Source organism: Bacillus cereus (assembly GCF_007678085.1).
Classification (GTDB): Bacteria; Bacillota; Bacilli; order Bacillales; family Bacillaceae_G; genus Bacillus_A; species Bacillus_A cereus_BE.
This window is the reverse complement of record NZ_VEDW01000004.1, coordinates 382,222-439,892: the sequence shown is the minus strand read 5'-3', so window position 1 is coordinate 439,892 and position 57,671 is coordinate 382,222. Positions and strand designations below refer to the sequence as shown.

Sequence of the window (57,671 nt, the reverse complement as noted above, 5' to 3'; positions counted from 1 at the left end):
ATATCTTCACAGATGTAGAAGGTGTTATGACTGCGGATCCTCGTATTGTAAAAGATGCACGTCATCTTCAAACAGTAACGTATAACGAAATTTGTAACATGGCTTACCAAGGTGCAAAAGTCGTTCATCCACGTGCAGTTGAAATTGCGATGCATGCCAAAGTACCACTTCGTGTACGTTCTACGTATTCTGATAGTGAAGGTACGCTTATTTCAGCATCGGACGGTGCTACAAAAGGCCGTGATGTAGAAGAACGTCCTGTTACAGGTATCGCTCATGTGTCAAATGTGACGCAAATTAAAGTGCTTGCAAAAGAAACAGCATATGATTTGCAGCAGCATGTGTTTAAAGAAATGGCGAATGAAGGAATCAGTGTCGATTTAATTAACATTTCACCTACTGGGGTAGCTTATACAGTGAGTGATAGTGTATCAAGTCGTGCAGTTGAATTATTAAAAAACCTTGGATATGAGCCAATTGTGACAGAGCATTGTGCAAAAGTATCTATTGTAGGAGCTGGAATGGCAGGATACCCAGGGGTTACTGCGAAAATCGTTACAGCTTTAGCGGAAAAAGGTATTCAAATTCTGCAATCGGCGGATAGTCATACGACAATTTGGGTTCTTGTAAAAGAAACGGATTTAGTGGAGGCTGTAAATGCATTACATAGTGCGTTTGAGCTTTCAAAAGAAAAGCAACTGGAACAATAAGGAGTGAGACCATGATAGATTTTGGGACAATTGCAACCGCGATGGTAACTCCGTTTGATAAAAACGGAAATATCGATTTTGCAAAGACAACGAAATTGGTAAATTATTTAATAGATAACGGTACAACAGCAATCGTGGTAGGAGGAACGACAGGAGAATCTCCTACATTAACTTCAGAAGAAAAAGTAGCGTTATATCGCCATGTCGTATCTGTTGTCGATAAAAGGGTGCCCGTAATCGCTGGAACAGGTAGCAATAATACGCATGCTTCTATTGACTTAACTAAAAAGGCAACAGAAGTTGGTGTTGATGCAGTAATGCTAGTAGCACCGTATTATAACAAACCGAGTCAAGAAGGAATGTATCAGCACTTTAAAGCAATTGCTGAAAGCACGCCGCTTCCGGTTATGCTATATAACGTTCCAGGACGATCTATTGTACAAATCTCCGTTGATACAGTTGTTCGTTTATCAGAAATAGAAAACATTGTTGCGATTAAAGATGCAGGCGGCGATGTGTTAACAATGACAGAAATCATTGAAAAAACAGCGGACGACTTTGCAGTATACAGCGGTGATGACGGTTTAACGTTACCGGCTATGGCAGTTGGAGCGAAAGGTATCGTTTCTGTAGCATCTCATGTGATTGGAAATGAAATGCAAGAAATGATTGCAGCATTCCAAGCAGGAGAATTTAAAAAGGCGCAAAAATTACATCAATTACTTGTAAGAGTAACGGATTCATTATTTATGGCCCCAAGCCCAACGCCAGTAAAAACAGCGTTACAAATGGTTGGATTAGATGTAGGTTCTGTACGTTTACCACTTCTTCCATTAACAGAAGAAGAAAGAGTAACGTTACAATCTGTTATGCAATCTATCCCTCGTTAATAAAAAATGACCTAGTGTAGAACTAGGTCATTTTTTTATGGTAAGAAAATCATCCCCACTCTTTCTTACATATATGTGTTCTTATAAGATCATTAACCGTTTCTTCAGTATAAATTGCGACATGTATAAGAAAATAATCGTTCCCCATTAAATGAATCAAAAAACATAGTAATTATAGAATAAACATTTGTATAAACATAATAAACTATCGATTTTGTTTTTTAGAGAAATCCCTTCGAATATGACGTAATTCATAAAAAAACTTCATTCTATAAGTATTTTTGTTCGATTCTAGAAAAATAAGTCTTGAAAATCTATATTATGAAATAAATTTAGCGTATTTATGGCTATTTCTTTAAAAAAATATGGAATACAAAATCGGATTAAATATAAAGGAAATACGTTCGATGCTTTTGTTGTCATTCCGTTCTTTTACTTTTTCTTTCGCACGATTTAACTTGTGTTCTATTTCTTGTATCAGGTATAATATGGCTAAGTAGCTTAGTACGGGTATGCTTAGCAAAATTGGTAAAAATTATAATTTAATTACATTTTCATATCATATCGAATAAGATATTTGATTTATATAATGAAAGAGAGGTGAAACCTGGTTTAAAAAATAAACAAGGACATGATATCGCATAACGGTAAGGACATTCGTCTTGGACGGTGAATATATGGTGGTTGTAGAGTTTCCCCTGGTGTCTCTGCAATTTTAGTGAAATCAGTGTTTGAAAGATTTTTAAACCAGGCAACAACATGAAGAGAAAAGAGAATGAGTCTGTTAAAGTATTTGCTCTTGGTGGAGTAGGTGAAATCGGGAAAAACATGTATTGTGTTGAAATTGATTCTGAAATCTTTATTGTAGATGCAGGGTTAATGTTCCCGGGAGATGAAATGTTTGGAATTGATATCGTTATTCCTGATATTACATATTTAGTGGAAAACCAAGAGCGAGTAAAAGGTTTATTTATTACTCACGGTCATGAAGATCATATTGGTGGTATTGTTTACGTACTTCGTAAATTATCAATTCCAGTGTATGCAACGAAATTAACAGTGGGACTTATACAAGAAAAACTTGGCGAAGCTGGTATGTTAGGCCGTGTAGACTTAAAAACAATCGATTCAAATTCAACAGTAGAGTTCAATACTACAACGGTGTCATTCTTTGGAACGACACATAGTATTCCAGATTCTGTTGGTGTTTGTTTCCATACATCAAAAGGTGCGATCGTATATACAGGAGACTTTAAATTTGATCAAACTCCAATTGGAAATAGTGGAGCAGACCTTGGGAAAATGGCACAAATCGGAAATGAAGGCGTACTGTGCTTATTATCTGATAGTACAAATGCTGAGCGTCCAGGCTATACAGGCTCTGAAAAAGAAGTTGGTGTAGAAATTTCTAAAGTGTTCTACGGCGCAGAAGGACGTATTATCGTTGCTTCATTTGCATCAAATGTACATCGTATTCAACAAGTATTTGATGCAGCTGCTGAAACAGGACGAAAAGTAGCAGTTGTAGGACGTAGTATGGTGAAAGTAGTAGATATCGCAAGACGTCTTGGTTATTTAGATGTTCCAGAAGGTATGGTTATTTCACTACAAGAAGTAGACAATTTCCCAGAGAAAAAGGTAGCTATTTTAACGACAGGTAGCCAAGGTGAACCGATGGCAGCCCTTTCTAGAATGGCGAAGCAAGCTCATAAACAAATTTCAATTCGTAAAGGTGATACGGTTATTATTGCGGCTTCTCCAATTCCGGGTAATGAAATATCTGTATCGAAAATTATTGACTTGTTATTTAGAGCTGGAGCTGAGGTTGTTTACTATGGCGAAAGAAAAGTTCACGTTTCAGGTCATGGTAGCCAAGAAGAATTAAAGTTAATGTTAAATTTAATGAAACCGAAGTATTTTGTACCCGTACATGGTGAGTTCCGTATGCAAAAAGCACATGCATATTTAGCTGAAGATGTAGGTATTGCAAGAGAAAATATCTTTATCGTAGAAAAAGGCGATGTGATTGCTTTTGGTGACGATGAAGCAAACTTAGTTGGCAAAGTACAAGCTGGTAATGTGTTAATTGATGGATTAGGTGTAGGTGACGTTGGTAATATCGTTCTTCGAGATAGAAAAATGTTATCTCAAGATGGAATATTAGTAGTTGTTGTAACACTTGGTAAAGATGAAAAGAAAATTATTTCTGGTCCAGAAATCATTTCACGTGGTTTTGTGTATGTTCGTGAATCAGAAGCGTTAATTGACCGCTCTACAGAGATTGTACGTATGATTGTTGAGCAATCGATTAAAGAGTATTCAATTGAATGGTCAATGTTAAAACAAAATATTCGTGAATTATTAGGGCAGTTCTTGTACGAAGAGACAAAGAGAAAACCTATGATTTTACCAATTATTATGGAAGTATAAAAAAGATCACCTTTACGGGTGATCTTTTTTCTTTTTTAACTCTATCGAATGAAATTTATAACTTAAGAAATAATAGTGATATACGAGTGAAAGGGGATGCGATATGACAGAACGTGATCGTTATACAAATGAAGGGAAAGAGGCTGAGCCGAAAGAAACGGGGAAAGAAGCTTCAATAGTGGAAAAAATTCAACAGCTAGGGCAAACGAATGTACCACAAATGAATGAATCACGTATTCATTGTTTAACAATCATTGGGCAGGTGGAAGGCCATGTTCAGTTACCACCACAAAACAAAACAACAAAATATGAGCATATCATTCCGCAAATTGTTGCGATAGAACAAAATCCAAAAATTGAAGGTTTGCTTTTAATATTAAATACAGTTGGTGGTGACGTTGAAGCAGGGTTAGCAATTTCTGAGATGGTAGCTTCGCTTTCGAAACCAACAGTATCTCTTGTTCTGGGCGGGGGACATTCTATCGGTGTACCAATTGCTGTCTCTACGGATTATTCATTTATTGCTGAAACTGCGACGATGACAATTCATCCCATTCGTTTAACAGGTCTTGTTATAGGTGTGCCGCAAACATTTGAGTATTTAGATAAAATGCAAGAAAGAGTTATACGGTTTGTGACGAAGCATTCGAAAGTAACGGAAGATCGTTTTAAAGAGCTAATGTTTGCGAAAGGGAATTTGACGCGAGATATTGGGACGAATGTAATTGGTGGAGATGCAGTAAAATATGGTCTTATAGATGATGTCGGTGGTATTGGAAATGCGATTCGAAAATTGAACGAATTAATAGATGCTCGCGGGGATGATAGTACAGAAGGGACAATGTTACAATGATTTTATATACAATTATGCCAGAGCAACTTATATATCCAGCCGATTATTCGCAATGTGAAAGTCAAAAAGTTATAAATATAAACGGTGTTGAATTAATGGTTTCTGAAGAAGAACATGGTTGTTATTCTATTGTACGTGTGTTAAGTACGGATCCGCTTCACTACTTAGAGTTTGAGCCTGGTCAGAAAATAACCTTTTAGCAAAAAGAAGGATTTTGTTTAGAAGCTATGGTATAATATAAAAAACAAGACGGTTGAGCAGCCATGAGAGGGCTGCTTTCTTCTGTTTATTTAACAATTTACAAGAAGTGTAAAAATAGAAGATGTAAGACCTGAAAAAATAGAGAAAACAGATATGTAAATAGGGCTTTTTTAAGGAATCCCTATTTACATGTAGAACACGAGGTGAAGAAATGGCAAAACAAAAGCAAAGAGGGACGAAGGCAAAAGCAAGACGCACGATAAAGCCAACTTTGTATTATGAAATCGTCGGTTTAACTCTTTTTGCACTTTCAATCATTACGATTTTACAGCTAGGTGTTGTAGGCAAATCGTTTGTGTTATTTTTTCGCTTCTTCTTTGGTGAGTGGTACATAATTGGTGTGTTAGGTGTAATAGCTTTATCGGTTTCGTTTGTTATCAAACGTGGATGGCCGAACCTTTTAAATAAACGGTTAATCGGTTTTTATTTAATAGTATTGGCGATATTAATGTTTAGTCATATTACATTATTTAACCTTCTTACGAAAGATGGAGCAGTGCAAAATACTTCTGTTATTGTGAGTACGAAAGATAACTTCTTTCTTGAAATGAAAAAGGGTCCAGATAGCGTTCATTTAGGCGGTGGTATGTTTGGTGCGCTTATGTTCGCGACATGTTACTTCTTATTTGATGAAGTAGGAGCCTATATTATTGGAATTATTTTAGTGATTCTCGGCATACTTTGTATAACAAATAAGCATATTGGGGAAGTACTTGCCCCTGTAGGAAGAATCCTTAGAAGTCAATTTGAAGTAATGCAAGGGGATTATAAAGATTGGAGATCCAAAAGGAAGGCTGAACAAACAGAAAAGAAAAAAACAACAAGAAGCACAAGGAGCAAACGTGCTGCAGAACAAGAAGAGATTGTTGAGCCGATGGAAGAAATCTCAATTGATCCTCCGATTATTTCAAATTTTACTGAGAATTATCCAGTAAATGAAGAAGAGGATAAACGAATTGAAGTAGAGGAAGAAGAGTTAATCGCTTCACCATTTATCGAAGAGGCCCCGCCAATTGAAGAGCCGAAGAAAAAGCGTGGAGAAAAAATCGTTGAATCGCTAGAGGGAGAAACACAAGCTCCTCCTATGCAATTTTCAAATGTAGAAAACAAAGATTACAAGCTTCCTGCACTTGATATATTGAAATTTCCAAAGAATAAGCAAGTTACAAATGAAAATGCGGAAATTTATGAGAATGCTCGTAAATTAGAACGTACATTCCAAAGCTTTGGAGTGAAAGCGAAAGTAACGAAAGTACATAGAGGTCCTGCAGTTACAAAATATGAAGTATATCCTGATATGGGAGTAAAGGTGAGCAAAATCGTTAGTTTAAGTGATGATTTAGCACTTGCTTTAGCTGCGAAAGATATTCGTATTGAAGCACCAATTCCCGGGAAATCAGCTGTAGGGATTGAAGTTCCGAACTCAGAAGTTTCTATGGTAACGCTTAGAGAAGTTCTTGATTCTAAGGCTAATAATCATCCAGAAGAGAAGCTGTTAATCGGTCTTGGACGAGATATTACAGGTGAAGCTGTATTAGCGCGTTTAAATAAAATGCCCCATTTACTAGTAGCCGGTGCAACAGGTAGCGGGAAAAGTGTATGTATTAACGGAATTATTGTTAGTATTTTAATGCGTGCAAAACCACATGAAGTAAAATTAATGATGATTGATCCGAAAATGGTAGAGTTAAATGTATATAACGGTGTTCCTCATTTATTAACACCAGTTGTAACTGATCCGAAAAAAGCATCACAAGCATTGAAAAAAGTTGTGAGTGAAATGGAGCGCCGTTATGAGTTATTTGCTCATAGTGGCACGCGAAATATTGAAGGATATAATGACTATATAAAAGAGCATAATAGTCAATCAGAAGCGAAACAACCGGAATTACCTTATATTGTCGTAATTGTGGACGAGTTAGCAGATTTAATGATGGTTGCTTCATCGGATGTAGAGGATGCGATTATGCGTCTAGCACAAATGGCTCGTGCGGCTGGCATTCATTTAATTATCGCAACACAGCGTCCATCAGTTGATGTAATTACGGGGGTTATTAAAGCAAATATTCCATCGCGTATTGCATTCGCTGTATCTTCTCAAACAGATTCTCGTACAATTCTTGACGGCGGTGGTGCAGAGAAACTACTAGGTCGTGGAGATATGTTGTTTATACCAATTGGTGCATCGAAGCCTGTACGTGTACAAGGTGCGTTTTTATCAGATGATGAAGTTGAGAGAGTTGTAGAATATGTTATTGGTCAGCAAAAAGCGCAATATCAAGAAGATATGATTCCACAAGATGTCCCTGATACGAAACAGGAAGTAGAAGATGAATTATACGATGAAGCGGTTCAGCTCGTAGTGGAAATGCAAACAGCATCTGTTTCTATGCTGCAACGTAGATTTAGAGTAGGTTATACGCGAGCTGCCCGTTTAATTGATGCAATGGAAATGAATGGTGTAGTAGGTCCGTATGAAGGTAGTAAACCACGAGAAGTGCTCATTAATGATGTGCAAGAAAAAAGTTCATAAAAAAAGCCTAATTGTTTTTACAATTAGGCTTTTTTATATGCTGGTTTTGTTATATACTATATTCAGCAATGAAGAAAGGGCTTACATTTAAGCTGATTCTTTAGAATACGAATGCTTTGGTTTGGTTTTTTGCGAACGTTCGATATTTAATGTAGAAAAATGTTAAATTTTGTTGACACGTATGAGAGCAAGTGGTAAGATTACTTCGAAAAGAATCACTGCCTCATATAATCTTGGAGATAAGGTCCATAAGTTTCTACCTAGCAACCATGAATTGCTGGACTATGAGGGGAAAAGTGTGTAACAAAGGATGTAAGAGATCTTTGTGCCGAACTTTTTCTCGAAATGAGGAATGTTTATGGTACAAAGTTTTTTTTATGCAGTAAAGAGTGAAAATTTCATCTTAAAAAATTATTAATATTTATTCGACAATTATGCTTATTTTTAGTATTTAGCAATTTTTATTATGTTGTAAGTTGAAAAAAGAGAAAAGAAGTCTTACATCAGAGGTCGAATAATTGAAATGCGGGGGAGTCTTATGTCAGTAAAATCCGATAGTCGTCACCTATATTTACGGGTGATTGATCACATCAAAGAAAAAATTAAAGATGGAGCTTACAAAGAAAGACAAAAGTTACCATCAGAGTTTGATTTAGCGAAAGAACTTGGTGTAAGTAGGGCGACTTTAAGGGAAGCACTGCGTATTTTAGAAGAAGAAAATGTTGTCATTCGTAGACATGGTGTAGGAACATTTGTAAATGCAAAGCCGTTATTTTCTTCTGGGATTGAACAACTTTCTAGTATTACAGATATGATTTCTAGTGTGGGGAAAACACCAGGAACTATCTTTTTATCATCATCTACAACAAGTTTAACAGAAGAAGAAAAAGAGAAGTTTAATAGTGAAGATGGTTTTAATGCAGTAATGATTGAGCGTGTGCGTACAGCAGATGGGGAACCTGTTGTATATTGTATCGATAAACTTGCAAAAGAAATCTTACCAGATTTATCGGGATACAACGAAGAATCATTGCTTACAGTGATACATAACAACACGCACAAACGTATCACATACGCAGTTGCTCACATTGAGCCAATTGGCTACCATCCGAAAATCTCACCGATTTTAGAATGTGAACCAGAAACGGCACTGCTAGTTTTAAAACAAATGCACTATGATCAAAATGATGAGCCAATCTTATATTCTATTAATTACTTTAGAGCTGATAAGTTTAGCTTCCACGTATTAAGAAAACGTATGTAGGTGAGTTCCTTTTTAGGGAGGTGACAGCAAGAAGTTAGGGACAGCAGCGTATAAAAAAATAGACAATTCATTTCAGGAGGGGTTTCTAGTATGAAGAAAAAAACAGGTCTTTTATTATCATTAACATTAGCAGCAAGCACGGTGTTAGGTGCATGTGGTAACTCGGATAAGGCGAGCAGTGACAAGAAAGAAGATAAAGACTTCAAAGTTGGTATGGTAACGGATGTTGGGGGGGTTGATGATAAATCATTCAACCAATCTTCTTGGGAAGGTTTGAAAAAGTTTGGTAAAGATAATGGATTAAAAGAAAAGACAAATTATCGTTACCTACAGTCTGAAAAAGAAGCAGATTATATTCCAAACTTAAAGAAATTTTCAAAAGATAAGTATGATTTATCTTTCGGAATCGGTTATAAATTAGAAGGTGCAATTAAAGAAGTTGCAAAAGAATCTCCAAAACAACAATTCGCAATCGTTGATACGGTTGTAGAAGCACCGAACGTAACAAGTATTACATTTAAAGACCATGAAGGATCATTCCTTGTAGGTGCGGTAGCAGCTATGTCAACAAAATCGAATAAAGTAGGATTTGTTGGTGGAATGAAGAGTGATTTAATTAGTAAATTCGAAAATGGATTTAAAGCTGGTGCAAAGGCAGTAAATCCAAACATTGAAATCGTATCTGAATATGCAGAAGCATTTGATAAACCTGAAAAAGGTACAGTTCTTGCTTCAGCAATGTATGGTCGAGGTGTAGATGTAATTTATCATGCTGCTGGTGGTACAGGTAACGGTGTATTCACTGAAGCGAAAAATCGTAAGAAAAAAGGTGAAAATGTTTGGGTAATCGGTGTTGACCGTGACCAAAATCAAGAAGGTATGCCTGAAAACGTAACATTAACTTCAATGGTAAAACGTGTAGATATCGCTGTTGAAAAAGTAGCACAAGAAGCGAAAGATGGTAAATTAAAAGGCGGTAAAGTAGAAGCGTTTGGCTTAAAAGATGACGGTGTTGGTATAGCGAAAACAACTGACAACGTGAAAAAAGTTAACCCTGAAATTTTAACAAAAATAGAAGAGTTTGAAAAGAAAATTACAGATGGTGAAATTAAAGTGCCAGCTACAGATAAAGAGTATAAAGAATATGAAGCTTCTCTAAAAAAATAAATAGAGAAATAGCAAAGGTTAGTTCATAGAACTAACCTTTGTATGTATAAAACTTCCAAATTGCTTAATAAGTTAATAGTGTAATAGGGAATGTTCCCTGTTAAAAGGAGGAACACAATGGAATACGTAATTGAGATGAATAACATTACGAAAGTATTCCCAGGCATTGTAGCGAATGATGATATTACGCTGCAAGTAAAGCAAGGAGAAATACATGCTTTACTTGGAGAAAATGGTGCAGGGAAATCCACATTGATGAATGTACTATTTGGTTTGTATCAACCAGAAAAAGGTGAAATTAAAATTAAAGGAAAGTCTGTAAACATTACCAATCCGAATGTGGCAAATGACCTTGGTATTGGAATGGTTCATCAGCACTTTATGCTTGTTCATAATTTTACAGTTACAGAGAATATTATTCTCGGAAATGAACCGAAGAAAAAAGGGAAAATTGCTGTTGAGGAAGCTGCTAAAGAGATTCAAAAACTGTCTGAACAATACGGATTAGCTGTAGATCCATATGCGAAAATACAAGATATTTCAGTTGGTATGCAACAGCGTGTTGAGATTTTAAAAACACTTTACCGTGGGGCAGAAATTTTAATATTTGATGAACCGACAGCTGTGTTAACACCGCAAGAGATTCATGAGCTAATTCAAATTATGAAAAAGCTTGTGCAAGAAGGAAAATCTATCGTTCTTATTACACATAAGTTGAAAGAAATTATGGAAGTTTGCGATCGTTGTACGATTATTCGTAAAGGAAAAGGGATTGGAACGGTTGACGTTGCAAATACGGATGAAAATAAACTTGCAGAATTAATGGTCGGACGTCAAGTGAATTTTAAAACAGAAAAAATAGACGCGAAGCCAAAAGAAGAGGTACTTTCAATTGCAAACCTTGTTGTTCACGATGCACGTCAACTACCTGCTGTAAAAGGCCTTGACTTAACTGTTCGTGCGGGAGAAATTGTTGGAATTGCAGGGATTGATGGAAACGGACAAAGTGAATTAATAGAAGCAATTACTGGTTTACGAAAAGTTGAGTCAGGTTCTATTGCAATTAAAGGAAAAGAAATAACAAATTGGCCTGTTAGAAGGATAACAGAAGAAGGAATTGGTCATATTCCAGAAGATCGTCATAAACACGGCCTCGTTCTTGATTTTTCTGTTAGAGATAATATCGTTCTGCAAACTTACTATAAAAATCCGTTTTCAAAGAAAGGGATTTTAAATTTTAGTAAAATTACAGAAAAAGCAAAGGCGCTTATTGAACAGTTTGATGTACGTACACCTAGTGAGCAAACGTTAGCGCGCGCTTTATCTGGGGGGAATCAACAAAAAGCAATTATTGCACGTGAAGTAGACCGTGATCCAGATTTATTAATCGCGGCACAGCCAACACGTGGTTTAGATGTAGGAGCAATTGAATTTATTCATAAGAGATTAATAGAGCAAAGGGATAAAGGAAAAGGTGTATTACTTTTATCTCTAGAGTTAGATGAAATCTTAAATGTTAGTGACCGAATTGCTGTTATTTATGAAGGGAAAATCGTAGCAATTGTTGATGCGAAAGAAACGAATGAACAACAGCTTGGATTGTTAATGGCTGGAGGAACAAAGAAGGAGCAGGTGGGTACAAATGGCTAAAAAACTTTTAACAGAACGAACGATAAATATTTTAGTCCCAGTACTATCCGTTATTTTCGGCTTACTTGTCGGAGCGATTGTAATGCTAGTAAGTGGCTATGATCCAATAGTTGGTTATAGTGCACTTTGGACGGGAATGTTCGGTAGTCCAAGTGCAATCGGTGAAACGCTTCGTACAATGATACCGCTTATTCTTGCCGGCTTATCAGTGGCATTTGCATTTCGTACAGGTTTATTTAATATCGGGGTAGAGGGGCAATTGCTAGTTGGTTGGCTTGCGGCAGTTTGGTTCGGTTATGCAGTTTCGCTACCAGCTGTTCTTCACATTCCGTTATCAATTTTATTTGCAGCATTGGTAGGTGGAATTTGGGGTTTCATCCCTGGATATTTAAAGGGGAAATTTCAAGTTAATGAAGTTATTGTAACAATTATGATGAACTATATTGCGTTATACGTAACATATGACATTATTAAGCGTTTCTTGCACGAAGGTAATGATAAAACATACGACATCAAAGAGAGTGCGTCCTTATCTTCAGACTGGCTTGCTACCATTACTGACGGTTCGCGTCTTCACTGGGGAATTGTTGTAGCAATTTTAATCGCTATTTTAATGTGGTTCTTATTAGATCGAACAACTTTAGGTTATGAATTAAAGTCGGTAGGATTTAATCAACATGCTTCCAAATATGCTGGTATGAAAGTTTCTCGCAATGTAGTATTCTCTATGACAATTGCTGGTGCATTTGCGGGGATTGGTGGAGCGATGGAAGGGTTAGGGACATTCCAAAGTATGACAGCGATGTCTTCGTTTACAGGAGTAGGATTTGACGGGATTGCCGTAGCCTTACTTGGAGGGAATAATCCGTTTGGTATTATCCTTTCAGCTTTATTATTTGGTGGTTTGAAAAGTGCTTCCCCTCAAATGAACTTTGAGGCAGATGTACCATCAGAGCTTATTAATGTAATTATTGCATGTATCATCTTCTTTGTTGCATGTAGTTATGTGTTAAGATGGGCGCTTACACGCATGAGCAAGGAGGGGAAATAAATGAGCTTTGTAGATATATTAGCCATTCTTGTGACGGGTACGTTATATACATCAGCACCTATAATTTTTACAGCACTAGGTGGCGTATTTAGTGAACGATCGGGTGTTGTAAATATCGGATTAGAAGGACTGATGCTATTTGGTGCATTTATTGGAGTTGTTACAAACTTATTAATGGGTGATACTTGGGGAACGATGACTCCGTGGATTGCGTTATTATTTGCGGCGATTGGTAGTGGGTTGTTTGCATTACTTCATGCGGTAGCATCTATTACATTCCGAGCGGATCAAGTTGTAAGTGGTGTAGCGATTAACTTCTTAGCTCTTGGATTAACGGTATTTGCAATTAAGAAGATTTTTGATAAAGGACAGACTGACTTTATTCAGTACCGTATTGAAAAGATTGATATTCCAGGCCTTTCGGATATTCCGGTTTTAGGGAAAATATTCTTCTCTAACGTACCAATAACATCGTATATTGCTATTATTTTAGCTTTCGTTGTTTGGTATATTATTTATAAAACACCGTTCGGTCTTCGTCTTCGTGCGGTTGGTGAGCATCCAATGGCAGCTGATACGATGGGGATTAACGTATATAAAATGCGCTATATTGGTGTTTGTATATCAGGTGTGTTTGCTGGAATTGGTGGAGCAATTTTTGCAATGTCAATTTCTAATAACTTCTCAGGGGCAACTATTACTGGACAAGGTTTCTTAGCATTAGCTGCTATGATCTTTGGGAAGTGGAATCCACTAGGTGCATTAGGTGCAGCTCTATTCTTTGGTTTTGCACAATCGTTAAGTGTAACAGGTGGAACAATTCCTGTATTAGATCAAATTCCGAGTGTTTTATTAACGATATTACCGTATGTATTCACAATATTAGCACTTGTTGGTTTTGTAGGTCGTTCTGAAGCTCCGAAAGCATTAGGAACGCCTTATGAAAAAGGGAAACGATAAGTATAAAAAAGCTCGCACATTAGTGCGGGCTTTTTTACATAGACTATATTTAATACGGAATTTTACTATGTTCCTTACATATTCAAGTTTTTAGAAAGAGGTTAATGTAAGTATAGTGAGGAAGAAAAGTTGATTTTTTATTTCTAAAAACTGTATATTGAAGAGGAATATTCCTACATACGTAAAGGAGGGCTATAAATGAAACTAATGGAACAACAGTTACATGAGTTAGGTGGCTTGCGAGTACATATTATTCCAACTGATAAATATAAAACAAATACTTTTGTATTTCGTTTTAAGGCACCTTTAAATGAGGAGACGGTGACAGAGCGTGCCCTATTGCCATACGTATTGCAAAGTGCGACAGAAAAGCTTCCTTCTGTAATTCGTCTTCGTCAATATTTAGAAGAATTATATGGATCTTCTTTGGCAGTAGATGTAAGTAAAAAAGGAGAAGACCATATTATCTCTATTTATGTAGACATTGCAAATGAAGTTTATTTACATGATGCACCACCGTTATTTGAAAAAGCACTTTCTATGTTATCGGATATCGTTTTGCATCCAGCGACAGAGGGGAATGGTTTTCTACCTTCTATCGTAGAAAGTGAAAAGAGAGCGCTCTTGCAACGAATTGAAGCTACGTACGATGATAAAATGCGCTATGCAAACGAGCGTTTAATTGAAGAAATGTGTAAAGTAGAACCGTATCGTTTAAGTGCAAATGGGAAAAAAGAGAGTGTTTCTTCTATTACAAATGAAAGTTTGTATCAATATTATCAAAAAGTGTTAGCAGAGGATGAAATGGATCTATACATTATTGGTGATATTTCAGAAAACGCAGTGGATCTTGTAAGTAAGTATTTTTCTATTTCAACGCGTCCTGCCAGAGAAAGAAATGTACTTCTTCATAAGAGAAATAATGAAGAAAAAGAAGTAGTTGAACAACAAGAATTAAAACAAAGTAAATTACACATCGGTTATCGTACGTTTATTACGTATAAAGATGAAGATTATTTTGCACTGCAATTGTTCAATGGATTGTTTGGAGGATTTTCTCATTCGAAGTTATTCGTTAACGTTCGTGAAAAAAATAGTTTAGCGTACTATGCAGCATCCCGCTTTGAAAGTCATAAAGGCTTATTGTTTGTCATGTCAGGGATCGAAGCGAAAAATTATGAAAAAGCTGTTGAGATTATTAAAGAACAAATGCTAGCGATGCAAAATGGTGATTTTTCTGAAGAAGAGATGCATCAAACGAAAAGTGTCATTCAAAATCAAATATTAGAGGCGATTGATACACCGCGCGGATTTGTGGAAATGCTGTATCATGGCATTATTTCAGACCGTACGCGTCCAGTTGAAGAATGGCTTACAGGTATTGAAAGTGTGACGAAAGAAGAAATTGTGAAAGTTGCTAAAAATATTGAACTAGATACAATTTACTTTTTACAAGGAACGGAGGGAGAATAAATGGAGAAAATTGTTTATGAGCAATTAAAAGAGACACTCTATTATGAAAAACTTCCTAATGGATTAGATGTATATATTTTACCGAAGCAAGGATTTAATAAAACATTTGCAACGTTTACGACAAAATATGGTTCTATGGATAATACATTCGTACCACTAGGTAAAGAAGAAATGATTCGTGTGCCAGATGGAATTGCTCATTTTCTTGAGCATAAATTATTTGAAAAAGAAGATCACGATGCTTTCCAATTGTTTAGTAAACAAGGAGCATCAGCAAATGCTTTCACATCTTTCACAAGAACAGCTTACCTTTTTTCATGTACATCAAATGTAGAACAAAATTTAAATACATTGTTAAACTTCGTACAAGAACCATACTTCTCTGAAAAAACAGTTGAGAAAGAGAAGGGGATTATCGGGCAAGAAATTCAAATGTACCAAGATAATCCGGATTGGCGCTTATACTTTGGGTTAATTGATAGCTTATTTGTAAAACATCCAATTAAAATTGATATTGCAGGGACAATCGAGTCTATTAGTAAAATTACGAAAGACCTATTATACGAGTGTTATGAAACGTTTTATCATCCGAGCAATATGTTACTATTTGTTGTGGGCGCAATTGATCCAGAGAAAACAATGGATTTAGTGCGTGAAAATCAAGCGAAAAAAGACTATAAAAATCAGCCGGAAATTGTACGTTCATTTGAAGAAGAACCAGATGCGGTAAATGAAAAGAAGAAAATTATTTCAATGCCTGTACAAACACCGAAATGTTTAGTGGGTATTAAAGCGACAAATTTAAAAGAAAAAGGAAAAGCTCTTTTAAAACAAGAAATTGCGCTTACGTTACTTTTAGATTATTTATTTGGAAAAAGCTCCGTTCATTACGAATCTTTATATAATGAAGGATTAATTGATGATTCGTTCTCGTATGATTATACGGAAGAGAATAACTTCGGTTTTGCAATGGTAGGCGGCGATACGAAGCAACCTGATGAGCTACAAGAGCGTTTGAAAGGTATATTATTAAAGACAAATTATGATCAATTAGATGAGGCAGCATTAGAACGAGTGAAGAAAAAGAAAATAGGTGGATTTTTACGCTCATTGAATTCACCGGAATATATTGCGAATCAGTTTACACGATATGCATTTAATGAATCGAGTCTGTTTGAAGCATTAACGGTATTAGAAGGGGTAACTGTTCAAGATTTACAAGAAGTAGCGAAAACATTATTATCAGAAGAAAGAATGAGCGTTTGTCAGGTTTTACCGAAGAAATAAAAGGTTTTATAAAAATACCCTCATCTTGTCATAAAGAAATGATAAGATGAGGGTATTATTTAGTTGTATGAAAATGAGTTTGTAGAGATAAGAGAGGGAATTTATGAAAAAGTATGCATTAGTAACTGGAGGGAGCGGAGGGATTGGCTCTGCTATTTCAAAACAATTAATTCAAGATGGATATACAGTATATGTTCATTATAATAACGGGGAAGAGAAAGTGAATGAGTTGCAGAAAGAATGCGGTGAAGTGATTCCCGTTCAAGCGAATTTAGCTTCTGCTGATGGAGCGGAGCGATTGTGGGAACAAATTGAACATCCTCTTGATGTTATCGTATATGCAGCTGGGAAGAGTATATTTGGACTCGTAACAGATGTAACGAACGACGAATTGAATTTTATGGTAGAACTTCAAGTGAAGAGTATCTATAAATTATTATCAATGGCATTGCCATCTATGATTCAGCGGAGAAGTGGCAATATTGTACTTGTTTCGTCTATATGGGGCCAAATTGGCGCGTCATGTGAAGTACTTTACTCGATGGTAAAAGGTGCGCAAAATTCATATGTGAAAGCTTTAGCGAAAGAAGTTTCATTAAGTGGAGTAAGAGTGAATGCGGTGGCGCCAGGTGCGATTGAAACGGAAATGTTACATGTATTTTCAGAAGAGGATAAGAATGAAATTGCTGAAGAGATTCCGTTAGGCAGGTTGGGACTACCAGAAGAAGTAGCGAAAACAGTGTCATTCCTCGTATCACCAGGTGCATCTTACATAACTGGACAAATTATCGGAGTGAATGGCGGTTGGCATTGCTAAAAAATTCTTACATAAAAAATTCTTACATAAAAAATAAAAAACTGTACAAATTAAGCATGATTCTATTACTAAGTAGTGAGGTGCTTAAACATGTCAGTTTTAGATAATTTTGATCAATGGAAGAGCTTTTTAGGAGAACGTTTAGAGCAAGCATCAGGAAAAGGTCTTGATGGTAGTGCTGTATCAGATATGGCATTTCGTGTTGGTGATTATTTAGCAAATGAAGTAGAAGCGCGCAACGATCAAGAGAAATTATTGTCTGAGCTTTGGAAAGTTGCTGATGAACAAGAGCAACATACAATCGCAAACTTAATGGTGAAGTTTGTACAACATAAGTAAAAAATAGAGAGGAGATTCTCCTCTCTATTTTTTTTGTATAATAATAACGCGGGTTAGATTATACATTTAGCTTCCCTATTAAGGTGAAATCATATAATATAGTACGTAGGTGTAAAGTAAGCAAGGGGAGTGATCTTGGATGATTGAATGGTATTTTGAATATGAAATACATAAAAACCGACCTGGCTTGCTTGGTGACGTTTCTTCGTTAATCGGTATGCTCGGCATTAATATTGTCACAATTAATGGTGTAGATAATGCACGACGTGGATTACTCCTTATGTGTGATAATCAAGAGCAAATCTCTAGACTTGAATCAATTTTAAATACGATGGATAACATAACGGTAACGAAATATCGTCCGCCAAAGCTAAGAGATAAGCTAGCGGTTAGACATGGTAGGTACATACAACGAGATGCAGATGATAAGAAGACATTTCGATTTGTACGTGATGAATTAGGGTTGCTTGTAGACTTTATGGCTGAAATAATGAAAAAAGAAGGTCATAAACTAATCGGGATACGAGGAATGCCTCGTGTCGGAAAAACAGAATCCATTGTTGCCGCAAGTGTTTGTGCAAATAAAAGATGGTTATTTGTATCATCTACTCTTATTAAGCAAACTGTTCGTAGTCAATTGATTGAGGATGAGTATAGCGACGACAATATTTTCATCTTAGATGGAATCGTGTCAACAAAGCGTGCTAACGAAAGGCATTGGCAGCTTGTTCGTGAAATTATGAGATTACCTGCAACGAAAGTTGTGGAACATCCTGACGTATTTGTGAGTCAATCAGAATACACATTGGATGATTTTGATTATATTATCGAGTTGCGTAACGATTATGATGAAGAAATTCAATATAATTTAGTAGATGAAATTGAGCAAGGTACGCAAAATAATTTCTCTATGTTTGACTTTTAAAGAAATATTGAGGTGTTAGTAGTGACAGAATTAGGACAAAAGCTGAAAGAAGCAAGAGGAACGAAAGGCTTGTCTATTGATCAGCTGCATGAGGTTACAAAAATTCAAAAACGTCATTTAGTAGCGATTGAGGAAGGCAATTATGATGTATTGCCAGGAGCTTTTTATGCGCGTGCATTCATTAAACAATACGCAGATGCGGTTGGCTTAAATGGAGAGGAACTGCTTGTAGAATATCAGAGTACGATACCACAATCTGAAAAACGCGACGTTCCACAAGTATCAACAGGACAAAAAACACAAGAAACAATGCAAAAATCTTCATCATGGCCAATTGCAGATCATATGCCAAAAATTTTAGTTGCGTTGTTAGTAATCGCATTTGGAGTGGTAATTTGGTTTGTTTTCCAAGCGTTAACTGGAAAAGGTGATGAGAAAGTTCCGAATGCTCAAAGTGAGAAAATTGAAGTTAAAAAAGCGGAAAACTCTCCGTTAGATACGAAGAAAGAAGAAGTGAAAGCGGAAGAGCCGAAAAAAGAGGAACCAAAGAAAGAAGAGCCAAAGAAAGAAGAACAACCCGCACAACCAACTGGACAACAAGAAGTAAGAGTAGTTGGAACAACTGGTAAAGTATCTACTTTGGAAATTCATAACAATAAAACATTAGAACTGGAAATATCGGGTAAAGGTGCGAGTTATGTAGATGTTAAAGATGATGCGGGGAACGAAATTCTAAACACTACAGTACAAGAGGGCCAAGTAGAAAAACATAATGTATCAACAGTAAAAGAAGTGCGACTTAATATTGGAAATGCAACGAATGTTGAAGTTAAACTGAATGGCCAAGTGGTCGCTTATCCATTGGATCCAGAAAAAGAACTTCACCAAAGATTGGTGATAAAAAACCAAGGGATAGAGCAACCTGCACAATAACAGTCATCGCTTCGATGACTTTTTTCAATGAACAAATGTTTTTGATATGATGGAGGAATAGCTGTGAATTTACCAAATAAAATTACAATATCTAGAATCTTCTTAATTCCAATTTTTATGGTAATTATGTTAGCGCCATTTGATTGGGGCTCATACACAATTGGTGATGTTGATTTACCAATTCAACATTTAGTTGGGGCACTTATTTTTATTGTTGCTTCGGCTACAGATTGGATTGATGGATATTACGCAAGAAAGTATAATCTTGTAACAAATTTAGGGAAGTTTCTTGACCCGTTAGCTGATAAATTACTTGTTTCAGCAGCACTTATCACGTTAGTTGAGATGCAATACGTACCTGCTTGGATCGTTATTGTAATTATAAGCCGTGAGTTTGCAGTAACAGGTTTACGCCTTGTACTTGCTGGAACAGGAGAAGTAGTGGCAGCAAATCAGTTAGGGAAAATTAAGACGTGGACACAGATTATTGCAATTGCAGCTTATTTATTACACGATGTACCTTTAAATTTAATCCATATCCCAGTTGCTGATATCTTTATATGGATTGCATTATTCTTTACTGTTATTTCAGGATGGGATTATTTCTGGAAAAATAGAGCTGCTTTTGTAAACTCAAAATAGAAGTTTATGGGGGAATTGGGATGAATGCTGAAATTATTGCGGTTGGAACTGAATTATTACTTGGACAAATTGCAAATACAAATGCCCAGTTTTTATCTGAAAAGTTAGCTTCAATTGGAATTAATGTGTACTACCATACTGTAGTTGGAGATAATAACAAGCGATTACAGCAGGCGATTGAAGTTGCGGAAGAACGTGCTGACATGCTTATTTTCACAGGTGGATTAGGCCCGACAAAAGATGATTTGACGAAAGAAACGATATCTTCTTGTTTGGGTGAAGAGCTTGTGTATGATGAAAAGGCATTAGCATCGATAAGCGATTACTTTAAGCGTACAGGTCGCGAGTTCACAGAGAATAATAAAAAGCAGGCGCTCGTTTTGAATGGAGCAACAGTATTTGCGAATGATCACGGCATGGCACCTGGTATGGGGTTAAATAAGAACGGGAAAGTTTATATTTTATTACCAGGACCACCGAAAGAGATGAAGCCGATGTATATAAGTTATGTAGAGCCTTTTTTACGTAACTTTACAACAGGAGAAAACATTTATTCTCGTGTGCTTCGCTTCTTCGGGATTGGGGAATCTCAATTAGAAGTGAAAGTTCAAGATTTAATTGATGGACAAACGAATCCGACAATCGCTCCCCTTGCGAATGATGGAGAAGTGACACTACGTTTAACTGCCAAACATCAAAATGCTGATGAAGCGACGAAACTCATTCAGCATATGGAAGATTTGATTTTAGAAAGAGTAGGAGAATTTTTCTACGGGTATAATCAAGAGTTTCTGCACGATAAGGCGATAGAGTTATTGAAGAAAAAAGAATTAACTTTAGCATGTGCAGAAAGTTTAACCGGTGGTCTCTTCGGCAATCAAGTAACAGAAAGCGCTGGTGTGTCTTCTGTATTTAAAGGCGGTGTCATTTGTTATCATAATGATGTGAAGCAACATGTTTTGCATGTACCTGAGGGAGTTTTGTCTACTGACGGTGCAGTTAGTAAAGAATGTGCTCGTTATCTTGCTGAAAATGTTAAGGGCTTATTAAAAGCGGATATCGGAATTAGTTTCACTGGGGTAGCAGGACCAGATGCTTCAGAACATAAAGAGCCGGGAACAGTATTCGTTGGACTGGCGATTAAAGATGAACCAACTGTAGTCTTTCCTCTTCATTTAAGCGGAAGTCGTCAACAAATTAGGGAACGCTCGGTGAAGTATGGATTTTATCATTTGTATAAAAAGCTAGAAGAGATATGAGTCTCTTCTAGCTTTTTTAATGGTTAAATGCAGTTTTATTTAATGGAAAATAAAAAAATCGAATAAATGTTCGATTTTTGTTGGCAAATTGAATTGAAAATAGGTATAATAAGATTAGCAATTCAGTTAAGGAGGAATTTTGAATGAGTGATCGTCAAGCAGCGTTAGATATGGCGTTAAAACAAATAGAGAAGCAATTCGGTAAAGGTTCAATTATGAAATTAGGAGAACAAGCGGAGCGTAGAGTTTCTACAATTTCAAGTGGTTCTTTAGCACTTGATGTGGCACTAGGGGTAGGCGGATACCCACGTGGCCGTATTATCGAAATTTATGGACCAGAAAGTTCAGGTAAAACAACAGTTTCATTACACGCAATCGCTGAAGTACAACGTCAAGGTGGACAAGCAGCATTCATTGATGCGGAGCATGCGATGGATCCTGTATATGCACAAAAATTAGGTGTTAACATAGATGAATTACTATTATCACAACCTGATACAGGGGAGCAAGGTTTAGAAATCGCAGAAGCACTTGTACGAAGTGGCGCGGTTGATATTATCGTAATTGACTCTGTAGCAGCTCTTGTACCGAAAGCTGAGATCGAAGGAGACATGGGTGACTCACACGTAGGTTTACAAGCTCGTTTAATGTCTCAAGCACTTCGTAAGCTGTCAGGTGCAATTAATAAATCAAAAACAATCGCAATCTTTATTAACCAAATTCGTGAAAAAGTTGGGGTTATGTTCGGGAACCCAGAAACAACTCCAGGTGGTCGTGCGTTGAAATTCTATTCAACTGTTCGTCTTGAAGTGCGTCGTGCTGAGCAATTAAAGCAAGGTAACGACATCGTTGGTAATAAAACAAAAGTAAAAGTAGTTAAAAATAAAGTAGCACCACCATTCCGTGTTGCTGAAGTTGATATTATGTACGGAGAAGGTATTTCAAGAGAAGGTGAAATCTTAGATATGGCTTCTGAACTTGATATCGTTCAAAAGAGTGGTGCTTGGTACTCTTATAATGAAGAGCGTTTAGGGCAAGGTCGTGAAAATTCTAAGCAGTTCCTAAAAGAGAATACAGATTTAAGAGAGGAAATTGCCTTCTTTGTTCGTGACCATCACGGAATTGGTGAAGACTCTGGTGTGGAAGACACGGAAGATTCAAATCTTCAAGATTAAAAATAAAAGACACGGAACCGTGTCTTTTATTTTTAATTATTATGAAAGCGTTGTATATCGTTGTAGATAAAATATTTAATCAGCCTAAAAGGCTATGTATAAAGAGGGATATATGCATGTTTTGTATGCATAAACTGGAATTTACTAAGGTTTTCCAGGATAATATGCTCTCTGCTTTTTAAATTCATATATGAATTAGGGCTGAAGGTAAAGAAAGTAAAAGTAGACAACGCTTGACAATGAAAATTGCGATAGATACAATGAGAATGTATATTTTTTCTTATATACGAAACACTCTTCTCAAGAAGAGAAGTAATATTCGGAGTAAGACTTAAATCTTGCCGAAATAATAATATGACATTTTAATTGTGAAATGAAGAAAGTCCCTTAAAAAAGTGGGACGACGGTCTTTGCTGTATGTTGGTATTCAATGTACATGCCGACAGTCTTTTTTCATTCATAGCAAGGGGAGGTGAAATCATGAGTAGTACAGTTTGGATACTCATCTCCATTTTGCTTGCAACAGTCGGTGCAGTTGTTGGCTTTTTTGTTCGAAAGTCTATTGCTGAAGCGAAGATTAATGGTGCAGCTAATGAAGCGAAACGTATTCTAGACGAAGCGAATCGTGAGGCTGAAGCACTTAAGAAAGAAGCGCTTTTAGAAGCAAAGGATGAAATTCATACACTTCGTACAGAAGCTGAATTAGAAATTCGTGACCGTAGAAGCGAATTACAAAAACAAGAAAATCGTTTAATGCAAAAAGAAGAGAACCTTGATCGTAAAGACGAAACGCTCGATAAACGTGAGCAACAGTTAGAAAAGAAAGAGGATTCTCTTGTAGCGAGACAACAACAGATTGAAGAGTTGGAAAGCAAAGTGGGAGAGTTAGTTCAAAAGCAACAAACAGAATTAGAGCGCATTTCCAATCTGACACGCGAACAAGCGAAAGCAATTATTCTTGGTAAAGTAGAAAGTGAAGTTTCTCATGAAATTGCCGTAATGGTAAAAGAAAGTGAAGTTCGTGCGAAAGAAGAAGCGGATAAGAAAGCAAAAGAGATTTTATCTCTTGCAATGCAGAGATGTGCAGCTGATCATGTTGCTGAAACAACCGTTTCGGTTGTAAATCTTCCAAACGACGAAATGAAGGGACGTATTATCGGACGTGAAGGTCGAAATATTCGTACGTTAGAAACGTTAACAGGTATTGACCTAATTATCGATGATACACCAGAAGCGGTTATCCTTTCTGGATTTGACCCAATTCGTCGTGAAACAGCTCGTATCGCTCTTGATAAACTAGTACAGGACGGACGTATTCACCCAGCGCGTATTGAAGAGATGGTCGAAAAATCAAGACGTGAAGTGGACGAGTATATTCGCGAAGTCGGAGAGCAAACAACGTTTGAAGTGGGTGTTCACGGATTACATCCAGATTTAATTAAGATTTTAGGTCGTTTGAAATACCGTACAAGTTACGGGCAGAACGTCTTAAAACACTCTATGGAAGTTGCATATTTAACTGGACTTATGGCAGCAGAGCTTGGTGAGGATGAAAAACTAGCAAGACGTGCGGGTCTATTACATGATATCGGTAAAGCGATTGACCATGAAGTAGAAGGTAGCCACGTTGAAATTGGTGTTGAACTCGCAACGAAATATAAAGAGCATCCTGTAGTTATAAACAGTATTGCATCTCACCATGGGGACACAGAACCAACTTCTATCATTGCAGTTTTAGTTGCAGCAGCAGATGCATTATCAGCTGCAAGACCTGGAGCGCGTAGTGAAACACTTGAGAACTATATTCGTCGTCTTGAAAAGTTAGAAGAGATTTCAGAGTCTTATGAAGGCGTAGAAAAATCATTCGCAATTCAAGCAGGACGAGAAGTTCGTATTCTGGTAAAACCAGATACAATTGATGATTTAGAAGCTCATCGTTTAGCTCGTGATATTCGAAAACGTATTGAAAATGAACTGGATTATCCAGGACATATTAAAGTAACTGTTATTCGTGAAACACGTGCAGTGGAATACGCAAAATAAAGTGGTGAAACACCACTTTATTTTTTTGTGTTGGAATTGGTTAAAATAAAGGAAATTAGCATACAAGTGAAACAAACTTATAATACACATATTGTAAGGAAATCACTTGAATCTATAGTAATAAAAAATGTAGTACATAGGAAGGGTAAGACATATGAGAATATTATTTGTTGGGGATGTAGTAGGATCTCCTGGTAGAGGTATGATTCAACAATACGTACCGGCATTAAAGAAAAAATATACACCTACAGTAACCATTATTAATGGAGAAAATGCAGCAGGTGGACGTGGAATCACAGAAAAAATATATCGAAACTTTTTAGAATGCGGAGCACAAGCAGTTACACTTGGAAACCATGCTTGGGATAACCGTGAAGTATTTGAATTTATTGATGATGCAAAATATCTTGCAAGACCAGCTAACTTCCCAGAAGGAACTCCAGGAAAAGGGCTTATCTTTGTAAATTGTAATGGAACAGAAGTTGCAGTTATTAACTTACAAGGACGCACATTCCTTCCTCCAATCGATTGTCCATTCCGTAAAGTGGATGAATTAATTAACATTGCAAAAAAACGTACGAATATTATCTTTGTTGATTTCCACGCGGAAACTACAAGTGAAAAACAAGCGTTAGGTTGGTATGTAGATGGTCGTGCTACAGCGGTAGTAGGTACACATACGCATGTTCCGACAGCGGATAATCGTATTTTACCAAGTGGAACGGCATATATCACAGATGTTGGTATGACAGGACCATACGATGGAATTTTAGGTATGGATCGAGAAGCTGTATTGAAGAAGTTTTTAACAAACTTACCAGTACGATTTGAAGTGACAAATGGTAGAACACAATTAAGTGCAGTGCTAATTGATGTGGACCCTAATACAGGAAAAGCTAAGAAAATTCAGCGTATCTTAATTAATGATGATCAACCATTTTTTGAGTAATTTTAAGGTAAAAATTAGAAAAGTTATTATTTTTTAATTTTTTAGAAAAATTACAGAAATTTAGCAGGAATACGTGTCATTCCTCGTGAATATAAGTTAAAGTGAAATAATTGCTAATACTTTTTATAGAAACGAGGAGGAAACGCGGAATGGAAATATTAAAAGTTAAAGCAACGTCGGTCCCTAATTCTGTAGCTGGTGCACTTGCAGGTGTTATTCGCGAACGCGGAACAGCAGAAATTCAAGCTATTGGTGCAGGTGCATTGAACCAAGCGGTAAAGGCAGTAGCAATTGCAAGAGGATTTGTAGCGCCTAGTGGTTTGGACCTGATTTGTATCCCAGCGTTCACAGATATTATGATTGATGGGGAAGAGCGTACAGCAATAAAATTAATTGTAGAACCTCGTTAAGTTTAAACAACCTGTTTGCAGTATGCAAACAGGTTGTTTTTATAATGGAGGAATGGAAATGAAAATTTTTGATGCTCATTGTGATGTACTCTTTCAGTTATGGAGTGCACAGGGGAAAAGGGATTTTAAAAACGATTCGCAATTACATATTACGTTTGAACAGTTAAAGAGAAGAAAAGGAAGTATACAATGTTTTGCTATATATGTTCCAGAAACGGTAGCGTATGAAAAACGGTTTGAAGCGGCATTACAAATGGTAGATATTTTTTACAATGAAATTTTGTCACTACCGGGTATGAAGTTAATTCAAACAAAAGATGATATTAACATGTTAAAACAGGACGAGGTTGGAGCGATATTAACACTAGAAGGATGCGAAGCAATTGGGAAAGACGTAATGAAATTACGGTTGTTTTATCGCCTAGGAGTACGTTCTTTTGGATTAACATGGAATTATGCCAATTTATTAGCTGATGGTGCGCTAGAGACACGTGAGGCGGGTTTAACGACTTTTGGTAATCATGTTGTACAAGAACTTAATACGTTGCATGTATGGACTGATGTGTCTCATCTGAATGAGAGAAGCTTTTGGGATGTGATAGAAGTTGCAACAAATCCGATTGCTTCCCACTCAAATTGCATGAAACTTTGTCAACACCCACGTAATTTAAACGATGAACAACTTAAAGCTCTTATAAAGCAAAATAGTATAATTGGTGTCACTTTCGTACCACAGTTTCTAACAAGTGAAAAACAAGCGAATATAGCAGATATAGTAAGACATATTGAATATATTTGTTCATTAGGCGGAGAGAACAATATAGGATTTGGTTCCGATTTTGATGGGATAGTAGAAACGGTTGTAAATGTATCAGCGTATGGAGAGTATGAAAATGTCATGAATGAGCTTTGTAAACACTATGCTGCATCTACTGTAGAGCGATTTTTATATGATAACTTTGTTGAACGTATAAGTTTTTAAGATTTTTGTTTTAAAAATCCAGAAAAATTAGAATTAATTCATTTGATATTATTGCTTTTTTTAAGACCTAATACTAGAATGAAAAACAAAATAGCTTTATACTAAAGATTCAGGGAAATCAGAAGAGGCATAATTTGCGTCCGTTGTAGTTTATTTGTATAAAAAATGCTAAACTATTACTGTAAAAAAATACACTACAATGAATGCAGCCAAAAGGGGTGTAGGAGATGATTAGTCAACTTTCATGGAAAGTTGGAGGCCAACAAGGTGAAGGAATTGAAAGTACAGGAGAGATCTTCTGTATTGCATTAAACCGATTAGGATACTACCTATACGGTTACCGCCACTTCTCATCACGTATTAAAGGCGGCCATACAAATAATAAAATTCGCGTAAGTACAACAGAAGTACGTGCGATCTCAGATGATTTAGATATTTTAATTGCTTTTGATCAAGAAACTATTGATTTTAACTTCCACGAACTACGTCCAGGTGGAATTGTAGTTGCGGATGCGAAATTTAATCCAACAATACCTGATAATACAGATGTAAATCTATATGTGATACCGTTTACAGATATTGCTTCAGAATTAGGCACATCATTAATGAAAAACATGGTTGCTGTTGGGGCATCAAGTGCGGTATTAGGATTAGATGAAACAGCTTATTTAGATGTTGTTGAAGAGATCTTTGGTCGTAAAGGAGAGCAAGTCGTTCAAAAGAATATGGACGCAATTAAACGTGGCTCTCAATATATGAAAGAATTGCTAGGTGAGAAAGTAAACATGATGCAGCTTGAAAAAGCTGATGGTAAGAAACGCATGTTTATGATTGGAAACGATGCAATCGCATTTGGTGCGGTAGCTGGTGGTGCTCGCTTTATGTCTGCATATCCAATTACACCTGCATCTGAAATTATGGAATACTTAATTAAAAAATTGCCAAAAGTTGGCGGGACCGTAATCCAAACTGAGGATGAAATCGCAGCTTGTACAATGGCAATCGGTGCAAACTATGCTGGTGTTCGTACATTAACTGCATCTGCTGGTCCAGGTCTATCTTTAATGATGGAAGCGATTGGTTTAGCGGGTATTACAGAGACACCATTAGTAATTGTTGATACACAACGTGGTGGTCCAAGTACAGGATTACCAACGAAACAAGAGCAGTCGGATTTAATGGCGATGATTTACGGTACGCACGGTGAGATTCCAAAAATCGTAATGGCGCCAAGTACAGTTGAAGAAGCTTTCTATGATATTGTAGAAGCATTTAACCTAGCTGAAGAATATCAAGTACCTGTTATTTTCTTAACAGATTTACAACTTTCTTTAGGAAAACAAACGGTAGAACCGCTTACGTTAGATAAAGTGGAAATTCGTCGCGGTAAGCTTGATTTAGAAGCGGAATTACCAGAACGTGAAAATAAAGCATACTTCAAGCGTTATGAAGTAACAGAAGATGGCGTTTCACCACGTGTTTTACCTGGTATGAAAAATGGTGTTCACCATGTTACAGGTGTAGAACATGATGAAACTGGTAAACCATCTGAATCAGCAATAAACCGTAAAGATCAAATGGACAAACGTTTCCGTAAAATGGAGAACTTGAAGTTTAATACCCCTGTCTATAAAAATGTTAAGCATGAAGAAGCAGACGTATTGCTTGTTGGATTTAACTCAACTCGTGGTGCAATTGAAGAAGCAATGGAGCGTTTAGAACAAGAGGGTATGAAAGTAAACCATGCTCATGTGCGTTTAATTCACCCGTTCCCAACAGCTGAAATCGATCCACTTGTGAAAAATGCGAAGCGTGTTGTAGTAGTAGAAAACAATGCAACAGGTCAGCTTGCTAACATTATGAAAATGAATCTTGGTAACGGTGAGAAAATTTCTAGTCTTTTAAAATATGACGGGAACCCATTCTTGCCGAAAGAGATTTACAACGAATGCAAAAAAGGGGTTGTATTAAATGGCAACATTTAAGGACTTTCGTAACAGTGTAAAACCAAACTGGTGCCCAGGTTGCGGAGACTTCTCGGTGCAAGCTGCAATTCAACGTGCGGCAGCTAACGTTGGCTTAAATCCAGATGAACTTGCTGTTATTTCTGGTATCGGCTGTTCAGGTCGTATTTCAGGTTATATTAATTCATACGGTGTGCATAGTATTCATGGTCGTGCCCTTCCAATTGCACAAGGTGTAAAAATGGCAAATCGTGATTTAACAGTTATCGCATCAGGTGGCGATGGTGATGGATTTGCGATTGGTATGGGTCATACAATCCATTCTATTCGCCGTAACATCGACATTACGTACATCGTAATGGATAACCAAATTTACGGATTAACAAAAGGGCAAACTTCACCACGTAGTGAAGCTGGATTTAAAACGAAGAGCACACCACAAGGTTCAATTGAGCCATCACTAAATGTTATGGAAATGGCTTTAACAGCTGGTGCGACATTTGTGGCGCAAAGCTTTTCAAGTGATTTAAAAGAATTAACACAAATCATTGAAGCTGGTATTAACCATAAAGGATTTTCATTAATTAACGTATTCAGCCCATGTGTTACTTACAATAAAGTAAATACTTACGATTGGTTTAAAGAGAATTTAACAAAACTAAGTACAGTAGAGGGATACGATCCGTCTAATCGCATGATGGCTATGCAAACGTTAATGGAAAATAATGGATTGGTAACAGGTTTAATATATCAAAATACAGCACAACCTTCATACCAAGAACTTGTAAAAGGTTATAGTGAGAAGCCTTTAGTGCAAGCTGATTTAAATATGGATCAGAAAATGTTTGATGAACTTGTTGCTGAATTTATGTAATATAAGAAGAGGAGGTTGCCATGTGGCAACCTTTTTTATTAGAAAAATATAGGGTAGTCTTGTTTACTTGGAAAATTCAGAATGGTAAAATAATATATAAATCGTTGTATGAAAATGGCAAGTTCATTGCTAATGAAATGTAAGATAAGACAGCGCCAATTTTTTGTTAAAATTGGCGAAACGCTTCATACTATGGTAATGTTTATAGGGATAAAGCAATATGCTTTAGGGTAGGACAAATAAAAGGGAATGTCTATTTGTGTGGGGAAGACTTCATTCTTATAGATGATTAGATTGATTACTCAAGTTTCAAAGGACAAGTTATCTCTCAAGCTATCTAACCATTTTTGAGGTGGGTCTAAGCGCATTAAAATGGACTATAGAGTGTGTATAGTTAAGGGTGAAAGGAGATTACCGATGAACGAGCAACAACGATTAGCAAGTCAACAAGCAAATTCCTCTACGAAAAAAGAAGAGAAAGATTATAGTAAATACTTTGAAAGTGTATACCAACCACCTTCCTTAAAAGACGCGAAAAAACGAGGGAAAGAAGAAGTTAAAATTGAACGGGATTTTGGCTTACCTGAAGAGTTTCGTAATTTGGGTACAGGAAGAAAGTTCTATATTCGTACATATGGTTGTCAAATGAATGAGCATGATACAGAAGTAATGGCGGGTATTTTCACTGCACTTGGGTATGAACCAACCTTTTCAACTGAAGATGCAGATGTAGTATTATTAAATACTTGTGCCATTCGTGAAAATGCTGAAAATAAAGTGTTCGGTGAACTAGGTCATTTAAAGTCATTAAAACGAAGAAATCCGGACCTTTTAATTGGTGTATGTGGTTGTATGTCGCAAGAAGAATCTGTTGTAAATAAAATTATGCAAAAAAATCAGCATGTAGATATGGTGTTTGGAACGCATAATATTCATAGATTACCGTACATTCTAAAGGATGCAATGTTCTCGAAGGAGACGGTAGTTGAAGTTTGGTCAAAAGAAGGGGATGTAATTGAAAATCTTCCGAAAGTACGTCGTGGCGATATTAAAGCTTGGGTAAATATTATGTATGGCTGTGATAAGTTCTGTACATATTGTATCGTACCGTATACACGTGGAAAAGAGCGAAGCAGACGTCCAGAAGATATTATCCAAGAAATTCGTCATTTAGCTGCGAATGGATATAAAGAAATTACGTTACTTGGACAGAACGTAAATGCATATGGTAAAGACTTTGAAGATTTTGAATACGGACTTGGCGATTTAATGGACGAACTCCGTAAAGTTGATATTGCCCGTATTCGTTTTACAACGAGCCATCCACGTGATTTCGATGATCACTTAATTGAAGTGCTTGGAAAAGGTGGAAACTTAGTAGAACATATTCACTTACCAGTTCAATCTGGAAGCACAGAGATGCTAAAAATTATGGCTCGTAAATATTCACGTGAGCATTATTTAGAGCTTGTAAGAAAAATTAAAGAAGCAATTCCAAACGCGGTATTAACGACTGATATTATCGTCGGTTTCCCAAATGAAACCGATGAGCAATTTGAAGAAACGATGTCGTTATATCGTGAAGTAGGATTTGATACTGCCTTTACCTTTATTTATTCTCCGCGCGAAGGTACACCAGCTGCAAAAATGAAAGATAATGTACCGATGGAAGTGAAGAAAGAACGTCTTCAACGCTTAAATACATTAGTGAATAAATTGGCAATTGAAAAGAATGGTCGTTATAAAGGTCAAATTGTAGAAGTGTTAGTTGATGGGGAAAGTAAAAATAACGCGGAAGTACTTGCAGGTTATACTCGTACGAATAAACTTGTAAACTTCGTTGCGCCAAAATCTTTAATTGGGCAGCTTGTGAAAGTAAAAGTAACGGATGCGAAAACTTGGTCTCTTAACGGAGAATTAGTTGAAGAGCCGATTGAGGTGGAATAATAGATGAAAGTATATACGAAAGATGAAATTGTTGAGCAAGCGAAAGAATTAGCAAAAATGATTTCTGAAACAGAAGAAGTGGATTTCTTTAAGAAAGCAGAGGCGCAAATTCATAAAAATGAAAATGTAAAGCGTGCAATTGATGAAATTAAAGCACTGCAAAAGCAAGCAGTAAACTTGCAGCATTACGGGAAATGGGAAGCTTTGAAAAAAGTAGAAGCTGAAATTGATGCCCTGCAAGATAAGATAGATAGTATCCCAGTTGTACAAGAATTTAAATCTTCACAAACATATGTAAATGACTTACTACAGCTAGTTGCCAGTACGATTTCTAACAACGTTACAGATGAAATATTACTTTCAACTAATGGCGATGTATTGAAGGGGGAAACGGGTGCAGAGGTAGAAAGTAAAAAAGGAAATTGTGGTTGTTAAAGAGATGTCGAATTGACATCTCTTTTTTTAGTGGGTTAAACGTAAGTTCTTCTTGAAAAAAGAATGACACATTCCGCTATTGTCACGCATATGATTAAGTGAATAGTGATTGAGGAGGGTTACGAATGTCCGAATTTAGAGAGATTATTACAAAAGCAGTGGTTGGAAAAGGACGTAAGTATACAAAGTCAACGCATACATGTGAATCGAATAATGAGCCAACAAGTATTTTAGGGTGCTGGGTAATTAACCACTCGTACGAAGCAAGAAAGAATGGAAAGCATGTGGAAATTGAAGGTTTCTATGATGTGAACACTTGGTATTCATTTGATGGTAATACAAAGACAGAAGTTGTAACAGAGCGTGTGAACTACACGGATGAAGTAAGCATTGGGTATCGTGATAAAAACTTTTCTGGTGATGATTTAGAAATTATTGCTCGTGTCATTCAGCCACCAAATTGTTTAGAAGCTCTTGTATCACCAAATGGTAATAAAATTGTTGTAACTGTAGAACGTGAATTTGTAACAGAAGTAGTTGGCGAAACGAAAATTTGTGTAAGTGTAAACCCTGAAGGTTGTGTAGAATCAGACGAAGATTTCCAAATCGATGATGATGAGTTTGAAGAATTAGATCCGAACTTTATCGTTGATGCAGAAGAAGAGTAATAGAAAGCTAGGGAGAAGTTCTTCCTAGCTTTTTACTTTACATAAGTGGTACTTGAATGAACATGAGTCCTTATGAAATGTGCTATAATGAAGAAAGACTCCTGAAACAGGAGATATGGATGTCCGTGAAATGTGACATATATGAATATAGATTATTATGTAAGAATTATGGAGGATAAGTATGAAGCAATATACGCCTATGATACAGCAATATTTAAAGGTTAAGGCAGACTATCAAGATGCCTTTTTATTTTTTCGCTTAGGCGACTTTTATGAAATGTTCTTTGAAGATGCGGTTAAAGCAGCTCATGAACTTGAAATTACATTAACGAGCCGAGATGGTGGTAGTAGCGATCGTATACCGATGTGCGGTGTACCGCATCATGCGGCTAAAAACTATATTGAACAACTTGTTGAAAAAGGCTATAAAGTAGCGGTTTGTGAGCAAGTAGAAGACCCAAAAACAGCTAAAGGTGTAGTGCGCCGTGAAGTCGTACAACTAATTACGCCAGGAACGATGATGGAAGGGCGTACGATTGATGAGAAAGAAAATAACTTCTTAGCAGCATTAACACATTTTGAAGATGGATCATATGCTTTAGCTTGTAATGATTTAACGACTGGACAAAATACAGTAACGTTGTTAACAGGCTCAGTAGAAGATATTTTATTAGAAGTGTATGCAACTGGTTCAAAAGAAATTGTTGTAGATTCTACATTTTCGAAAGATGAATTAAATAAATTAACTGAAACATTAAAAATGACGATTTCGTATGAAGATGCAACAACTATTCCAGAAGGGCTAGAACATCTTGTGAAAAATGTTTCACAAGCAAAGTTAATTAAAGCAATTGGTCGCTTATTTAACTATGTAATAAGAACACAAAAACGTTCGTTAGATCACTTGCAACCAGTTGAAATTTATTATACGAACCAGTTTATGAAAATTGATGTGCATTCAAAGCGAAATTTAGAGCTGACAGAAACACTTCGAACGAAAGAAAAAACAGGATCATTATTATGGCTATTAGATAAAACGAAAACAGCTATGGGTGGTCGTATGTTAAAACAGTGGATGGAACGTCCACTTATTCAGAAAGAAAAAGTTGAAGAGCGTTTAGAAATGGTTGAAACGTTTGTAAATGATTACTTCTTACGTGAAGATTTAAAAGAAAAGTTAAAAGAAGTATACGATCTAGAACGTTTAGCAGGGAAAGTTGCATTTGGTAATGTGAATGCACGGGACTTATTACAGTTAAGACGATCATTACTTCAAGTACCAGCTATTTTAGAAGCGATTAGTCTGTTAGATAATGCTTATGCAGCAAGGTTAATTCAAGGTGCGGATCCATGTGAGAGCTTAACTGAATTACTAGGAAGAAGTATTCAAGAAAACCCACCGCTTTCTATTAAAGATGGAGATATTATTAAAGATGGTTATAATGACAAGCTTGATCAATATCGTTACGTTAGTAAAAACGGAAAAACGTGGATCGCTGAGCTTGAAAAACGAGAGCGTGATATTACAGGAGTTAAATCGTTAAAAATCGGGTACAATCGTATTTTCGGTTACTACATTGAAGTAACGAAGGCGAACCTTGCAGCATTACCAGAAGGCCGCTATGAGCGTAAACAAACGCTTGCTAATGCGGAACGTTTCATTACAGATGAGCTAAAAGAAAAAGAAACGTTAATCTTAGAAGCAGAAGAAAAAATTGTACAACTAGAATACGATTTATTTACAGCGCTTCGTGAAGAAGTAAAAGTATTTATTCCGAAATTACAACATTTAGCGAAAGTAATTAGTGAATTAGACGTACTGCAAAGTTTCGCGACAGTTAGTGAAGAAGAACAGTTTGTAAAACCTGTACTAACAACGAAGCGTGAAATCTTTATTAAAGATGGTCGTCATCCTGTCGTTGAAAAAGTATTGAACGGGAAATTGTATGTACCAAATGACTGTATTATGCCAGAGAAGATGGATGTCTTTTTAATTACAGGACCGAACATGTCTGGTAAAAGTACGTATATGAGACAATTAGCACTTGTAACTGTTATGTCGCAAATCGGTTGTTTCGTACCAGCAACTGAAGCAGTATTACCTGTATTTGATCAAATCTTTACGAGAATTGGTGCAGCGGATGATTTAATTTCAGGTCAAAGTACATTTATGGTCGAAATGCTAGAAGCGAAAAATGCCATTGCAAACGCATCAGAAAGAAGTTTAATTTTATTTGATGAAATTGGACGCGGTACATCTACGTATGATGGTATGGCCCTTGCACAAGCAATTATTGAACATATTCATGACCAAATTGGTGCGAAAACGTTATTCTCTACGCATTATCATGAATTGACGGTGCTAGAAGAAAGTTTAGATCAACTGAAGAATGTACACGTTTCAGCAATTGAAGAGAACGGAAAAGTAGTATTTCTTCATAAAATTCAAGACGGGGCAGCTGATAAAAGTTACGGAATTCACGTTGCGCAACTTGCGGAGCTTCCAGATAGCTTAATCGCTCGTGCGAAAGAAGTGTTAGCACAACTTGAAGGACAGGAAGAAATTATTATTCCAAAGCGTGTAGAAGTGAAAGAGCAAGAAGTAATTCCAGAACCTGTAGTTGTAAAAGAAGAACCAGCAGAGATACAAGAGACGAAAGTAGAGACTGAAGAAGAATCACAACTATCATTCTTTGGCGGAGAACAGTCTTCGAAAAAACAAGACAAGCCCGTTCTAGATGCAAAAGAAACGGCAGTGCTGACGCAAATTAAAAAAATTGATTTACTTGATATGACACCTTTAGAAGCGATGAACGAACTGTATCGCTTACAGAAAAAGTTAAAGAAAGGATGAGTAAGTAGATGGGGAAAATTCGCAAACTCGATGACCAACTCTCTAATTTAATTGCGGCAGGGGAAGTAGTAGAGCGCCCTGCCTCAGTCGTAAAAGAACTTGTAGAAAATTCTATCGATGCGAATAGTACATCTATTGAAATCCACTTAGAAGAAGCTGGTTTATCAAAAATTCGCATCATTGATAATGGGGATGGCATTGCAGAAGAAGATTGTATCGTCGCTTTTGAACGACATGCGACGAGCAAAATTAAAGATGAAAATGATCTGTTTCGCATAAGAACACTCGGTTTCCGCGGTGAGGCATTGCCGAGTATTGCCTCAGTTAGTGAATTAGAATTAATCACTAGCACAGGTGATGCACCTGGTACACACCTTATGATTAAAGGTGGAGACATTATAAAGCAGGAAAAAACGGCGAGCCGAAAAGGAACAGATATTACAGTACAAAACTTATTCTTTAATACACCAGCGCGTCTTAAATATATGAAAACTATTCATACAGAACTTGGGAATATTACAGATATCGTGTATCGTATTGCCATGTCACATCCAGAAGTATCGTTAAAGCTGTTTCATAATGAAAAGAAATTGCTTCACACATCAGGAAATGGTGATGTAAGACAAGTACTTGCATCGATTTACAGCATTCAAGTTGCGAAGAAGCTTATTCCAATTGAAGCTGAATCTTTAGATTTCACAATTAAAGGTTATGTAACTTTACCAGAAGTAACGAGAGCATCTCGTAATTATATGTCAACGATCGTAAATGGGCGTTACGTTCGAAATTTCGTATTAATGAAAGCTATTCAGCAAGGATACCATACATTATTGCCAGTCGGACGATACCCAATCGGCTTCTTATCGATTGAAATGGATCCAATGCTTGTTGACGTTAACGTACATCCTGCGAAATTAGAAGTTCGTTTTAGTAAAGAACAAGAATTGCTAAAGCTTATCGAAGAAACATTACAAGCAGCATTTAAAAAAATACAGCTCATCCCAGATGCAGGTGTAACAACGAAGAAAAAAGAAAAAGATGAAAGTGTGCAAGAACAGTTCCAGTTTGAGCATGCGAAGCCGAAAGAGCCATCTATGCCGGAAATCGTTTTACCGACGGGCATGGATGAAAAACGAGAAGAACCACTGGCTGTGAAACAGCCAGCACAACTGTGGCAACCGCCAAAGCAAGAATGGCAACCACCGCAGTCGCTCGTAAGAGAAGAACAAAGTTGGCAACCATCTACTAAACCGATAATAGAAGAACCAATTCAAAAAGAGAAATCGTGGAACAGTAACGATGAAGACTTTGAATTAGAGGAATTGGAAGAAGAAGTTCAGGAAATAGAAGAGATTGAAATGAACGGTAATGACTTGCCACCGCTTTATCCAATTGGACAAATGCATGGAACATATATTTTCGCTCAAAATGATAAAGGCTTATATATGATTGACCAGCATGCCGCGCAGGAACGTATTAATTATGAATACTTCCGTGATAAAGTAGGAAGGGTAACGCAAGAAGTACAAGAATTACTTGTACCATACCGTATTGACTTATCTCTTACTGAATTTTTACGTGTCGAAGAGCAACTAGAAGAACTGAAAAAAGTTGGACTATTCTTGGAGCAATTCGGTCATCAATCCTTTATCGTCCGCTCACATCCAACGTGGTTCCCAAAAGGACAAGAAACAGAAATTATCGACGAAATGATGGAACAAGTCGTCAAACTGAAAAAAGTTGATATTAAAAAACTGCGTGAAGAAGCGGCCATCATGATGAGCTGTAAAGCGTCCATTAAAGCAAATCAATATTTAACGAACGATCAAATATTTGCTTTACTGGAAGAACTACGTACAACAACAAACCCATACACATGCCCGCACGGAAGACCGATTCTTGTGCATCATTCTACTTATGAATTGGAGAAGATGTTTAAGAGGGTTATGTAGGGGGATTGAGTATATGAGTGCAGATAAAATTAGGTATAGGGAAGTTGTAAAGAAGGTATGTTTTTAAAAATTAACTACTTAAATTTTTAATCTATATGAGCTTAAGACGAAATGAAAAAATATTACCCGCCGCTCTAAAAAGAGCGGCGGGTAATATTTAGAGACTAGAAAAATTTACATATTCATCTAAAATAGATTGAATCGCAAGATCTATCTTTTGTGCTATTTGTTTTTTATTTGCACAGCTGGATTTAGCAATCTTCTTTTGAATATCATGGAATCGTGTGTGTTCCGGAGAAAGTACCAACTCTCCCATATAAGCTTCGAACTCATAGTCATCTGCTAGTTTTACGGTCCAACGGTAATCTAGTATTCGTCGAGGAAATGTCTCAATTGGGCATAAGATTAAGGTAAATGCAACGTCTCCTTCTCCAAAAGTTTTTCCTGTTAGAAATGTCTCTTCTAGTGTGTCAAATGCCGGATCTCTGAATAAAGCCATCGTTACTCCTCCGTTTCTTTAGTTTCCTTAAAATAAGATTATAAACCTATTCTACTATATTTATACTATAAGCAGGGGAATGGTAGTGAATAATAAATGATACTTTCCATTATAAATAAGGTACTCAACCACTAAGGTTATTCTAAAGTAAAAAACTTACGGATGAGTTTTTGGAACCAATTGTTTGGTTCTTGCTTTTGTGATGGAGTAGAGGGAGCTTCAGTATCCTGTTGTAGTGGAATCGCATCTTTAACTCGATCCCATTCTATAACTGCCGCCACACGATATTCTTTTGCCCCGATAAGCATTCCAGCAAATGCACGGTTTTTCCCAGATTCAATGAAGTATTTATCTATATCTCGAAAATATTTAGCAGTTGGCATTTCTCCTTGTATATTGCCTATTTTTGAAGAATCTGACTGTGCACACTCAGTGCTATTGAGCCATTCTTTGCTTTGTTGAACCGATGTTTCTTGAGTAATCTTAAAGAATTTCTCGAGGGATGTAAAACGAAAAGGATTTACACTCGTCAATAACTCATAAAGACTAATTCCATTCTTTTTTTCTTGGTTGGTAGTATAAAATCCAGCGATTTTATCAATTGGTATAGAAACCCCTTGTTCATACTTCTGTTCTCCAACTTGTGTATATTCTTTTTCTGGAATGTATGTAAGTTTTCTGCTTTTCAAATACTCTACATGCTCGGTAGTATCTAATTCAGTTCCTTTTATATAAGATTGGTAATGCTCGAAGGTAAATACATTTTTCATAACTTATAATCTCCTGTTCGATAAAAATATTGTATTCTTGTTAATTAGCGCTAATTCTGGAAACTCCTTTTTGTTCATCGATAAAAATTATCCATTTATACAGTTTAAGTGACCTGGTCGTTCAACTAATGGAGTACTTTCTTGAATAAATATTATTTGGAATTATCAAACCTTATTATAGGATTTCTATAATAATTTGCAAGGAGAGAATCCGTTTGGTTACGCTATTTTTGAAATGTATTCTTTGTGTTTGGTGTCAAATAAGAAGTAGTCGTGTTTAGTACTAATCTATAATTTATATTGAATTAAAAATAGTTATGAGTAACAGTATTCACCTAGAAATAGATTAGAATCAAAATGATTTTTCATTGTGTATATCCCTGTTTTTAACAGTATTTGTTGTTATAATGGAAATGTTTGATGATATTTAACTATTTTATTTTTGTATTAAAAACAGATGAATTTTCGATGACCAACGAAAATAATAAAGGGGATGGGATATTGTACCTAAAGAAAATAGTAATTCAAAATTTCAAATCGTATAGAGACTTTAGTATGTGTTTTAATGATGATATTAATATTATTGTCGGAGATAATGAAGCTGGAAAATCTACATTACTAGAATCAATTAATTTGGTTTTAAGCGGACAAATTAATGGTAGAAATATACTGTATGAATTAAGTCCATATCTTTTTAATGGAGATACAGTTAGAGAATATATTCAGAAGATTAAAATTGGAGAAAATGTGGAACCACCTCAAATTTTAATAGAAATGTATTTAGAAGATACAGATGAAACAAAACACCTAAAAGGAACTAATAATAAAAATAAAGAAAACGCTCCTGGAATCTATATGTCAATTGAGTATGATGATAATTTTACTGAAGAATATCAAGCGTACTTAGATGGATATACAGATGTTAGAACGATACCTATAGAATATTATACTGTGAAGTGGTTTTCTTTTGCACATAACTCTGTTACCTCTCGTGGTATACCTATAGATGTAACTTTGATAGATACGACAATAACTAAAATGCAGAATGGTACGGATAAGTACATATCTAAAATTATTAATGATACTCTAGAGGTGAAAGAAAGAGTAGAATTAGCATTGAATTTTAGAAAGTTAAAAGAATCTTTTTCAACGATAGATGCAATTCAAAGTATTAATTCAAAACTAACAACCAAAAGGGGGGATATATCGGATAAAGAATTAACAGTGTCTGTTGATATATCTCAAAGAAATAATTGGGAATCTACCTTAATTTCGTATTTAAATGAGATCCCATTTGATTTCATAGGTAAAGGTGAACAGAACACAGTTAAAATGAAACTAGCTCTCGAAACAAATGCCAAGGAATCACATGTGGTATTAATTGAAGAACCTGAAAATCATTTATCTTTTTCAAACATGAGTAGATTGATTAAGGATATCAGTAATAGAAGTCAGGGGAAACAATTAATAATAACTACTCATAGTAATTTTGTAATGAATAAATTAGGAGTTGAAAAAGTAATATTGCTTAATAATAGTCGGGAAACTATGACTTTAAAAGATTTAAGCGGCGATACGAAGGACTATTTTATGAAACTACCAGGATACGATACATTGCGGATGCTTCTTTCTAGAAAAACAATTCTTGTAGAGGGACCGTCTGATGAGTTAATTGTGCAAAAAGCGTATGTTCAAGAGTATGGAAAATTACCTATAGAGGATGGGGTAGATGTAATTTCTGTTGATTCATTGGCTTTCAAAAGATTTTTAGAAATTGCAAAAAAACTAAAAAATATTGTAAGTATGGTAACAGATAATGATGGTTCTGTTGATCAGATAAAAAAGAAATATAAAGATTATTTTAATATAGATAATATCAAAATATGTTTTGATATAGATGAAGGTTACCCTACTCTTGAACCACAGATAGTTAAAAACAATGGGTTAAAGACAATGAATGCGATATTGAATGTCAAATATACAAGTGAAGTGGATTTAATGAAATATATGCAAAGTAATAAAACAAGTTGTGCACTAAAGATATTTGAATCAGAAAAAGAAATCACAATCCCGGGGTACATAAAAGATGCAATTAAATAATAGAGTGGTAATGTCTGCGGCTGGATCAGGAAAAACAACTTTTTTAATAGATGAAGCTAGTAGAGATGAAAAAAAGAAAATAGTAATATTAACGTACACTATACACAATTATAATGAAATAAAAAAGAAATTTATAGAGTTGTTAGGTTTCATACCTTCTCATGTGAAAATTCAGACATGGTATTCATTTTTGTTAACTGAATGTGTTAGACCATATCAAAACTTTGTCTATGATAAATCTCGTATAGAATCAATATTTTTTAGAGAAAAGCCTCTTCAAAGGTGGATTAAAAGAGATGATATAAACCGTTACTATTTCAACAATAGCAATCAAATTGATAGGGATAAGCTATCAGATTTTGCTTATCGTTGTAATCAAAGTGCCAAGGGCTTGGTAATAGAACGTTTGGAAGACATGTATGACTATATATATATAGATGAAATTCAAGATATGGCTGGTTATGATTTGGAATTAATAAAATTATTCTTTAAATCTCGACTTAATGTAGTTTTAGTAGGAGATGCTAGACAAGCTACATATACTACAAATAATTCTTTGAAGAACAAAAAATATAAGGGGAAAGGAATTATTGATTTTTTTGAGGAACAAGAAAAAAATGGGAATTGTAGCATTGAGTATAGAAATATTTGCTTCAGGTGTAATCAATCTATTTGTGATTTTGCTGATTTATTGTATTTAGAGTTACCTAAAACAGAGTCAGCAAATCTCGAAACAACGGGTCATGACGGGGTTTTCTTTATTAAGAAACGAGATTTCCAAAAGTATATAGATGTATATAATCCACAGATTTTAAGGCACGATGCTAGAACTAAAGTAGATAATGCTATTAATTTTGGGGTTTCTAAAGGATTAACATTTGATAGAGTTCTAGTTATGCCTACAAAAGCTGTAAAAGATTATTTGAAGACGGGAAATTTAGAGCATGTGTCGTCTCCTATTACAAAATCTAAATTGTATGTTGCTATTACACGTGCAAAATACAGTGTAACCTTTGTAGTGGATGAACCAGTGAGTGTTGGAAATATTGAAGAGTTCCAATTCAATAATCAGCCAAGCGCAAGTAAGGATTTTGTTGTTAATTGATACTTAGTTAGTACTGAGATGGAGGGGGAAATATGTTTAATTGTAGGGGACCTGAGAATAGGGTTAGGTTATTGGAAAAGTATAATGTAAAGCCTATTTCTCACACTAAATTATTAAAGGGACAGGTAAAAAGAAGTTGTGCAAAAGAAATGTTAACAGATGAATATTATATTTTTACTTATCATGCTAAAAATAATATAAATGAATCAGGAACGTTTGTTTGTGGAACTCATGTTGCACGTCATTTTCTTGAATTGTTACATTTAGAACCGTTGCCACTTTTTAATCCATTGAAAGGGAACAATGAAAATGTTGATTTAAATGATAATTTAAATGGGAATAGCGGAGGGGGAAATATTGTTTGGGATCCGTTAGCGAAAGAGTTGTATAATGCTATTAATCTTTTAATTGTATGCTGGGATAAAGCATTATATGGCACATTACTGAGGATTAAAGAGGAATTAGAACGATATCCAACTAGCACTCCTTTTGAGTGGAAGGTTGAAAGCATAAATTCAGTAATCTCAAGAGACTATAGAAAAAGAAAATTAATACAAATGATAGAAGAATTAAAAAAGGATAATGAAAATCTAAAAACTTATACATTTGAACATGTAACAGAGGTACTAAATAAAAAAGGTATAGAATCTTATTTTGTTTAAGCATAAATTAAGATTGTATTTAGTAAGTATAGACAATACGAAAAGTTATGTACGTCAAAAAATCTATAGATAAATGCCAAATGAAGGGGATTTTTTCTTTTTATTTATTGAGGCAATAATACAAAGTTCATCTAATATAACGGTAATGACAATATTAGGTGAACTGTCGGAATGTAAGCTACATTCATGTTAGCAATATTGTTACTAAGTAAAATTAAGGAGTATATATGATGAATCCAAGCGCAGGACTAGGGGATCCCTATTTTTATGAATGGACTATTGGTTTAGACAAAATTACTTCAATGCTCATACCAGAAAAAGAAATAAAATCGGTTACTCTTCAGGCTAGCGTTGATACTTTGGATGATGTAGTCTGCGAATATGAAAGAAAAATTGAATACATACAAGTTAAACATACAAGAGCAAATGATAAAATGGGTTTTGCTTTTTTATTGGGGTCAGATGGAAAAGAAGATTCTCTTCTAAAAAAAATCGCAAAAAGTTGGAAGAGGCTAGAACATGGAAGTGCAAAAGTCTGCTATGCTATTTTACTTACTAATAGAAAACCAGTTACCTCTGCTACTAGTATTAGTAGAAAATCAAAGAAAATAAGTGTACCGGCTTTTAATGAATTTCTTTCTTGGTTTCAAGAAGTCAATTCTACAATGCAATCATTAGAATCTTTTAAGAAAAATCTTCCTAATGAAGAATGGACCTCTGCACTTGAAGCGTGGTTTGAAGAAATCAACGTATTTGGAAATGAAAAAGAAACTCTTGCGTTTATTCGGAATTTTAGGGTAGTAATCGAACATCCAGATACTCTTGACTTGGATAAAGAAATTATGAAGAAAATTGCTGATATTTTTTCTGTTAATCAAGATGTTAGTCTTGAGTTATATAAGTCGCTGTTTTACTCGTTGAAAAAGTGGGCGTCTTCAAGAAGAAAACAAGAAAAGATTACTGTTGAAGAAGTGTATTCTAGTTTGGCTATAAAGGAAGAACAATATCCTCAGTATCTTTTGTTTCCACCAACTCCTTTTTTTGAGAGCAGAAAAACATTGATTTCTTATATTGAAGATTTTTCTCAAAAAACATCATCGAAAATGCTGTTTTTATACGGAAAACCTGGAATTGGAAAGACAAGTTTGGTTAATTTTTTGGCAAATAAACCTGATACAGTAGTTGATCTCCGATATCATGCATATGTTCCGATTACCCCTAACACTACATATGTCAATCTAGATTATGATGATTCTATTACTGAGGAAATGCTGTGGGGATCATTATTAAATCAACTGAGGGAACTTTTTAGAGGAAAGTTATTTAAATATAAAATTCCTATAAGGAATCAATTTTTATCGAAAGAAGAACTTAGAAAGACAGTCTTACGTTTGGCTGCTGAATATGGAAAAATCCATAATAAAAACACTGTAATTGTGATTGATGGTATAGATCATGCTGCAAGGTCTGGTTCAAAAGAAACCTTTTTAAGATCCCTAATTAGTCCTGAAATGGTGCCAGACAATGTCTGCATTATTCTTTGTGGCCAGCCAGCAGAAGATTATGAAGAGTATCCTATATGGCTAAGATCAAATTCACAAAATGAAAGCTTAGAAAAGGTACAATTAACGGGAATAACTTTAGGGGATATAGAAGTGCTTTTAAAAGAAATAAACCCAGATGTAGATGATTTTCCAGCGGCAGCAAAAATTATTTATGAAATTTCTATGGGGAATACTCTTTCTGCGATATTTGCCGCATATGAATCCCAAAATATCAAAAATAGTACGGAGTTGCTTTTCTTTTTGAATGGAAGAAGTTTAAGTTCAAATATAACGGAATACTATGACTCCATTTGGAACTCTCTAGATGAAAGGGTTCTTAAAAATGGTTATCAAATAAAAGATTTATTAGCGGCGTTGTTCTCCGTTACAGTTGAGAAGCTTTCAATTGATGATCTTGTTGGAATTTTTAGAGATAACTCTATCAATCGAGTCCAATGGAAACAGATATTAGGTTTGTATTCACCGCTTGTTATTGAGACTGAAGGGAAATATACTCTATATCACAATGATATTAGGGTATATTTAAAAAATAAATTACGAATGAATTCAAACATCATTTCGTATGTTGCTGGCATAATAGCAGACTATTACTTAAATTCACCTAGAAAAAACGAAGTAAAACATCGCGATATATTCCGCTTATTGGATTTATCCAATAGGAATCTTGAGAAAATTGATGTATTTTCAATAAAATATATTGATGAAGCGATAATATTGAGACAAGATATGAATAGTTTATTGAATCAATTTCGGGAAGTAGTAAAACAAAGTGACATAGAGTATGATTTTGAAAAGATAAAAAAAATAGCTTTAACTGCGATTTACCTTAATCAGTATCAACGAATTGTTGTTCATTACCAAGATGTCAAACCGTCAGTAGAAATTCCAAAACTATTACATTCTGAGTATGAAAAGATTAATCTGAATACGATAAGTATCACTGATGTAGAAAATGTGGTAGAGGATATTACAGAACTATTAAACGACAAACAATATCATAGAGCAAGGATGCTTTTTGGTAGATGGTTTGGGGATTTAGAGGCAACGAGTACTCACCTTATTGAAAACGAAGAGTGGCTTCAAAATCAAAAATTGTCAAGTGACGAATCTGATGTTTTAATCGAGATTGGTTATCTTTCTAAAACTTTAAATCACAATATTTCTTTAGAATTTTTAGAAGAGCAATCTGCAATTAGAAAATTCATAACTTATGGAGAGATGTTAGGATTAGCTGAAAAAGGATCAAATTTGCAATTTGCTAAGTTTTTCAGAGGAAATGCCCATAATATTCGTAATTCTCAATTTGAAGAGCTTTTAGATAATCTGTTTGAGAATCAGGAATGGAATAAACTTCTATACATTTTATCTAAAATCAAAAAAGCCAAGGATTGTTCATTTGATTCATTAGATGTAAAGATTATATTTTTAAAAACTATTTTAGAGAGAAAGGAAATCTCAAGTTCGTTTTATAACGATGTTAAATTATTGAGTTTTAAAGCATTTGGGGAAAAAGATTATCATTACAATGAAAAGCTTAAAATATATTGCTCATATTCTTTTGTTTTAGGATATATTAAGGATTTAGAATCTAAAAAATTAACAGTGCATGAGGCTGTTAATGAATATTATATAAATTATGGAGATAAGAGAGGCCTATCATATCTTCAAAATTTGATTAGCATTTCTTTTGAACTTGGAAATATATTTGCGACAAAAAAACATATGGATTTTGAGGTATTTAAGAAGTATATGGATTTTTTATTTGATGAGTGCAGGACTCCTTTTCTTACTGGAATCTATGAGGTCGCTGAGCAATTATGCAAATTTATTATCGATTTTATCGAACATTCCAATGATAGCATTTTGCAATCGGATTGTACAAAGTTTCTTTTGAATAGAGCTCAGAAAAAAGAGTATCAATTAAACTATTCAGTTACACTGACATGGGATTACTTAGCTGAACGAGGATATTATGCTGAATTAGAAGAGTGGTTTAATTATTGGTTTCGCATCGAAGGGGAATATTGGGATTCATCCATCGAAGATCTCATCTCAACATTTCAACTTTTTTCTGCACTTATGTTGAAATATGAGATTAATGAGGAACTGGTCGAAAAAGCTAGAGAACGAATTTTTCAAAATTTATTGGGTTTTACCGAACATAAAGATGATGTACTTAAATATCCACATGAAACTTTTAAGCGTATTCTCGAAGAAAATCCGTTATATTGGAATACTAAGGGTCTAGATTTATATAATCTCTCTCTCTTAGCTGATGATAAGGGACATAATTTAGTAGCATCATATATAAAAAAATCATTTATTGACGGGGCAATATTATCCGGTCCACGAGAATTTCAAAGATTATTAGATAATGAGCATTTTGAAAAAGAAATTATTACAGAAGTTCAGCATATTATTTATTTTTTTAAAGAGAATTGGAGAATGTTAAACTTTGGGGAAGAAGATTTACTTGGTTTGTGGTGTTTAATAGAAGCTGCTTCTAACAAAATATCTAATAGTGATGTTCAAGATAAAATTGAATTTAGTAATGAGATTATTGAAAATTTATCCAGTGGAAATAAAGAATTTTTAAAGGAAAGAACTGAGGAACTTAGCAAAATAGAATATGAAAATTCATTCATAAAAAATAATCGTAAAGAAGATTTATCTAAATACTATGAGTTGCCGATAGGAGAACTGATTAGTGAATTTTTAGCTGAGATAGAAAAGTTAAAATATCAATCATATGCGTGGGAAAGATTTAAGATTGTTGCAACTAGGATAGGAGGACATAGAACTAAAGAATTTATAAAATATAGAGACATACTTTTTAATTTCTTTATTAATAGAGAAACTCATTATAGCTGGGAGTCGGATAACGCATCAATTGCAGCAGAAAGTTTAATTTCTTTACTCTCTTCAAATCAAAAAAAAGAAATGTATTCGGATATAGTTAATAATGTATTTGTCCTAGACAATCCTTCATATTGGTTAAGTAGCTTTACTGAAGATGTAAATAATTATGTGCTGTATATGATAAAAGCTGATTCTCCCCAAAATTTGATAACGCATTTTGATCATCAAATCTCTTTATTGTCTTCATGGTATAACATCGATTTTCGACAGATAGAATTATTACCCGGAAAAGAAGAAATTTCTTCTTGGGTGGATATATTCAGAGCATTATTATGGTCATTATTTTCAACTGTAAATATTGAAAGAACTATGAATTCTTTTAATGGAATTTATTATTTCTTAAAATTATTAATTCATCAATTTGATTTTAAGAATGTAATTAGTTTGGGTTCAGTCAAGCAAAAATATTTAATTCTACTTACATTAGAGAAATTGGCTAGAGAAAAGCAAGATATCTCAGCCGCTCAAACATTCTTGGATTATTGTTTGAGTGAAAGTAAATTATTGAATTTACGCCTTCAAAGTTCTATAGTCTTAGCGTATAGAAGTGAGGATATGAATCTACTTAACAAATCACTATGCTGTAAATCCGAAAGGAAGATTTTGATTCAGGATAAATCACAAGGTATTCAAGTTCCTTCTCTAATTCAAAGAACTGAGAAATTATTGGATACTGAATTATCAACTGTTTACCTAGAATCTTACTGTTCTCATGAAAATGAATACTCCCATATTAAAGAAATTAATTTGAATGAAGATAGAATTTTCGTGTTTAATAGCACGGATAAAGAAGATTTTATCATTCAAAGAGTTATGAATGATGTATTAGAGAATCTAAGTGATTCTATCGGTTCGTTATGTCAGATGTGTTTGCCAATGGATGAACCGGATGTTATATTATGCAATCCAATTTATTGTAGCGGACTAGATAATTTCGGTGTAAAAAAATTAGACCAAGAAATAACTCTCCAATATGGATCTGAAATATTAAATACTAATATTCCTGAGGATGAAATATTAATAGCAGGTGCCATTTCTTATTATCCACCAAAAGAAAATAAAATTATCGCTCTTTCAAAGAAAATCGTGACTCCCTATTATAATTCTATGGGGGAAATCGGAAAAACATTTGGAGGAAGAAAATTTTTGAATCACTTAACTGATACGGAATCGGATTCTAATGAAAATGCTACATTATATGATTTAACATTCGGTTATCGTTATTTTGCTAATGAACAATACAAAATGACGCCATCCGATCTTTTCATTTTTGTGCAAAGGCAGTTAGGAAAAAAATTCGAAGTTCGATTTGAACTGTCCTATGGAAAAGGTGAAGAACTATATATGGACATGGCTGTATTTAGGCAGCCAACTATGCAGAGATGGATTATGAAGAAAAAAGATGTAGAGGAATTGCAAATAGAACTAGGAATAGTTTTGAAGGAAGCTAAAGAAATATTGGATTTTTAAGTTGTAAACTTATTTAAAGCAGCATTTTTGTTTCAAGTTCAATTGTATTTTTTGTATAATAAGGAAGTATGTTTTTTATTTGAAATAATTAAGCTATTAAATTTATTTGTTTCAAATAAAAAACTAAGATAAACTTGAATCAATATAACGAAAAAACGCTTCAAATTACTGAAGCGTTTTTTATTTGAATCTAGATAGTTAGTTAATGTTACTGAATCATCATCATAATAAATCATTTATAGGAGAAGCTAATGCTTCATTAATAAACCAAGAATTAGAGGATAATTCTTCATAAAGTGAATATTGCCAGGTGTTTTTAGCTAACCTCTTGAAATTATTAGCTTCCTTTTCTAATTCTGACTTTAAAGCATCTGGTCCTGACGAAGTGAAAATTGTTTGAAAAGAGTAGATCTTAGCAGCTAGTTCAGTGGCTAAATAAATTTGATATAATTTATTTAGAGAGAATCTCTCGAAATGAAGTTTTACTCTATTAAATTTGATATCATCCCATGAACTAGGTTTAATAACATAGAAATTCACCACCAGAGGTGTATTCACCTCTAATTTAGCTTTTAGCCAAAATTCATCATCAATATTATCGTAATAAGGATGTAAGTAGTTTGTAGCACTGTTCTCAGATTTTGCACTTGATTTTTTTTTATTACAAGCTAAACAAGTGGGTACTAAATTCAACGGATTAATTGATAAAGCTGGGTATTTAGTTTTGGCTAATATGTGATCTAAGCTATCGGAAGGTCTATAACCACAGCATGTACACATTTTATCTAGAGATAAATCAAAAATTTCATCATAATACCATCTTGCAGGCTGTCCGATTTTTGATAACTTATCCGAGTATAATTTTTTTAAATTGGTTGTAGCTATTCCCTCAATTATACATGTCTCTTCATCGATAAGATGCAGTTCATTAGCTTGAGCTCTAGTATTATATGTACGATACCATTCATCAAAATCTGTTTGTTTTGATTGTAAAGTTTCTACAAATGTTGAATCTGAGATATTAGAAATACAAGATTCTAATATCTCTTTTTGGGTAAATGAAGGTTTAGGTAAACTTCTCATAGCTCATTTAAATCCCTTTCTGCAATCATAGTACGTAAAATTGTGCGTGCTTCCAAGCCAAGAGAGTCATTAAACATGGAGAGGATTTTATCATAATCTCGCCCTTGATTGACTAACTTTTGTAGTAGGGTGTGAAATCCGGAATATGTAACTTCTAAACCGAATACTTCACGTGTTAATGTACCAACATTTTCTCCATAAGTCTCTATTTTTGGTCTTGAAACACTTATTTTTGTACGACCTCTGCGTAAAATTGAAACACACGACCTTGGAAGTTCCTGTAAAATAACAGGAGAGTGTGTAGCGATAATACTTACACCATTTTGACTTATCAAAATTCTAGACAAAGCACTAACAAATGATGAGAGTAAAGGTGGATGTAAATGTGATTCAGGTTCATCAATTATCACTAGTGATTTTTCAGTCACCTTTTCTATTAATCTAGTAATGATAAGGATTATCAATTTGTGTCCTGAGCTAAGATTTTTAAATAATGATATTATTTCATCGTCAGATTGACTCTTTATTTCTGTTAAATTAAAAGATTTAAGTACATTATCAGCCTCTAAAATTTCAATAGCCGCTTTCCATCTATTAAATTTAGAAACGCTACTAGATGAGGCTATTATTTTTTTTATACTTTCTAAGAATTCATAAGCAAGTTGATCAGGGGTTTTACTAATTCTATGTTCATTTGAATGATCTTGTTTTTTTTCTAATCCACTCTCACTTAAACCAATATAAGAGTAGTAACTTTCACCTTGATTATTTAACTTTTCTTCATAAAAACCATTTAAGTCAAAGGCGCTGAAAGAAATAAAAATAATGTTAGCAAAAAGAGAATCATCTTGCTCTTCATATTCTAAGTTAATAAAATGGTTATTTCCAGTTTTAGTAGGATTCAACACAGAATCAATCATATTTTTGAGTAAAGTAGTCTTACCTACCCCATTACTACCGATAATTGCATGAATATTAGAAGGGGGTGTTGACTTTGGTACTACTTCAAATTCAAATTTAGCAACTGAATTATTATTAATCTCAAAAGAGAATTGAAAATTATATGGAGTAAGTTCTACTCCATTATGAGCAATTCTATTGAATTTATCTTTAACTGTAAATGAATTTACTTCTCTTAATAATGAAGTAGATGTTATATCTAGATTTTTAACATTTTCGTATAAATCTAAATCATATGCTATATCATTTAAAGCAATTAAGATTCTCTCCTTCATTTCAACTCCTAATTTATTGAGGTTGAGATAAAATCCGGAATCCTGTCCTAGGCTAAAATAGCTTTCATCAAGAGAATTAAATTCAGAAGGTATAGATGTAGATAGTTTTTCTGAACGAGAGGCTATTTTTATCCTGCCAATAGTCACCTTTTTTTTGTCATAATAATAAAGTGTATAAAGTGTTTTATAATTAAAGTCATTCCAATTATCTTTAACTAGATATAGACCTTTTTCGTTTGGTACATGGAAAAAGCTGACTTCTTTAAAAAGCATAATTTTCCCCCTTATTTGTTAAGTAAGTATGCGTATTATAATCTGATACTTTTTTAATAAATTTCATTATAGAAGTTTTTTCTCTAGTCTGCGTTGCTATAAAAAGTCATAAAAACAATTCGCAACTTGAATTAGATTTTTATTATTCCTCAATCTGTAACTAGAAGGTATAAATTACTGTGTTATACAAACTATTTATAATTGCAATTTAACACCCAAATTATAATAAGGTGCGCAAATATCTGGAAAAATAGCTGTAAATGGTTTTTAATTTATTTGGATTGCATTGTTTTGCATTTTAGAGTAGATCACTAAGCAACTCATAGGATTGACACGAAGTATCGTTTTTCTCTCCACTACCTTTTAGGTAAAAAAGACGTACACGTTTTTATTTTCTCTATACATAATTATATATGGAGAGGATAAATAATTATAGATATATTCTCAGATAGGTAAAAACGTTTCATCAATAAAATATTTTTTTATTAAAATCTCATTTATAAATAATCATTGTAAAACCATCGTTTTTACAAATGAAAAATTTATAGAAGGCGATTGCTTCTCAGAATATTTAAGAGTGAGAAAATTATAATTACAATAGATAAACATATATAATTTTCTGTGGCTTTGAAATAAAGTTGAACTGTTTATAAAAAAGTCGCACCGTTTTGAAAAAAGTTTAACCGTTCGCAAAAAAGATGAACCGGAATTTCCTATCTCTTTAAAGATTGCGAGACCACTTACTATTTTATAGGTGATCTTTTTAGTTTTTAGGAAAATAAAAAAGACATCAAATTATTCAAGAGAGTATAATGGTATGTATTAAAAATAAGGAGTTAAAAATGAATATGTTAGAATTATTTCGAATGTGGGTAAATCATCCAAAAGAAGGAAGTGGTAGAAGTAATTTAGACAATACAGATGAATGTTGGAAAAAGGTATTACAAGATATTCGTAATTGGGAGAATAGTGAAGATAAATCTCTAAATGAGAGTGCAAAATATCTACTGTATACAGGGAAAATAAGAAGAGTTCATTTAGACCTTGATGAAGTGAATTATAATAATCATTATGTTTCATGGACATCGGCTGAAAAATTAGAAGATTTATATTGGTTCGATTCATCGTGTGCTCATACAATAATTACAGCAGAAGCAACAAAAGATAATCCAGGAATTAGTGTTAAAGGATTTATAGAAGCTGTGAAGAAATTTGAGGATAAAAATTTTGAATTAAACTCACCGGCTATCAGAAAAGAACAAGAAGTGATTTTTCCATTACAAGAAAAATCAATATTAAGCATTGAAAAAATAAAAATAAAATAGAGATGAAAAATGACATTAAATCCTTAGGAACAGAAGGGTTTTTTGACGCTAAATAATAGTTCTAGTAACCACTTACTCTTTTGAATTGGTGGTTATTTTTATTATAGATGGAAAATATAACTCTTCATTCAAATTTACTTATGATATTGCGAAGGTTTTAAAAGAACCTATTGAAGTTCTGTTTTGGTTTGAAGAATAGGTTGGGTATAAGTAAACAGTTAAAATAGATATGTTCATGGGTTTTGATCAATCTTTTTTATAAATACTAAATGCAGATTTCTAACAAAAGACTCCATTTTGATTAAACTTTTTTCAAAATGGAGTTTTTGAAGTTACTGTTAGATAAGGATTGAGGGATATTTTATAAGCACTCTTTATTCCAAATCTACAATGGATTTACCATCTAGTTGCAAAGTACCAAAAAAGTAAAGCAAACAAAAAGTAACTCCCAAATTAACTTTTGTCGTTACTTGGCGTTTACTTTCCTACTAAATACGTGAACTGCATAAAAAACAAACCGGAACCACATTATCAAAACGCTGTTTCAATAATATGGTTCCGGTTTATTTTTACTTTCGTAACTGTTTAGAGATAATAAAGTTGTTTAGTTTTCTTATAACAAATAATTTTGCATAGACATCTATGATCGTGGCAATTTTAATTTAATTTCACCACTTGTTCTATCATCGTTAAATTCAACCTCGAATCCAAACTTTTCGTAATAACACTCCAACTTATCAAAATTGCTTTTATCTATATTTGATAGTTCCCCTTTTATATGAGAAGCATTCATTTTTTCAGCAGTTTTGATTAAGTATTCCATTGCAATTGTACCATTCCCAAATCCTTCTTCAATCATTTCTATGTCTTGAATATATATGTGTGGTTTGGGATTTTTAGCTTGACGGATAAGCGTTTTTATCTTAGGTGGACGAGCACCTTTCCCAACACTAGATTCCCCGTATAGTACAATATCCAAAGAAGATTTGGAATGATCTTTAAAAACAAATACCTTCTCGTTTTTGTTATTTCTTTCAATACCGATAATTTCAGCATCCTCGTACCAATCAAAAATCCTTTCCGGTATTTCGTACGCTTTTTTTAATTCTTTTAATTTAAAATCTGCTTCTTTTTTTATTGATGATTTAACATCCTCAATTTTTCTTTGATAATTATCATGAATTAAGGATAGTTCTTTTTTGAAAAAAGTTTGCATTAAAAATTTTTTCATTAATCTGCCCCCTATGCGTTTTGTATTTAATGAATATCGAAGTGTGCTTTTTCTTATGTAAAGAAACTAAAAAAATAGCCTACGATCACTATTAGTAATATTTAAAAAAGTGAGAGACCAAAAGAATTTTAAAACAGCGACTATCTAAAATAATTTATATTTTTTTCTTAGCTCTTCTGATTTTGTTCTTAGTTCTCTACTTTTAGCAGATAGCTTTTGCATTTCATCTAATGATTCTTTAATTTTTTTTGTATCTAATTTATATATAGATGCTTTTAAATTGTCACTTTGTGTTGAAAATTCTCTAACTGTACGTGTAAGCTCAGTATGAAATTCTTGAATATCTTCTTGTTTTGGTGTATCCATCGCTGCAAGCAGCATGCATCGCAGTAAATCCAATACTCAATCCATCTATTTATGATCCTTTTGTAGAAAAAACACCTTTACTGTCTACAGCTTCTAAAATATCACTTGTTGATAATTCTTTCATAACTTCAGCTTGTTTTTGTACTTCTTTCTTAAAGTGATCTATATAACTAGGGATAGCAGCAACATACTGAGATGGAAGATGATAATTTTGATAAAACCAGGTTCCTATAAGTCCAATAATGATTAGTGGCACGAAAATAAACATGATTTTTTCTTCATTTTCTAGTCTCCTATTATTACATATTTAAGTTTACTATAACATAATAATCCGTTTTCTCCATATATAGATATATTTTCTAATTATAATACTCATATAAAAGTGCTTGAAAAAGGCTAGTGACTATTCCTACTTTATAAATTAGTATTTGATATATTTCCAAAAAAACATCAAAAAAAGGGGGGATATGCATTTGAAATCAGGTTTTTAAAAAAATATATATGAAAATTGATAACAAATTTTTATAATATCTTGTATTAAATGAGGCTTACTCTGTTACTTATGTTAGTACTATTAAGTCAATCTACAGGAATAGTAATAGTAGGGAATGATTAAGAACTTCAATTTTCGCAGTAAACACTTATTTAACGAATAGCTGTGTTGTATGGTTGTGAAAAACAATCAATTATATTTTTGTGAAAAGAGAGGGAATATAATTATTTTTGTGGAATTTTTAACAAAAAAGGTAAAAAGTGTGCAACTAATTCGAAGAATCCAGTTCTTATGCGATTTGCCAGTAGTGAACTTTTTTCCCTTTTGACAATTAATGTTCAAAGAGAAAAAGTTCGTTCCCAGTTATTTGAAACGGTTTGAAAGTGCCTAGTATTATTTATATGTGTTAAAAGAAAATAAAATAAATACGTAATAGCAATGTTCTCTACAGTTATTTTAATAAAATATAGTGAGAAATAAAAAGGAACGATAGTAACAAGTCGCTCCTTTTCATATAATTCTTTTGCAACTATAAACTAGAGATAACCTATTTGTAATATATATGTGCTTTCTCAATTTTTTGTAAGGACAGAGGGTTTTAATTTACAGATTTATCAGAATTATGTAAAGTGTATATAAAACCATAAAACGGGGTGTTCTTTATGTGTACGAGTTTGACATTACAGACAAAAAACGGTCAGCATCTTTTTGCAAGAACGATGGACTTCACATTAGATATGAATCAAGAAGTAATAATCATTCCTCGACATTACCAGTGGAATAATATAACTGGTGAAATCATTAATACGAAACATGCTACGGTCGGAATGGGTATTAATCATCAAGGAAGGATCATTATGGCGGACGGAGTAAATGAAGCAGGTATGACATGTGCAACACTCTATTTTCCAGGATTCGCTACTTATAGTCAAAGTATAGATGACAACAAAACGAATTTGGCTCCATTTGATTTTGTAACTTGGAGTCTGACACAATTCAATTCTGTCAAAGAGTTAAAGGAATCTGTAGACAGCCTTACCTTTTTGGATATACCATTACCGGATTTAGGACTTACGCCACCACTACATTGGATTTTAGCGGATAAATGGGGAGATTGCATTGTACTAGAGCCGACAAGTGAAGGATTAAAATTGTATGATAACCCACTAGGAGTGATGACGAATAGTCCGGAGTTTAATTGGCATTTACAAAATTTAAGACAATATATAGGCCTTAAATCGCAGCCATTCGCGCCAACTGAGTGGAGTAACTTACCATTAAGTGCTTTTGGTCAGGGCTCGGGCTCAATGGGACTTCCAGGGGATTTCACCCCGCCATCAAGGTTTGTACGGGCAGCATATGGCAAACAAAACATTCAATGTATAGATAGTGAAGAAGAGGGAGTATCGGCCCTATTTCATATTTTATCAAATTGCGAGGTTCCTAAAGGCGGAGTAATAACAGAAGAAGGTGCATTAGATAATACCATTTATACAAGCGTAATGTGTATGGAGTCCGGAACATATTATTATCATACTTACGATTGTAGACAAATTATAGCCATTCATTTATTTCATGAAAATTTAGATACAGATGAGATTAAAGCCTATCCGTTCCAGCGGAAACAAAAAATATTTTACGAAAACTAAGTAGCTTTGAAACAATGTTTGGTGAATTTTTGAATATATATATTAGAGCAATAATAGTCTATATAATTCTTGGGTGCTTCTTTAACTTTGTGATTTATCATAAAGCTACTCCTTTTTTCAATGACTTCAACGATTAAAATTATGCTGGTAGGAGCATTGGTTAAGAAACTAGTTTATATTTTTTCTAGAGGAGCCAATAAAGTGCTACTAGGTAAATAAATATGGGCGTACTTTATTTATAAATAGTAAAGAACAAAAAAGGTGTGGAAAATATCCATACCTCTTTTGTTCTTCTATTATCTATGTATAAAAAAGCGCTGTATATCAGCACTTTTTAAAAGTACATGAGCTGTATAAGAAAGATTTTTCTATTACCTATAACTATGCAGGGTCTAATGTAGATTCTTATTCGATTAATTGTTATAAGAGTCTATAAGGTTATTTATTTTTATTATTGTTAATTTTTTCCGTATATAACACTTGTTCTTTATAGTGTTTTTTAATTGGGAAAGTATGTGTACCAGAGCCGTTTTTGAAGTTTTTATTGATGGGATTTTTTAGTGGGATTGTTGTAGTTTCAGTAAATTCATATGGGTAGTTTATTTTAGATTTATCTTCAAACATGAAAATGCCTCCTTTTAGGATTTCCTGAATTCTTTACTATAACATGATATGCATATAGATTTTTTTTGGACTAGTTATTTATAGAGGTTAATGGAATTTAATTCCTTACTTACTGAAATATTTCAAAGGAAAAGAATGTGAGAAATATATGATAATGATTTCTTTCATTTATTAGTGAAGGGAATGTCGCATATATATTCGCTATAAATTGTTTTTATAATATGATTCATATAGGTTTTTCCTGATAATATAATGCGGAAGATTATAGTGTTATTAGGTTATTAGGAACATTTAATGCTGTTTCATAACTGAAAGGGAATTGAAAAAAAACTGAAACTTTTCTCATAAAAATTCAATCTAACTTGAAAAATGAAAGGAAAATGAAATTTTCCAAAAGATATTCTTTGTTAAGATAAAAAGCATACATACAAAAAGTATTGACATATCTTAAAAATGTATTTTCAAGATATAGTGGGGGAAAAGATGAGAGTAGAAAAACAATTAATAAAAAAGATGTATTATGAAACATTTCTAATGGAGAATGAAACAAAACCACCTATTGACGTGCTTGGAGAAGTTTATGTAAACGAAGAAAGAAATGAGAT

46 protein-coding genes, 1 pseudogene and 1 riboswitch (2 of these 48 only partly in view) are annotated in these 57,671 nt (G+C 34.3%); of the genes and pseudogenes, 39 read left to right on the top strand and 8 right to left on the bottom strand.

Translation table 11 applies throughout. The features are described from left to right. The 31 genes from dapG to mutL all read left to right on the top strand — a co-directional run. Window positions 1–710, top strand: the 3' portion of a protein-coding gene (gene dapG, locus FS742_RS19375; RefSeq protein ID WP_144614497.1) for an aspartate kinase. It extends 523 nt beyond the left edge of the window; the window shows 710 of its 1,233 coding nt (coding positions 524–1,233); the start codon falls outside the window, past its left edge; the stop codon is at window positions 708–710. Window positions 711–721: 11 nt separating this feature from the next. After that, window positions 722–1,600 carry a 4-hydroxy-tetrahydrodipicolinate synthase gene (gene dapA / locus FS742_RS19370; RefSeq protein WP_000564777.1) on the top strand — a complete coding sequence of 293 codons (879 nt, stop codon included), beginning with the start codon at window positions 722–724 and terminating at the stop codon, window positions 1,598–1,600. Window positions 1,601–2,359: 759 nt separating this feature from the next. After that, window positions 2,360–4,030, top strand: a complete 1,671-nt coding sequence (locus FS742_RS19360) for a ribonuclease J (protein ID WP_000823084.1) — start codon at window positions 2,360–2,362, stop codon at window positions 4,028–4,030. A gap of 103 nt (window positions 4,031–4,133) precedes the next feature. Then, on the top strand, window positions 4,134–4,883 hold the full coding sequence (gene tepA / locus FS742_RS19355; protein ID WP_144614495.1) for a translocation-enhancing protein TepA: 750 nt from the start codon (window positions 4,134–4,136) through the stop codon (window positions 4,881–4,883). Beyond that, entirely contained in the window at window positions 4,880–5,083 is a 204-nt protein-coding gene (locus FS742_RS19350) for a YlzJ-like family protein (protein WP_144614493.1), read from the top strand. The genes tepA and FS742_RS19350 overlap by 4 nt, the downstream gene beginning before the upstream one ends. 212 nt (window positions 5,084–5,295) lie before the next feature. Then, window positions 5,296–7,677 carry a DNA translocase FtsK gene (locus FS742_RS19345; protein WP_144614491.1) on the top strand — a complete coding sequence of 794 codons (2,382 nt, stop codon included), beginning with the start codon at window positions 5,296–5,298 and terminating at the stop codon, window positions 7,675–7,677. A gap of 203 nt (window positions 7,678–7,880) precedes the next feature. Further along, window positions 7,881–7,982, top strand: a riboswitch (purine riboswitch). A gap of 233 nt (window positions 7,983–8,215) precedes the next feature. Further along, on the top strand, window positions 8,216–8,941 hold the full coding sequence (locus tag FS742_RS19335; RefSeq protein WP_000114176.1) for a GntR family transcriptional regulator: 726 nt from the start codon (window positions 8,216–8,218) through the stop codon (window positions 8,939–8,941). Window positions 8,942–9,031: 90 nt separating this feature from the next. Beyond that, window positions 9,032–10,108, top strand: a complete 1,077-nt coding sequence (locus FS742_RS19330; protein ID WP_144614489.1) for a BMP family lipoprotein — start codon at window positions 9,032–9,034, stop codon at window positions 10,106–10,108. 117 nt (window positions 10,109–10,225) lie between these two features. After that, the gene (locus FS742_RS19325; protein WP_144614487.1) at window positions 10,226–11,758 is read left to right on the top strand and encodes an ABC transporter ATP-binding protein; all 1,533 of its coding nucleotides are present in this window, start codon (window positions 10,226–10,228) and stop codon (window positions 11,756–11,758) included. Beyond that, the gene (locus FS742_RS19320) at window positions 11,751–12,809 is read left to right on the top strand and encodes an ABC transporter permease (protein WP_144614485.1); all 1,059 of its coding nucleotides are present in this window, start codon (window positions 11,751–11,753) and stop codon (window positions 12,807–12,809) included. Before FS742_RS19325 ends, FS742_RS19320 begins: the two co-directional genes overlap by 8 nt. Next, window positions 12,810–13,769, top strand: coding sequence for an ABC transporter permease (locus FS742_RS19315; RefSeq protein ID WP_144614483.1), 960 nt, complete (start codon window positions 12,810–12,812; stop codon window positions 13,767–13,769). A gap of 198 nt (window positions 13,770–13,967) precedes the next feature. Continuing rightward, window positions 13,968–15,242, top strand: a complete 1,275-nt coding sequence (gene yfmF, locus FS742_RS19310) for an EF-P 5-aminopentanol modification-associated protein YfmF (RefSeq protein WP_144614481.1) — start codon at window positions 13,968–13,970, stop codon at window positions 15,240–15,242. Further along, window positions 15,243–16,529 carry an EF-P 5-aminopentanol modification-associated protein YfmH gene (yfmH, locus tag FS742_RS19305; RefSeq protein ID WP_144614479.1) on the top strand — a complete coding sequence of 429 codons (1,287 nt, stop codon included), beginning with the start codon at window positions 15,243–15,245 and terminating at the stop codon, window positions 16,527–16,529. A 103-nt stretch (window positions 16,530–16,632) separates the two neighbouring features. Then, window positions 16,633–17,346 carry an elongation factor P 5-aminopentanone reductase gene (ymfI, locus tag FS742_RS19300; protein WP_144614477.1) on the top strand — a complete coding sequence of 238 codons (714 nt, stop codon included), beginning with the start codon at window positions 16,633–16,635 and terminating at the stop codon, window positions 17,344–17,346. A gap of 90 nt (window positions 17,347–17,436) precedes the next feature. Continuing rightward, window positions 17,437–17,685 (top strand): DUF3243 domain-containing protein, encoded by a 249-nt coding sequence (locus FS742_RS19295; protein WP_144614475.1) that lies wholly within the window; start codon window positions 17,437–17,439, stop codon window positions 17,683–17,685. A 139-nt stretch (window positions 17,686–17,824) separates the two neighbouring features. After that, the gene (locus FS742_RS19290; protein ID WP_000574107.1) at window positions 17,825–18,610 is read left to right on the top strand and encodes a DUF3388 domain-containing protein; all 786 of its coding nucleotides are present in this window, start codon (window positions 17,825–17,827) and stop codon (window positions 18,608–18,610) included. A gap of 21 nt (window positions 18,611–18,631) precedes the next feature. After that, window positions 18,632–19,543, top strand: a complete 912-nt coding sequence (locus FS742_RS19285; protein WP_144614473.1) for a helix-turn-helix domain-containing protein — start codon at window positions 18,632–18,634, stop codon at window positions 19,541–19,543. A gap of 63 nt (window positions 19,544–19,606) precedes the next feature. After that, complete coding sequence (gene pgsA / locus FS742_RS19280) at window positions 19,607–20,185, top strand: CDP-diacylglycerol--glycerol-3-phosphate 3-phosphatidyltransferase (protein WP_073516063.1); 579 nt, start codon at window positions 19,607–19,609, stop codon at window positions 20,183–20,185. A 20-nt stretch (window positions 20,186–20,205) separates the two neighbouring features. Then, complete coding sequence (gene cinA / locus FS742_RS19275; protein ID WP_144614471.1) at window positions 20,206–21,444, top strand: competence/damage-inducible protein CinA; 1,239 nt, start codon at window positions 20,206–20,208, stop codon at window positions 21,442–21,444. Window positions 21,445–21,587: 143 nt separating this feature from the next. After that, entirely contained in the window at window positions 21,588–22,619 is a 1,032-nt protein-coding gene (gene recA, locus FS742_RS19270; protein ID WP_063260397.1) for a recombinase RecA, read from the top strand. 480 nt (window positions 22,620–23,099) lie between these two features. Beyond that, a complete protein-coding gene (gene rny / locus FS742_RS19265) occupies window positions 23,100–24,662 on the top strand; it encodes a ribonuclease Y (protein WP_000099774.1) in 1,563 nt (520 codons plus the stop codon). Window positions 24,663–24,816: 154 nt separating this feature from the next. Next, window positions 24,817–25,611 carry a TIGR00282 family metallophosphoesterase gene (locus FS742_RS19260; protein ID WP_144614469.1) on the top strand — a complete coding sequence of 265 codons (795 nt, stop codon included), beginning with the start codon at window positions 24,817–24,819 and terminating at the stop codon, window positions 25,609–25,611. A 149-nt stretch (window positions 25,612–25,760) separates the two neighbouring features. Then, window positions 25,761–26,021: a stage V sporulation protein SpoVS gene (gene spoVS, locus FS742_RS19255; protein ID WP_000404341.1), complete on the top strand. Its 261-nt coding sequence runs from the start codon at window positions 25,761–25,763 to the stop codon at window positions 26,019–26,021. A gap of 58 nt (window positions 26,022–26,079) precedes the next feature. Further along, the gene (locus tag FS742_RS19250) at window positions 26,080–27,003 is read left to right on the top strand and encodes a dipeptidase (RefSeq protein WP_144614467.1); all 924 of its coding nucleotides are present in this window, start codon (window positions 26,080–26,082) and stop codon (window positions 27,001–27,003) included. Between the two features lie 227 nt (window positions 27,004–27,230). After that, complete coding sequence (locus tag FS742_RS19245) at window positions 27,231–28,988, top strand: 2-oxoacid:acceptor oxidoreductase subunit alpha (RefSeq protein WP_000625413.1); 1,758 nt, start codon at window positions 27,231–27,233, stop codon at window positions 28,986–28,988. After that, window positions 28,975–29,841 carry a 2-oxoacid:ferredoxin oxidoreductase subunit beta gene (locus tag FS742_RS19240; protein ID WP_144614465.1) on the top strand — a complete coding sequence of 289 codons (867 nt, stop codon included), beginning with the start codon at window positions 28,975–28,977 and terminating at the stop codon, window positions 29,839–29,841. The genes FS742_RS19245 and FS742_RS19240 overlap by 14 nt, the downstream gene beginning before the upstream one ends. Window positions 29,842–30,258: 417 nt before the next feature. Then, entirely contained in the window at window positions 30,259–31,788 is a 1,530-nt protein-coding gene (gene miaB / locus FS742_RS19235) for a tRNA (N6-isopentenyl adenosine(37)-C2)-methylthiotransferase MiaB (protein ID WP_144614463.1), read from the top strand. Between the two features lie 3 nt (window positions 31,789–31,791). Beyond that, the gene (locus tag FS742_RS19230) at window positions 31,792–32,223 is read left to right on the top strand and encodes a YlbF/YmcA family competence regulator (protein ID WP_144614461.1); all 432 of its coding nucleotides are present in this window, start codon (window positions 31,792–31,794) and stop codon (window positions 32,221–32,223) included. A 125-nt stretch (window positions 32,224–32,348) separates the two neighbouring features. Further along, the gene (gene cotE, locus FS742_RS19225; RefSeq protein ID WP_001288800.1) at window positions 32,349–32,891 is read left to right on the top strand and encodes an outer spore coat protein CotE; all 543 of its coding nucleotides are present in this window, start codon (window positions 32,349–32,351) and stop codon (window positions 32,889–32,891) included. Between the two features lie 181 nt (window positions 32,892–33,072). Then, window positions 33,073–35,745 carry a DNA mismatch repair protein MutS gene (mutS, locus tag FS742_RS19220; RefSeq protein ID WP_144614459.1) on the top strand — a complete coding sequence of 891 codons (2,673 nt, stop codon included), beginning with the start codon at window positions 33,073–33,075 and terminating at the stop codon, window positions 35,743–35,745. Window positions 35,746–35,753: 8 nt separating this feature from the next. Beyond that, on the top strand, window positions 35,754–37,697 hold the full coding sequence (mutL, locus tag FS742_RS19215) for a DNA mismatch repair endonuclease MutL (RefSeq protein WP_144614457.1): 1,944 nt from the start codon (window positions 35,754–35,756) through the stop codon (window positions 37,695–37,697). A 157-nt stretch (window positions 37,698–37,854) separates the two neighbouring features. Here the strand turns inward: mutL and FS742_RS19210 are convergent, their stop codons facing one another. Next, the gene (locus FS742_RS19210; RefSeq protein ID WP_099004880.1) at window positions 37,855–38,196 is read right to left on the bottom strand and encodes a hypothetical protein; all 342 of its coding nucleotides are present in this window, start codon (window positions 38,194–38,196) and stop codon (window positions 37,855–37,857) included. Window positions 38,197–38,333: 137 nt separating this feature from the next. Then, complete coding sequence (locus FS742_RS19205; protein WP_099004879.1) at window positions 38,334–38,966, bottom strand: hypothetical protein; 633 nt, start codon at window positions 38,964–38,966, stop codon at window positions 38,334–38,336. Window positions 38,967–39,434: 468 nt separating this feature from the next. Between FS742_RS19205 and FS742_RS19200 the strand changes: the two genes are divergently transcribed. The 4 genes from FS742_RS19200 (at window position 39,435) to FS742_RS19185 (ending at window position 48,787) form a co-directional block, all read left to right on the top strand. Continuing rightward, entirely contained in the window at window positions 39,435–41,066 is a 1,632-nt protein-coding gene (locus tag FS742_RS19200; protein ID WP_144614456.1) for an ATP-dependent nuclease, read from the top strand. Then, window positions 41,053–42,171, top strand: coding sequence for a UvrD-helicase domain-containing protein (locus tag FS742_RS19195; RefSeq protein ID WP_144614454.1), 1,119 nt, complete (start codon window positions 41,053–41,055; stop codon window positions 42,169–42,171). The genes FS742_RS19200 and FS742_RS19195 overlap by 14 nt, the downstream gene beginning before the upstream one ends. 32 nt (window positions 42,172–42,203) lie before the next feature. Then, window positions 42,204–42,833 carry a hypothetical protein gene (locus FS742_RS19190; RefSeq protein ID WP_144614452.1) on the top strand — a complete coding sequence of 210 codons (630 nt, stop codon included), beginning with the start codon at window positions 42,204–42,206 and terminating at the stop codon, window positions 42,831–42,833. A 230-nt stretch (window positions 42,834–43,063) separates the two neighbouring features. After that, on the top strand, window positions 43,064–48,787 hold the full coding sequence (locus tag FS742_RS19185) for an AAA family ATPase (RefSeq protein ID WP_176549876.1): 5,724 nt from the start codon (window positions 43,064–43,066) through the stop codon (window positions 48,785–48,787). A gap of 222 nt (window positions 48,788–49,009) precedes the next feature. Here FS742_RS19185 and FS742_RS19180 read toward each other — a convergent pair whose 3' ends face one another. After that, window positions 49,010–49,870, bottom strand: a complete 861-nt coding sequence (locus tag FS742_RS19180) for an HNH endonuclease (protein WP_098320486.1) — start codon at window positions 49,868–49,870, stop codon at window positions 49,010–49,012. Then, window positions 49,867–51,378, bottom strand: a complete 1,512-nt coding sequence (locus FS742_RS19175) for an AAA family ATPase (protein ID WP_098320487.1) — start codon at window positions 51,376–51,378, stop codon at window positions 49,867–49,869. The genes FS742_RS19180 and FS742_RS19175 overlap by 4 nt, the downstream gene beginning before the upstream one ends. 842 nt (window positions 51,379–52,220) lie before the next feature. On the opposite strand from FS742_RS19175, the gene FS742_RS19170 reads away from it, so the two are divergent. Beyond that, window positions 52,221–52,703, top strand: coding sequence for a hypothetical protein (locus tag FS742_RS19170; RefSeq protein ID WP_176549875.1), 483 nt, complete (start codon window positions 52,221–52,223; stop codon window positions 52,701–52,703). Between the two features lie 106 nt (window positions 52,704–52,809). Beyond that, window positions 52,810–52,902, top strand: a pseudogene (locus tag FS742_RS28065) (helix-turn-helix transcriptional regulator); the annotation flags it as partial. A 441-nt stretch (window positions 52,903–53,343) separates the two neighbouring features. On the opposite strand, the gene FS742_RS19160 reads toward FS742_RS28065, so the two are convergent. The 3 genes from FS742_RS19160 to FS742_RS19150 all read right to left on the bottom strand — a co-directional run bounded on the left by FS742_RS19160 (window position 53,344) and on the right by FS742_RS19150 (window position 54,568). Then, window positions 53,344–53,934, bottom strand: coding sequence for a hypothetical protein (locus FS742_RS19160; RefSeq protein ID WP_098320488.1), 591 nt, complete (start codon window positions 53,932–53,934; stop codon window positions 53,344–53,346). A gap of 144 nt (window positions 53,935–54,078) precedes the next feature. Continuing rightward, entirely contained in the window at window positions 54,079–54,333 is a 255-nt protein-coding gene (locus FS742_RS19155) for a hypothetical protein (RefSeq protein WP_098320489.1), read from the bottom strand. Window positions 54,334–54,349: 16 nt separating this feature from the next. After that, a complete protein-coding gene (locus FS742_RS19150; RefSeq protein ID WP_098320490.1) occupies window positions 54,350–54,568 on the bottom strand; it encodes a hypothetical protein in 219 nt (72 codons plus the stop codon). An 887-nt stretch (window positions 54,569–55,455) separates the two neighbouring features. Here FS742_RS19150 and FS742_RS19145 point away from each other — a divergent pair. Then, window positions 55,456–56,442 carry a choloylglycine hydrolase family protein gene (locus FS742_RS19145; protein ID WP_144614450.1) on the top strand — a complete coding sequence of 329 codons (987 nt, stop codon included), beginning with the start codon at window positions 55,456–55,458 and terminating at the stop codon, window positions 56,440–56,442. 438 nt (window positions 56,443–56,880) lie between these two features. Here the strand turns inward: FS742_RS19145 and FS742_RS19140 are convergent, their stop codons facing one another. Next, entirely contained in the window at window positions 56,881–57,066 is a 186-nt protein-coding gene (locus tag FS742_RS19140; RefSeq protein WP_000461128.1) for a hypothetical protein, read from the bottom strand. Between the two features lie 483 nt (window positions 57,067–57,549). On the opposite strand from FS742_RS19140, the gene FS742_RS19135 reads away from it, so the two are divergent. Continuing rightward, on the top strand, window positions 57,550–57,671 hold the beginning of the coding sequence (locus FS742_RS19135; RefSeq protein ID WP_144614448.1) for a dynamin family protein. It continues 2,662 nt past the right edge of the window; the window shows 122 of its 2,784 coding nt (coding positions 1–122); the start codon lies at window positions 57,550–57,552; its stop codon lies off the right edge, out of view.

What these genes read in the sequence shown, in the direction of transcription:
- dapA (WP_000564777.1), top strand. Translation starts at nt 722, where the DNA reads ATGATAGATTTTGGGACAATTGCAACCGCGATGGTAACTCCGTTTGAT.
- FS742_RS19360 (WP_000823084.1), top strand. Translation starts at nt 2,360, where the DNA reads ATGAAGAGAAAAGAGAATGAGTCTGTTAAAGTATTTGCTCTTGGTGGA.
- tepA (WP_144614495.1), top strand. Translation starts at nt 4,134, where the DNA reads ATGACAGAACGTGATCGTTATACAAATGAAGGGAAAGAGGCTGAGCCG.
- FS742_RS19350 (WP_144614493.1), top strand. Translation starts at nt 4,880, where the DNA reads ATGATTTTATATACAATTATGCCAGAGCAACTTATATATCCAGCCGAT.
- FS742_RS19345 (WP_144614491.1), top strand. Translation starts at nt 5,296, where the DNA reads ATGGCAAAACAAAAGCAAAGAGGGACGAAGGCAAAAGCAAGACGCACG.
- FS742_RS19335 (WP_000114176.1), top strand. Translation starts at nt 8,216, where the DNA reads ATGTCAGTAAAATCCGATAGTCGTCACCTATATTTACGGGTGATTGAT.
- FS742_RS19330 (WP_144614489.1), top strand. Translation starts at nt 9,032, where the DNA reads ATGAAGAAAAAAACAGGTCTTTTATTATCATTAACATTAGCAGCAAGC.
- FS742_RS19325 (WP_144614487.1), top strand. Translation starts at nt 10,226, where the DNA reads ATGGAATACGTAATTGAGATGAATAACATTACGAAAGTATTCCCAGGC.
- FS742_RS19320 (WP_144614485.1), top strand. Translation starts at nt 11,751, where the DNA reads ATGGCTAAAAAACTTTTAACAGAACGAACGATAAATATTTTAGTCCCA.
- FS742_RS19315 (WP_144614483.1), top strand. Translation starts at nt 12,810, where the DNA reads ATGAGCTTTGTAGATATATTAGCCATTCTTGTGACGGGTACGTTATAT.
- yfmF (WP_144614481.1), top strand. Translation starts at nt 13,968, where the DNA reads ATGAAACTAATGGAACAACAGTTACATGAGTTAGGTGGCTTGCGAGTA.
- yfmH (WP_144614479.1), top strand. Translation starts at nt 15,243, where the DNA reads ATGGAGAAAATTGTTTATGAGCAATTAAAAGAGACACTCTATTATGAA.
- ymfI (WP_144614477.1), top strand. Translation starts at nt 16,633, where the DNA reads ATGAAAAAGTATGCATTAGTAACTGGAGGGAGCGGAGGGATTGGCTCT.
- FS742_RS19295 (WP_144614475.1), top strand. Translation starts at nt 17,437, where the DNA reads ATGTCAGTTTTAGATAATTTTGATCAATGGAAGAGCTTTTTAGGAGAA.
- FS742_RS19290 (WP_000574107.1), top strand. Translation starts at nt 17,825, where the DNA reads ATGATTGAATGGTATTTTGAATATGAAATACATAAAAACCGACCTGGC.
- cinA (WP_144614471.1), top strand. Translation starts at nt 20,206, where the DNA reads ATGAATGCTGAAATTATTGCGGTTGGAACTGAATTATTACTTGGACAA.
- recA (WP_063260397.1), top strand. Translation starts at nt 21,588, where the DNA reads ATGAGTGATCGTCAAGCAGCGTTAGATATGGCGTTAAAACAAATAGAG.
- rny (WP_000099774.1), top strand. Translation starts at nt 23,100, where the DNA reads ATGAGTAGTACAGTTTGGATACTCATCTCCATTTTGCTTGCAACAGTC.
- FS742_RS19260 (WP_144614469.1), top strand. Translation starts at nt 24,817, where the DNA reads ATGAGAATATTATTTGTTGGGGATGTAGTAGGATCTCCTGGTAGAGGT.
- spoVS (WP_000404341.1), top strand. Translation starts at nt 25,761, where the DNA reads ATGGAAATATTAAAAGTTAAAGCAACGTCGGTCCCTAATTCTGTAGCT.
- FS742_RS19250 (WP_144614467.1), top strand. Translation starts at nt 26,080, where the DNA reads ATGAAAATTTTTGATGCTCATTGTGATGTACTCTTTCAGTTATGGAGT.
- FS742_RS19245 (WP_000625413.1), top strand. Translation starts at nt 27,231, where the DNA reads ATGATTAGTCAACTTTCATGGAAAGTTGGAGGCCAACAAGGTGAAGGA.
- FS742_RS19240 (WP_144614465.1), top strand. Translation starts at nt 28,975, where the DNA reads ATGGCAACATTTAAGGACTTTCGTAACAGTGTAAAACCAAACTGGTGC.
- miaB (WP_144614463.1), top strand. Translation starts at nt 30,259, where the DNA reads ATGAACGAGCAACAACGATTAGCAAGTCAACAAGCAAATTCCTCTACG.
- FS742_RS19230 (WP_144614461.1), top strand. Translation starts at nt 31,792, where the DNA reads ATGAAAGTATATACGAAAGATGAAATTGTTGAGCAAGCGAAAGAATTA.
- cotE (WP_001288800.1), top strand. Translation starts at nt 32,349, where the DNA reads ATGTCCGAATTTAGAGAGATTATTACAAAAGCAGTGGTTGGAAAAGGA.
- mutS (WP_144614459.1), top strand. Translation starts at nt 33,073, where the DNA reads ATGAAGCAATATACGCCTATGATACAGCAATATTTAAAGGTTAAGGCA.
- mutL (WP_144614457.1), top strand. Translation starts at nt 35,754, where the DNA reads ATGGGGAAAATTCGCAAACTCGATGACCAACTCTCTAATTTAATTGCG.
- FS742_RS19210 (WP_099004880.1), bottom strand. Translation starts at nt 38,196, where the DNA reads ATGGCTTTATTCAGAGATCCGGCATTTGACACACTAGAAGAGACATTT.
- FS742_RS19205 (WP_099004879.1), bottom strand. Translation starts at nt 38,966, where the DNA reads ATGAAAAATGTATTTACCTTCGAGCATTACCAATCTTATATAAAAGGA.
- FS742_RS19200 (WP_144614456.1), top strand. Translation starts at nt 39,435, where the DNA reads ATGACCAACGAAAATAATAAAGGGGATGGGATATTGTACCTAAAGAAA.
- FS742_RS19195 (WP_144614454.1), top strand. Translation starts at nt 41,053, where the DNA reads ATGCAATTAAATAATAGAGTGGTAATGTCTGCGGCTGGATCAGGAAAA.
- FS742_RS19190 (WP_144614452.1), top strand. Translation starts at nt 42,204, where the DNA reads ATGTTTAATTGTAGGGGACCTGAGAATAGGGTTAGGTTATTGGAAAAG.
- FS742_RS19185 (WP_176549876.1), top strand. Translation starts at nt 43,064, where the DNA reads ATGAATCCAAGCGCAGGACTAGGGGATCCCTATTTTTATGAATGGACT.
- FS742_RS19180 (WP_098320486.1), bottom strand. Translation starts at nt 49,870, where the DNA reads ATGAGAAGTTTACCTAAACCTTCATTTACCCAAAAAGAGATATTAGAA.
- FS742_RS19175 (WP_098320487.1), bottom strand. Translation starts at nt 51,378, where the DNA reads ATGCTTTTTAAAGAAGTCAGCTTTTTCCATGTACCAAACGAAAAAGGT.
- FS742_RS19170 (WP_176549875.1), top strand. Translation starts at nt 52,221, where the DNA reads ATGAATATGTTAGAATTATTTCGAATGTGGGTAAATCATCCAAAAGAA.
- FS742_RS19160 (WP_098320488.1), bottom strand. Translation starts at nt 53,934, where the DNA reads ATGAAAAAATTTTTAATGCAAACTTTTTTCAAAAAAGAACTATCCTTA.
- FS742_RS19150 (WP_098320490.1), bottom strand. Translation starts at nt 54,568, where the DNA reads ATGTTTATTTTCGTGCCACTAATCATTATTGGACTTATAGGAACCTGG.
- FS742_RS19145 (WP_144614450.1), top strand. Translation starts at nt 55,456, where the DNA reads ATGTGTACGAGTTTGACATTACAGACAAAAAACGGTCAGCATCTTTTT.
- FS742_RS19140 (WP_000461128.1), bottom strand. Translation starts at nt 57,066, where the DNA reads ATGTTTGAAGATAAATCTAAAATAAACTACCCATATGAATTTACTGAA.